General features: G+C 37.2%; 49 protein-coding genes and 1 pseudogene (2 of these 50 only partly in view). 25 read left to right on the forward strand and 25 right to left on the reverse strand.

What is annotated here, in order from left to right:
• Nucleotides 1-411: the 3' portion of a pullulanase-associated domain-containing protein gene (locus RT723_RS15895; protein ID WP_315948054.1), read on the forward strand. 2289 nt of this gene lie to the left of the window's left edge; only the last 411 of its 2700 coding nucleotides appear in the window; the start codon falls outside the window, past its left edge; it ends in the stop codon at nucleotides 409-411.
• Between the two features lie 304 nt (nucleotides 412-715).
• Here RT723_RS15895 and RT723_RS15900 read toward each other — a convergent pair whose 3' ends face one another.
• Genes RT723_RS15900 through RT723_RS15910 form a run of 3 tightly spaced genes read right to left on the reverse strand, consistent with a single transcriptional unit; the run spans nucleotide 716 to nucleotide 3187 of the window.
• Nucleotides 716-868, reverse strand: a complete 153-nt coding sequence (locus RT723_RS15900) for a DUF5989 family protein (RefSeq protein ID WP_216054875.1) — start codon at nucleotides 866-868, stop codon at nucleotides 716-718.
• Entirely contained in the window at nucleotides 868-1275 is a 408-nt protein-coding gene (locus RT723_RS15905; protein WP_315948056.1) for an SxtJ family membrane protein, read from the reverse strand. Before RT723_RS15905 ends, RT723_RS15900 begins: the two co-directional genes overlap by 1 nt.
• 43 nt (nucleotides 1276-1318) lie before the next feature.
• On the reverse strand, nucleotides 1319-3187 hold the full coding sequence (locus tag RT723_RS15910; RefSeq protein WP_315948057.1) for a carbamoyltransferase family protein: 1869 nt from the start codon (nucleotides 3185-3187) through the stop codon (nucleotides 1319-1321).
• Between the two features lie 299 nt (nucleotides 3188-3486).
• Between RT723_RS15910 and RT723_RS15915 the strand changes: the two genes are divergently transcribed.
• The 5 genes from RT723_RS15915 (at nucleotide 3487) to RT723_RS15935 (ending at nucleotide 13017) form a co-directional block, all read left to right on the forward strand.
• Entirely contained in the window at nucleotides 3487-5226 is a 1740-nt protein-coding gene (locus RT723_RS15915; protein ID WP_315948058.1) for an SGNH/GDSL hydrolase family protein, read from the forward strand.
• Between the two features lie 2 nt (nucleotides 5227-5228).
• Entirely contained in the window at nucleotides 5229-7097 is a 1869-nt protein-coding gene (locus tag RT723_RS15920) for a tetratricopeptide repeat protein (protein ID WP_315948060.1), read from the forward strand.
• Between the two features lie 200 nt (nucleotides 7098-7297).
• Nucleotides 7298-11518 carry an alpha-1,6-glucosidase domain-containing protein gene (locus RT723_RS15925; RefSeq protein ID WP_315948063.1) on the forward strand — a complete coding sequence of 1407 codons (4221 nt, stop codon included), beginning with the start codon at nucleotides 7298-7300 and terminating at the stop codon, nucleotides 11516-11518.
• Between the two features lie 181 nt (nucleotides 11519-11699).
• Nucleotides 11700-12401 carry a VC0807 family protein gene (locus RT723_RS15930; RefSeq protein ID WP_315948065.1) on the forward strand — a complete coding sequence of 234 codons (702 nt, stop codon included), beginning with the start codon at nucleotides 11700-11702 and terminating at the stop codon, nucleotides 12399-12401.
• A gap of 103 nt (nucleotides 12402-12504) precedes the next feature.
• Nucleotides 12505-13017 carry a hypothetical protein gene (locus tag RT723_RS15935; RefSeq protein ID WP_315948067.1) on the forward strand — a complete coding sequence of 171 codons (513 nt, stop codon included), beginning with the start codon at nucleotides 12505-12507 and terminating at the stop codon, nucleotides 13015-13017.
• A gap of 37 nt (nucleotides 13018-13054) precedes the next feature.
• On the opposite strand, the gene RT723_RS15940 is transcribed toward RT723_RS15935, so the two are convergent.
• Nucleotides 13055-13279, reverse strand: a complete 225-nt coding sequence (locus RT723_RS15940) for a DUF2798 domain-containing protein (RefSeq protein WP_216054867.1) — start codon at nucleotides 13277-13279, stop codon at nucleotides 13055-13057.
• A 219-nt stretch (nucleotides 13280-13498) separates the two neighbouring features.
• Between RT723_RS15940 and RT723_RS15945 the strand changes: the two genes are divergently transcribed.
• From RT723_RS15945 to RT723_RS15975, 7 genes are all read left to right on the forward strand, one after another.
• Nucleotides 13499-15988, forward strand: coding sequence for a TIM-barrel domain-containing protein (locus RT723_RS15945; RefSeq protein ID WP_315948068.1), 2490 nt, complete (start codon nucleotides 13499-13501; stop codon nucleotides 15986-15988).
• 149 nt (nucleotides 15989-16137) lie between these two features.
• Complete coding sequence (locus RT723_RS15950; RefSeq protein WP_315948070.1) at nucleotides 16138-17673, forward strand: methyl-accepting chemotaxis protein; 1536 nt, start codon at nucleotides 16138-16140, stop codon at nucleotides 17671-17673.
• 192 nt (nucleotides 17674-17865) lie between these two features.
• Entirely contained in the window at nucleotides 17866-19317 is a 1452-nt protein-coding gene (locus tag RT723_RS15955; protein ID WP_428983688.1) for an MFS transporter, read from the forward strand.
• 205 nt (nucleotides 19318-19522) lie between these two features.
• Nucleotides 19523-20110, forward strand: a complete 588-nt coding sequence (locus RT723_RS15960; RefSeq protein ID WP_315948072.1) for an NADPH-dependent FMN reductase — start codon at nucleotides 19523-19525, stop codon at nucleotides 20108-20110.
• A gap of 106 nt (nucleotides 20111-20216) precedes the next feature.
• Nucleotides 20217-21437: a saccharopine dehydrogenase family protein gene (locus tag RT723_RS15965; RefSeq protein ID WP_315948074.1), complete on the forward strand. Its 1221-nt coding sequence runs from the start codon at nucleotides 20217-20219 to the stop codon at nucleotides 21435-21437.
• Nucleotides 21438-21593: 156 nt separating this feature from the next.
• A complete protein-coding gene (locus RT723_RS15970) occupies nucleotides 21594-22622 on the forward strand; it encodes a LacI family DNA-binding transcriptional regulator (RefSeq protein WP_315948076.1) in 1029 nt (342 codons plus the stop codon).
• A gap of 92 nt (nucleotides 22623-22714) precedes the next feature.
• Nucleotides 22715-23194 (forward strand): glutathione peroxidase, encoded by a 480-nt coding sequence (locus RT723_RS15975; RefSeq protein ID WP_315948078.1) that lies wholly within the window; start codon nucleotides 22715-22717, stop codon nucleotides 23192-23194.
• An 84-nt stretch (nucleotides 23195-23278) separates the two neighbouring features.
• On the opposite strand, the gene RT723_RS15980 is transcribed toward RT723_RS15975, so the two are convergent.
• The 7 genes and pseudogenes from RT723_RS15980 to RT723_RS16010 form a co-directional block, all read right to left on the reverse strand.
• Entirely contained in the window at nucleotides 23279-25294 is a 2016-nt protein-coding gene (locus RT723_RS15980) for a methyl-accepting chemotaxis protein (RefSeq protein ID WP_315948080.1), read from the reverse strand.
• 155 nt (nucleotides 25295-25449) lie between these two features.
• Nucleotides 25450-26259, reverse strand: a complete 810-nt coding sequence (locus RT723_RS15985) for a symmetrical bis(5'-nucleosyl)-tetraphosphatase (RefSeq protein ID WP_315948083.1) — start codon at nucleotides 26257-26259, stop codon at nucleotides 25450-25452.
• An 8-nt stretch (nucleotides 26260-26267) separates the two neighbouring features.
• Nucleotides 26268-26633, reverse strand: coding sequence for a Co2+/Mg2+ efflux protein ApaG (gene apaG, locus RT723_RS15990; protein WP_315948084.1), 366 nt, complete (start codon nucleotides 26631-26633; stop codon nucleotides 26268-26270).
• Between the two features lie 2 nt (nucleotides 26634-26635).
• A pseudogene (gene rsmA / locus RT723_RS15995) lies at nucleotides 26636-27486 on the reverse strand (16S rRNA (adenine(1518)-N(6)/adenine(1519)-N(6))-dimethyltransferase RsmA).
• The gene (gene pdxA / locus RT723_RS16000; protein ID WP_315948086.1) at nucleotides 27483-28481 is read right to left on the reverse strand and encodes a 4-hydroxythreonine-4-phosphate dehydrogenase PdxA; all 999 of its coding nucleotides are present in this window, start codon (nucleotides 28479-28481) and stop codon (nucleotides 27483-27485) included. The pseudogene rsmA and the gene pdxA overlap by 4 nt, the downstream one beginning before the upstream one ends.
• A gap of 1 nt (nucleotide 28482) precedes the next feature.
• Nucleotides 28483-29772 (reverse strand): peptidylprolyl isomerase SurA, encoded by a 1290-nt coding sequence (gene surA, locus RT723_RS16005; protein ID WP_315948088.1) that lies wholly within the window; start codon nucleotides 29770-29772, stop codon nucleotides 28483-28485.
• A gap of 20 nt (nucleotides 29773-29792) precedes the next feature.
• Nucleotides 29793-32081, reverse strand: coding sequence for an LPS-assembly protein LptD (locus RT723_RS16010; RefSeq protein ID WP_315948089.1), 2289 nt, complete (start codon nucleotides 32079-32081; stop codon nucleotides 29793-29795).
• Between the two features lie 229 nt (nucleotides 32082-32310).
• Here RT723_RS16010 and djlA point away from each other — a divergent pair, with 229 nt between their 5' ends.
• The gene (gene djlA, locus RT723_RS16015; RefSeq protein WP_315948091.1) at nucleotides 32311-33198 is read left to right on the forward strand and encodes a co-chaperone DjlA; all 888 of its coding nucleotides are present in this window, start codon (nucleotides 32311-32313) and stop codon (nucleotides 33196-33198) included.
• Between the two features lie 42 nt (nucleotides 33199-33240).
• Here djlA and RT723_RS16020 read toward each other — a convergent pair whose 3' ends face one another.
• Nucleotides 33241-34269 carry a DUF3530 family protein gene (locus tag RT723_RS16020; protein ID WP_315948093.1) on the reverse strand — a complete coding sequence of 343 codons (1029 nt, stop codon included), beginning with the start codon at nucleotides 34267-34269 and terminating at the stop codon, nucleotides 33241-33243.
• Between the two features lie 63 nt (nucleotides 34270-34332).
• On the opposite strand from RT723_RS16020, the gene hemH reads away from it, so the two are divergent.
• Together hemH and RT723_RS16030 are read left to right on the forward strand one after the other, a co-directional pair.
• Nucleotides 34333-35349: a ferrochelatase gene (gene hemH, locus RT723_RS16025; protein WP_315948095.1), complete on the forward strand. Its 1017-nt coding sequence runs from the start codon at nucleotides 34333-34335 to the stop codon at nucleotides 35347-35349.
• Nucleotides 35350-35441: 92 nt separating this feature from the next.
• Complete coding sequence (locus RT723_RS16030) at nucleotides 35442-36800, forward strand: Na+/H+ antiporter NhaC family protein (protein WP_315948097.1); 1359 nt, start codon at nucleotides 35442-35444, stop codon at nucleotides 36798-36800.
• 77 nt (nucleotides 36801-36877) lie between these two features.
• On the opposite strand, the gene RT723_RS16035 is transcribed toward RT723_RS16030, so the two are convergent.
• From RT723_RS16035 to RT723_RS16050, 4 genes are all read right to left on the reverse strand, one after another.
• Nucleotides 36878-38071 (reverse strand): amino acid aminotransferase, encoded by a 1194-nt coding sequence (locus RT723_RS16035; protein WP_315948099.1) that lies wholly within the window; start codon nucleotides 38069-38071, stop codon nucleotides 36878-36880.
• A 17-nt stretch (nucleotides 38072-38088) separates the two neighbouring features.
• The gene (locus tag RT723_RS16040; RefSeq protein ID WP_315948100.1) at nucleotides 38089-38733 is read right to left on the reverse strand and encodes a GAF domain-containing protein; all 645 of its coding nucleotides are present in this window, start codon (nucleotides 38731-38733) and stop codon (nucleotides 38089-38091) included.
• Between the two features lie 231 nt (nucleotides 38734-38964).
• Nucleotides 38965-40638 carry an ATP-binding SpoIIE family protein phosphatase gene (locus RT723_RS16045; RefSeq protein ID WP_315948103.1) on the reverse strand — a complete coding sequence of 558 codons (1674 nt, stop codon included), beginning with the start codon at nucleotides 40636-40638 and terminating at the stop codon, nucleotides 38965-38967.
• A gap of 1 nt (nucleotide 40639) precedes the next feature.
• A complete protein-coding gene (locus RT723_RS16050) occupies nucleotides 40640-40945 on the reverse strand; it encodes an STAS domain-containing protein (RefSeq protein ID WP_216054847.1) in 306 nt (101 codons plus the stop codon).
• Nucleotides 40946-41139: 194 nt separating this feature from the next.
• Between RT723_RS16050 and RT723_RS16055 the strand changes: the two genes are divergently transcribed.
• The 3 genes from RT723_RS16055 to bamJ all read left to right on the forward strand — a co-directional run bounded on the left by RT723_RS16055 (nucleotide 41140) and on the right by bamJ (nucleotide 43095).
• Nucleotides 41140-41484, forward strand: coding sequence for an SUI1 family translation initiation factor (locus tag RT723_RS16055; protein WP_315948106.1), 345 nt, complete (start codon nucleotides 41140-41142; stop codon nucleotides 41482-41484).
• A 24-nt stretch (nucleotides 41485-41508) separates the two neighbouring features.
• Nucleotides 41509-42315 (forward strand): response regulator, encoded by an 807-nt coding sequence (locus RT723_RS16060; protein WP_315948108.1) that lies wholly within the window; start codon nucleotides 41509-41511, stop codon nucleotides 42313-42315.
• A gap of 165 nt (nucleotides 42316-42480) precedes the next feature.
• Nucleotides 42481-43095, forward strand: coding sequence for a BamJ family beta-barrel-assembly machinery protein (bamJ, locus tag RT723_RS16065; protein ID WP_216054844.1), 615 nt, complete (start codon nucleotides 42481-42483; stop codon nucleotides 43093-43095).
• Between the two features lie 72 nt (nucleotides 43096-43167).
• On the opposite strand, the gene RT723_RS16070 is transcribed toward bamJ, so the two are convergent.
• The 4 genes from RT723_RS16070 to RT723_RS16085 all read right to left on the reverse strand — a co-directional run bounded on the left by RT723_RS16070 (nucleotide 43168) and on the right by RT723_RS16085 (nucleotide 46697).
• Complete coding sequence (locus tag RT723_RS16070; RefSeq protein WP_315948110.1) at nucleotides 43168-44688, reverse strand: aminotransferase class V-fold PLP-dependent enzyme; 1521 nt, start codon at nucleotides 44686-44688, stop codon at nucleotides 43168-43170.
• A gap of 153 nt (nucleotides 44689-44841) precedes the next feature.
• Nucleotides 44842-45300, reverse strand: a complete 459-nt coding sequence (locus RT723_RS16075) for an Lrp/AsnC family transcriptional regulator (RefSeq protein WP_315948112.1) — start codon at nucleotides 45298-45300, stop codon at nucleotides 44842-44844.
• A gap of 127 nt (nucleotides 45301-45427) precedes the next feature.
• Nucleotides 45428-46138 (reverse strand): DUF3379 family protein, encoded by a 711-nt coding sequence (locus tag RT723_RS16080; RefSeq protein ID WP_315948114.1) that lies wholly within the window; start codon nucleotides 46136-46138, stop codon nucleotides 45428-45430.
• Nucleotides 46131-46697, reverse strand: coding sequence for a sigma-70 family RNA polymerase sigma factor (locus tag RT723_RS16085; protein ID WP_428983692.1), 567 nt, complete (start codon nucleotides 46695-46697; stop codon nucleotides 46131-46133). Before RT723_RS16085 ends, RT723_RS16080 begins: the two co-directional genes overlap by 8 nt.
• A 55-nt stretch (nucleotides 46698-46752) precedes the next feature.
• On the opposite strand from RT723_RS16085, the gene RT723_RS16090 reads away from it, so the two are divergent.
• From RT723_RS16090 to RT723_RS16100, 3 genes are all read left to right on the forward strand, one after another.
• Nucleotides 46753-48507: a bifunctional lysophospholipid acyltransferase family protein/GNAT family N-acetyltransferase gene (locus tag RT723_RS16090; protein ID WP_315948118.1), complete on the forward strand. Its 1755-nt coding sequence runs from the start codon at nucleotides 46753-46755 to the stop codon at nucleotides 48505-48507.
• A 42-nt stretch (nucleotides 48508-48549) separates the two neighbouring features.
• Nucleotides 48550-49284 carry a 1-acyl-sn-glycerol-3-phosphate acyltransferase gene (locus RT723_RS16095; protein WP_315948120.1) on the forward strand — a complete coding sequence of 245 codons (735 nt, stop codon included), beginning with the start codon at nucleotides 48550-48552 and terminating at the stop codon, nucleotides 49282-49284.
• Nucleotides 49285-49392: 108 nt separating this feature from the next.
• Nucleotides 49393-49587 (forward strand): hypothetical protein, encoded by a 195-nt coding sequence (locus RT723_RS16100; RefSeq protein ID WP_315948123.1) that lies wholly within the window; start codon nucleotides 49393-49395, stop codon nucleotides 49585-49587.
• A gap of 60 nt (nucleotides 49588-49647) precedes the next feature.
• Here RT723_RS16100 and RT723_RS16105 read toward each other — a convergent pair whose 3' ends face one another.
• Genes RT723_RS16105 through RT723_RS16120 form a run of 4 tightly spaced genes read right to left on the reverse strand, consistent with a single transcriptional unit; the run spans nucleotide 49648 to nucleotide 52974 of the window.
• Nucleotides 49648-50910, reverse strand: coding sequence for an ATP-binding protein (locus RT723_RS16105; protein ID WP_315948125.1), 1263 nt, complete (start codon nucleotides 50908-50910; stop codon nucleotides 49648-49650).
• A complete protein-coding gene (locus RT723_RS16110) occupies nucleotides 50911-51609 on the reverse strand; it encodes a response regulator (protein ID WP_315948127.1) in 699 nt (232 codons plus the stop codon).
• A complete protein-coding gene (locus RT723_RS16115) occupies nucleotides 51609-52055 on the reverse strand; it encodes a DUF3019 domain-containing protein (protein ID WP_315948129.1) in 447 nt (148 codons plus the stop codon). The genes RT723_RS16110 and RT723_RS16115 overlap by 1 nt, the downstream gene beginning before the upstream one ends.
• Nucleotides 52045-52974, reverse strand: coding sequence for a MipA/OmpV family protein (locus RT723_RS16120; RefSeq protein WP_315948131.1), 930 nt, complete (start codon nucleotides 52972-52974; stop codon nucleotides 52045-52047). The genes RT723_RS16115 and RT723_RS16120 overlap by 11 nt, the downstream gene beginning before the upstream one ends.
• A 159-nt stretch (nucleotides 52975-53133) precedes the next feature.
• Here RT723_RS16120 and RT723_RS16125 point away from each other — a divergent pair, with 159 nt between their 5' ends.
• Together RT723_RS16125 and RT723_RS16130 are read left to right on the forward strand one after the other, a co-directional pair.
• Nucleotides 53134-55140, forward strand: coding sequence for a beta-propeller domain-containing protein (locus tag RT723_RS16125; RefSeq protein ID WP_315948133.1), 2007 nt, complete (start codon nucleotides 53134-53136; stop codon nucleotides 55138-55140).
• A gap of 38 nt (nucleotides 55141-55178) precedes the next feature.
• Complete coding sequence (locus RT723_RS16130; RefSeq protein ID WP_315948135.1) at nucleotides 55179-55694, forward strand: hypothetical protein; 516 nt, start codon at nucleotides 55179-55181, stop codon at nucleotides 55692-55694.
• 99 nt (nucleotides 55695-55793) lie between these two features.
• Here the strand turns inward: RT723_RS16130 and pheA are convergent, their stop codons facing one another.
• Complete coding sequence (pheA, locus tag RT723_RS16135; RefSeq protein WP_315948553.1) at nucleotides 55794-56954, reverse strand: prephenate dehydratase; 1161 nt, start codon at nucleotides 56952-56954, stop codon at nucleotides 55794-55796.
• A gap of 420 nt (nucleotides 56955-57374) precedes the next feature.
• Here pheA and RT723_RS16140 point away from each other — a divergent pair, with 420 nt between their 5' ends.
• Nucleotides 57375-57671: the 5' portion of a hypothetical protein gene (locus RT723_RS16140; protein WP_315948137.1), read on the forward strand. 135 nt of this gene lie beyond the right edge of the window; only the first 297 of its 432 coding nucleotides appear in the window; it begins with the start codon at nucleotides 57375-57377; its stop codon lies off the right edge, out of view.

Genomic DNA, 57671 nt, shown 5'->3' on the forward strand with positions numbered 1-57671 from the left:
AGTACCGCATCTGTTGGAGTTCTAAAAGTACAAGAAGCGCCAATTTATATCCGTGGTGGCATTTACGGTTCAGGCGATTGGGCAGCTGATGACACAATGCGTTTAAACTTTGTTCCAACAGACGAGCAAAACACAACGGAAGCAGGCCATGTCTACACAAGTACAGTAACCACAACTGGAGAAGGTTTCTTCAAGATTGCTGATTCAGAGTGGGGCGGTGCATTTGGCTTTAACTGGGGTATTGACCCAGATGAAGCAGAAGCTGGCAATAATGTTGTTGTGTTAGGTACGCCAATTCAATTAGCTACTGGAAACGATAGTCAAAACATCAGTTTCCCTCATCCTGCAGGACAATATGTGTTCTCGTTTGATGATGTAACTAAACAGCTAACCGTTACGGCAGCGCCATAAGTTCCTTAATGATAATGGACTCATAGTGTAACGAGTTATTGAGTAAAAAATGAAAACCCAGCTTAAGCTGGGTTTTTTGTTTGTGTTCGTTATAAACTTTTTAAGAAACTCGAAACTCGAAACTCGAAACTCGAAACTCGAAACTCGAAACTCGAAACTCGAAACTCGAAACTCGAAACTCGAAACTCGAAACTCGAAACTCGAAACTCGAAACTCGAAACTCGAAGCTAGAAACTCGAAGCTAGAAACTCGAAACTCGAAACTCGAAGCTAGAAACTCGAAGCTAGAAACTCGAAACTCGAAACTAAAACAAAGTATAGATAAACGAAGCTAGTGCTGATTGTTGTGTGGCCACCACTAAAGCGCCTAATAAACTCAAAATAACGATGATAGGTAATAACCATATCTTCTTACGCACTTTTAAAAATGCCCATAAGTCTGTAATAAATTCCAACATTAAAAAGGGTACTCCAAGTTTTTCTTATCCGTTTTAGCTTCGCACTTCACGTAATTGGAAGTGGCTTTAGCAGCTAGTTTGTTTTTGTATTGTAATTGGTTAAACAGTCTTAATAACAATCCTATTGGCATCATTAAACAATAAAAAGCCAACGTTAAAATTATCCGTGTATTAATCCAACCTAAAATACCTGCAAAGGTTAACCAAACCATGGCAGGGTAATAAATCCAACGTGGTTTTATTGCCCAAAGGCTTAGTAATAATAAGGAAATAACTAACGGCCAAATTTGAAAGTTAAATGAAAATAACCAAGGTAAGGCAATTGAAAATACAGCCGGAAATGCCCAGCTCATGGTGACTGCAAATTTCTTTAATTGTGGCGTATCGTGTTTGTCTATTTTTAACATATCTGTCTCATTCTTAACTAATCCCTGATTGCTTAGCCAGACTTTAATCTTTGGCAAACTCAACCGCTTTTGCTTTTTCTATGGCATCTTGCGGCTGATCTGATCGTTTCAAAATAATATTGTTCATGACTAGGTAATCCATTTCGGTGGCTAAAAAACAACGAATGGCATCTTCTGGAGTACATACTGGCGGTTCACCTCGGACATTAAACGAGGTATTTATTAAAACGGAACAGCCTGTTAATTGTTTAAAACTGGTTAATAATTTATGAAAGTGTGGATTAGTGGTTTTATCAACGGTTTGAATTCTGGCGGAATAATCAACATGCGTAATCGCCGGCAAAGTTGAACGGTGCTGGTTTAATTTATCGATACCAAAACGTTGTTCATCAGTGGTTAATCTTAATTCTGGTTTCACGTCCGCCACCATCAACATGTAAGGGCTAGATCTTGTGTGCTCAAAATAATCAGCCACATCTTCTAGTAATACGGCAGGAGCAAAAGGGCGAAATGACTCACGATATTTAATCTTTAAATTCATCGTGGCTTGCATAGTGGTATTGCGCGGATCACCAATAATGGAGCGATTACCTAACGCTCTTGGACCAAATTCCATTTTTCCTTGGAACCAACCAATGACATTACCTTGTTCAATTAACTCTGCGGTTTTGACGTATAAGACTTCTTCTTCAATAACTGTAAAGTTTAGTTGTTGTAGATTAACGGCAGATATAATTTGTTCATTGTTAAACACATTGCCTAAATAAGAACCTTGCATAGCGTCATGATTAAGCATTGCAACAGGCGTTTGATATTCAGGGCAAACTTCACGTTTGCCATCAAAATAATGGTGCCAAGCCACAAGCGCAGCGCCTAACGATCCGCCGGCATCACCTGCGGCAGGTTGTACCCACACATTTTTGTAAGGGCCTTCACGTAAAATTCGGCCATTTGCCACACAGTTTAAAGCAACACCGCCGGCTAAACATAAGTTGACTGAGGGCACTTGTTTATGCAGATGGTGTACGATTTTTAATACAATTTCTTCAGTCACCACTTGAATTGAACGGGCTAAATCCATTTCTTTTTGGCTCACATCGGACTCATCGTTACGTGGTTTACCACCAAACAATTGATTAAATTTGTTATTGGTCATGGTATCGCCAATAGCAAAATTAAAATAAGACATGTCTAAATCAAAACTGCCGTCGTCATGTACAGTGATTAATTTGTCAAAAATAAGATCGACATATTTAGGTTCGCCGTACGGGGCTAGTCCCATTAATTTATATTCGCCTGAATTAACTTTAAAGCCGCAATAATAAGTAATAGCTGAATATAAAAGCCCTAAAGAGTGAGGGAATTGAATTTCCCAAATAGGGGTGAGTTTATTATCAATACCATGCCAGGCGGATGAGGTTGCCCACTCACCCACGCCATCCAAACATAAAACGGCGGCATCTTTATAAGGGGATGGAAAAAAGGCAGAGCCAGCGTGAGATAAATGATGTTCGCTAAATAGCAGTTGCGGTAATTTTGTTTTTTTATCGCCGCCAACTAATAAGCGCAATTCTCGGCGTAATACACTTTTTAAATACAGTTTTTCTTTTAACCATATTGGCATAGCCCGAATAAACGACCGTAATCCTTTAGGTGCATTTGCCAGGTAGGTTTCTAATAAACGTTCAAATTTTAATAGCGGTTTGTCATAAAAAATTATGGCATCAAGGTCGGTAATAGAACAGTCTAATTGGGTTAAACAAAACTCAATGGCAGAGGCTGGAAAACGAGGATCATGTTTGACTCTGGTGAAACGTTCTTCTTGTGCGGCCGCTATAATTTTACCGTCTTCAATTACCGCAGCGGCGCTATCATGATAATAGGCAGAAATACCCAATATTTTCGATGTCATAAAATGCTCTAACTTATTATTTTTATTGGTTCTAACTATATTTATTAACATCAAAAGTATACCAGTAAAATCTTGCTTAAATAAGCCTTTTTAGATACCTTATTAGACTAATTGTTTAACAAAAAATACGGCTCATTTGTACCCTAAAAATAAGCTGAATTTTGTGTTATTAACTTACGTGTTTTTTATATCTATTGGCCGTTATTTTGTCTAAATCGAAATCTAATTATCCACTGTTTTACCTTGTTGCTTTTTTGCTGCCATTCCTATTTTTACTCTTAATTGAACTGACTCTTACAATGCTTAATGTTGGAGAAAAAATACCAGCGTTTGTAGAAAGTGACACTTTTAGCGGTTTTATGCAGCCAAATCCCAAATTGATCCAACGCTATTTCCCTGACTCAAGTATGGCTCCGGATGTCAGCCCGGATACGGTTTATTTTCATAAAGTTAAACCAGCAGATAGCTTCCGTATTGTTATTCAAGGTGGCAGTACCGCTGCTGGTTTTCCTTATGGTCGGTTTGGCTCTTTGCAAGGCATGTTACAGCAACGATTTAAACGACTTTATCCAAATAAAAATATTGAAATTATCAACACGGCGATGGCCGCAGTTAATACCTATACCTTGTTAGATATTGCCGATGAAGTTGTTGAATTAGAGCCAGATTTAGTTTTGATATACAGCGGACATAATGAGTATTTAGGTGTTTTGGGCGTAGGTTCGAGTGTGGCTAGTATAGGCGGACGTTTTGCTACTTTAACCTACCTTTGGTTAAAACAATTTAGGTTATATCAGTTATTAGAGTCGGTATATTTTAATTTAGTATTAAAAGACAATCCAGATTCGCAAAGTCATAACGATGTAAAAGATAAACGAACCTTAATGTCACATGTTGCTAAAGGGCAAACTATTCCATTTGAAAGCGATTTATTCCAATTGGGTGTTGAACAGTTTAAAGGTAATTTAACCTCAATAACGGATATTTACCGCGAAAATGATATTCCAGTGTTAGTGGGGAACTTGGTGAGTATTGAAAGTGGATTGATCCCATTTTCAATCAATCAAAAATTAGATCAAATAGTTCAAGAAGGATTATGTGACTTCAAGTCAGGAAATATATTGAGTTATGATTGCAAAGTTTTCAATGAGTATTCAGAAGCTCAAAAGCTATTAAATGATGGTAAATTTACTGAAGCTCGCCTAAAATTCATTAAATCTAAAGATCTTGATGCGTTGAGGTTTCGGGCGCCATCGATATTTAATCAAGTAATCAAACAGTTAACTGAGCAACCCAATACCTATTTAGTGGATGTTGAAACCGCTTTTTTACAGGACTCATCTCATGGGATCATCAACCATGACTATATGCTTGAACATGTTCATCCAACCGTTAGGGGGTATTTTGTTTTAGCGGAAGCGTTTATTAGTAAAATAGTAGAGTTAGATCTTTTGCATCAACCAATTATCCCTTTTACGGTAGAGCAAGCTTGGTCAGAAATTCCAATTACCGATTTAGATAAATTGTATGGTGATGTGAAAATAGATGCATTGACTAAAGACTTTCCTTTTAATAAAGCCGAATACAAACCACTGTTATTAGATGACAACGCATTCATCTATCCGTATTTAACAGAAAAGTTAAAGGGCGAGCCTTGGTTATCGTTACAAAATAAATTGATGAAAGCTTATCAACAAAATGGGGAGAACTTACAAGCCGCTCGTGTTGCCGGAATTATTGTTGACGCATTACCTTTATCTACTATTGGTGCGGCAGAACAAGCTAATTTGATTGCTGGTCAGTTATATATGAAAGTTCAGGATTATGGTTTAGCGCAGTATTACCAAAAAAGAGCGGTGTCATTAAATCCGTCTAACTCAAACAGTATTTTGATTTTAGCTCAGAGTGCTTTTTTAAATGAAGAGTTTAAATACAGTTTAGACTTGTTAAAACAAGCCAAACAACTAGACCCAACTAACACCCATATTCAGTTTTTCATTGATAGAGTTTCGTTAGCGATTAAAGCCAGAGGACATTAAACATGGAAAATTCAAAGGCTAAAAAGCTAAGTAAAAAAGTCTGGTTGTTTAGAGGGATTATGATTTTAATCCCATTTTTATTTTTTGCGATATTGGAAATTGGGCTACGACTTGCCGGTTATGGCCAACAGATCCCATTGTTTATGCAAAACCCATCAGCTCCTGAGTATTTATTACCCACACCAGATGTGGTTAAACGCTATTTTGCTAAAGGTGCTGAATCACCCAATGTCACCATTGAGACTAACTTCTTTAAAAAAATAAAACCGGAAGATGGGATCAGGATAATTGTGCAAGGGGGGTCAACAGCGGCTGGTTTTCCTTATGGTTTTGGAGCCTCCATTGCCGGTATGCTTGATTATCGCTTAAAACAAACCTTTCCGGAACGTCCAGTAGAAGTGATCAATACCGCATTATCTGCAGTGAACAGTTACACATTATTAGATTTTGCAGATGAGATAATAGAGCAACAACCTGATGCCGTACTTATTTATGCAGGTCATAATGAATACTTAGGTATTTTAGGTGTTGGTTCTGCTTATACTGCAGCTAATTCCCATGGTGCTACTTTGTTGTATTTAAAGTTGAAAAATTCGCGTATTTTTCAATTAATGCAATCCATCTATTCTTATTTCTCTTCAATTAACACAACGTCAAATTCTAAGCAAAATGACAATGCTAGAACTGTGATGGCTAAAGTAGCAAAACACAAAAATATCCCTCATGATTCGGCGTTATTTAAACAAGGCTTAAACCAGTTTGAACAAAATATGTCTTTGTTATTAGGCAAATATAATAAGGCCGGTATACCTGTATTTATAAGTACCATTGCGAGTAATTTGGCAGATCAGAAACCTTTTAGTTCTGCCCTGTTATCAGAGGAGGAGGAACAATTAGTTGCAACTGTGCAAACTGACCCATCATCATTTGAGTTAAAACAACTTAAGCAGCTTGAGCAACTGTCTATTAGTAATAAAAGTGCAGATGGTTATTACGCGTTAGGACAAGTTTGGCTAAAGACTCAAGAGTATGACAAGGCCAAATATGCTTTTGTTCAAGCGCGTCAGCATGATCTATTACGCTTTAGAGCGCCAATTGAAATTAATCAAATAATTGAAACATTGGCACATGATAACAAGGTTAATTTGGTTGATGCTGAGGCCGATTTATCTAAAGTCGCAGAGCAACATATAATTGGTAAGTCTTTAATGATTGAGCATTTACACCCAACGATTAAAGGATATTTTGAGATTTCTAATAGTTTTTATCAGGCATTAAAGTCAACTAAAGTCTTTGGTGAATTCCCCCACCCAATATCTAAATTTAATGCGCAACAAGAGCTACCTGTTTTTGATGCAGAAGTGTTCTGGGGCAATGCCAAAATAGCTGGATTAATGGCTGATTACCCATTTACTAAGCAACCACAACAACCAGACTACCCTGAACTCAAAAGTTGGAGCGATAAGTTAGGCTTTGCTGCTTATAAAAAACAAGTATCTTGGTTAGATATCGCCAATCAGACATTACAATACGCAAACAAAATACAAGATCAGTTAACCATAATTAAGGCGGTCAAATTATTGTCTGACGCCATGCCTGATAATGAATCATATGCATACCAAGCTGGTGTGACGTTAATATCACAGCAACGTCCAAAAGAGGCGATACGTTATTTAACGAGAGCCATGGATATTCAACCTAATAATACCAACTCGAGACTTGCACTTGCTCATGCTTATACTCAACAAAGCGATTTTTCCACGGCATTGATCTGGTTGGATAGCGTATTAAAAATTGAACCCAACAATACAGTGGCCTTGTCGGTGAGTAAACAAATAGAAGCCTTGCCAGTTAACGAACTGAGTAATTAAAGCTTTAAGTTGTGGATGAAAAACAACCGTTTCTTATAAACGTTTACTGGGTCGAATAGTTAGCTTTTAAGTTAATTAATATTGATATTTTCTCTGTTTGTTTCTTAAAAAAGCTACATACGTATTCAACAATCATCTTCGTCGATTCTTTTTTATAGTGCCCTTCATAAATATAAAAATAATATCAACGGGACAAAGAAATGAATGTTAATTATAAGCTGGTCAATCAGCTATGTTTTCTTATTATAACCTCGACCTTAACCGCGTGTGGTTCTGGCGGTGGGGATGATGCAAAAAAACTCGAATGTGCCGCACCTAAAGTGGTATCCAGTGATTTAACTTCCTGTGTGTTACCCAATACTGCACCCGTAATTAGCTCGGTAAATTCATTAACCTTAAGTGATGATGTACAAAATGGGATTACGGTTTATAGCGCAACCGCAACAGATGTGGATGGCGATAGTTTAGTATGGTCAATGCAAGACCCTCAGAATATCTTTGCGATAGATGCTGCAACAGGTGAAGTGACGGTATCTGATAATTCAAATTTAGACTTTAGCTTAACGAACTATCAAATAACGCTTACCGTGACAGACAATGGTTCAGGCGCATTATCCAGTTCGATTGTGATCAATGTTACCGTTACAGATAGTACCAATGGTGTTATCCAGCCAAGTATTACGCCAAATGCACAACAAGGGATTATTTATTACCAAAGAGCGGATAATGATTACACTGGCTGGATATTACATGCTTGGAATAATGCAGAATGTAATGGTTATAGCGATTTTGCTGATGATGTAGGTACTGATTGGGCAACTGGCTTAACCCCAACCGGTCAAGATGATAACTATGGCATGTATTGGCTATTTGATACAAAAGAAGCGGCTGAATGTGCTAATTTCATCGTACATAAAGGTGACACCAAAGATCCAAGTGAGGGTGATCAAAAGCTAAGTTTAACTGACGGGCGTTCTGCGTTTGTGGTCTCAGGTGTGGGAGTATTTGATTCCCCAGACAAGGTAACTACCGATGTACCTTTTGCTATTACCGATGCTTCAGCACATTGGATTGATGCCAATACTTTAGTTTGGAACGGTACGGGCGATAATGTTCAATTGTTATTTTCAGCCGATGCAACGTTAGATGAGAATTTTAATAATAACAATACTATCCCGCTAACAGAAACAACATTAACCACTGAGCAAAAAGCACGTATACCACACATTGCCACATGGAATGCGTTTGCGATTGTTAAACCGCTTTCAGAAATTAAGTCACTATTAACACACCAATTAGTTTTAGCGTCATTTGATAATAACGATGATCCGCTTGCGGCCACTTTTGTACAAACAGCTAAAGTGCTGGATGACATTTATACTAACGGTACTGACGATGCAGACGAAAAAACATTAGGGGTTATATATAACAATGACACTCAATCGGTTTCTGTTTGGGCGCCAACAGCGAACACAGTTAAATTAAATCTGTATAACGACAACAAGAGCTTGGTATCGACCGAAGACATGACGTTAGATACGACGACAGGTATTTGGTCCTTCACCAATCCAAGCTCTAGCGACTCTTTAGATAGACTTTATTACACCTTTACCGTGAACGTGTATCACCCAATTACCAAAGCGCTAGAAACGTTAACGGTCACAGACCCTTATTCAGTAAACACATCAGCCAATGGTCTATATTCACAATTTGTTAATTTATCCGATGATGATTTAAAACCGGCAGCATGGGAAAGTCATGATATTGCAACGCTGGATGAAATCGAAGATGCCATTTTATTGGAAGGTCATATCCGTGATATGAGTATCTTAGATTTAACAACAACAGAAGCAAACCGTGGTAAATATTTAGCCTTTACTGAACAAGGCACAGATTCAATGGATTATTTATCTTCAATGACTGAAGCCGGTGTGACGCACTTCCATATGTTGCCTGCCAATGATATTGCCAGCATAGAAGAAAACAGTGAAGATAGAATTGAATTAACCAGTACAGTTGCTCAATTGTGTGCAAAAAATTCAACCGCATCGGTGTGCAGTTTGTCTGATAAAACTCAAACTTTATTAACGGTTATGGAGTCGTTTGATCCGTCTACTGGCGATGCTCAAAAATTAGCATCTGAATTAAGTGGTTATGATGGCTTTAATTGGGGATACGATCCGCAGCACTTTAATGTGGTAGAAGGCAGTTATGCTTCTGACGCAGATGGCCTTGCTAAAGTAAAAGAATTCCGTCAGATGGTGCAAGCACTGCATGATAAAGGGCTTAGAGTTGCATTAGATGTGGTTTATAACCACACCAGTTCTTCAGGTGTGTGGGACAAATCGGTATTTGATAAGTTAGTACCAGGTTATTACCACAGATACAGTGAAGTAACGGGAGAAATTGAACGCTCTAGCTGTTGTGAAAATACGGCTACAGAACATAAGATGATGGCTAAGTTTGTACAAGAGTCTCTGGTTCATTGGGCTAAAGAATACAAAATCGATAGTTTCCGTTTCGATATCATGGGGCTTATGCCAAAAGATTTATTGGTAAGCAGTCGTGCCGCAGTGCAAGCAATTGACCCTGATACTTATTTTTATGGTGAAGGTTGGAATATTGGTGAAACGGCTAATGGCCGTTTATTTGAAGATGCAAGCCAATATAATATGGCAGGCACTCAAATTGGTACCTATAACGACCGTCCACGAGATACCATAAGAGATGCGGCGTTATCTGCAGATACAGTCGATTTAAATAAAGTTGACTACGTTCGTTTAGGTTTAGTGGGTACACAGCAAGATTACAAACTTGAAGATAGCAGTGGCCAAGTTAAACAAGCATTAAACTTTGGCCAGTCTTCTTATGCTAAAGATCCTGCGGACATCATTAACTACATATCTAAACATGACGGTGAAACCTTATGGGACAAATTACAATATAGTTTGCCAACCAGCATGTTAGCGGAACAAAGAGTCCGTGTTCATTCGTTATCAGCTGCAATTCCAGTATTAAGCCAAGGCATTCCATTTTTCCAAGTCGGTATTGATCTATTACGCTCAAAATCAATGGACAGAAATACGTATAACTCGGGAGATTGGTTTAACAAAATTGATTTCACTAAAATGAGTAACAATTGGAATATTGGTTTGCCTATGCAGCAAGATAATTCAGATTGGGATACCATTGGTGCCATCAGTGGTAACGCCAATACGGTGGTTACGGCTTCAAATATAGCCTTGTCTGAGCAGGTGTTTAAAGAGTTTGTTAAAATTCGTAGCACAAGCAAGCTATTTAGACTGAACGATAGCGCGCAAATATCTCGTCGTATTGGTTTTCATAATACCGGCGCTTCTCAAACGCCAGGTGTCATTGTTATGAGTATTGACGATGGTGTTGGGGTAACTGATTTAGACGCTAATTATGATGCCATTGTTGTAGTGATTAACGGCACTGACGCTGACGTAACTCACGCGGTCACCTCAGCAACAGGATTTACGTTACATCCGATTCAATTGAATTCGGCTGATAGTCAATTAACTAATGCGAGTTTTACATCAAATGAGACTCAAGGTACGTTCTCTGTACCGGCTTATACTGCAGCGGTATTTGTTAAAACACAAAATGGTGCACAAGGTGAAGGATTAGCGGCTGATCCTGATTTCGTTAATTCGCCATTTGCCGATACGCCAATTTATATTAGTGCGTTAGGCAATAACACTGAATTAGCTCAAATGACATATGACGACCGCGGCAGTTATAAAGTCAGCCAAACATTAAGCAGTGGTGATTATGAATTTAATCTTGGAGATAGTGAGTTTACCAGTATTAATGTTCAAATGAGTGATGTGGATGTTACTGGTAGCGAAATAACAATCAGCCAAGGTGACAATGAAAGTTTTGCCTTCAGTATAGAAACATCGGGAAGTTATCAATTTGAATTAGAGGTGAGTGAAGCAACGTATGTGCTAAAAATCACTTTGCTTAACTCTCTTGTTTCTTGTGAAATAGCGACCTCTGCTGGTACAGGTCCATTAACGGTCGCAGGTGACGGCTCATTATACGTTAAAGGTGATCATTCTGGTTGGGGGGCAGACGCGAAATACAAATTAACTTATATAGGTGATAACCAATATCAAGCGATTGCTGATTTTGATGGCGATATCCAATTTAAATTAGCGTCAAGTGATGGTGATTGGGCGACGCAGTTGTGGGCTAACAAAACCGACGGAACAATTGAAACTAGTGCTTTATCCTTAGGTACTAATTACAACGTGAGCTTAGGTAATGCTGGAACAGATAACAACAAAGCGACGTTAACCAAAGGGACTTATAAATTTTTACTGTCGTTAAATGAGGATGATCCTCAAGCCGGTGCCGATGTAGGGACGTTAAATATCCAACAGTGCTCTGAATAATCGTTTTATTCATTTCAAACAAAAGCCGCATTAATTGCGGCTTTTTGTTTTTAATCTATTTATTAACCATGCTTGATTAACACTTTGAATAACTCGGGAAAATGACCCACACAAATCATTGGTATTCCTAGGCGAGCTTGTTAGAATTCTTTCATAATTTTACTTAATTACAAAGTTGTTCATGAACCAAGTAGATATCCCACGTAAACCTAATACGTTTTTAGAATTGATCATCAATGTGGTTATTCCCTCACTTATCCTGATGAAACTATCAGGTCCTGAGTTTTTAGGCAGTGTAAACGCCTTAGTTATTGCCTTATTATTCCCTACCGTTTACGGCCTGTATGAACTGGTTAAATTTAAGTCGTTTAATTTCATTTCTTTATTAGGCTTTTTAAGCACTTTATTAACGGGTGGCATTGGGCTTTATGAGCTGGATGTTGAATGGTTAGCCATCAAAGAAGCGGCTATACCATCGGCTATTGGACTTGTGGTATTTTTATCCGGATTTAGTCAAAAACCTATCATCGCTAAAATGTTATTAAATCCGGTTATTTTTAACCTTAATTTGATTTATGACTCACTTGCTAGATTAAATAATACGGACGCATTTAAGGCAAAAATAAACCGCGCTAATCACTTTTTAACCATGACATTTGTGTTTTCAGCGGTTATGAATTATTGGGTAGCAAAATGGATAGTGACCAGCCCAACTGGTACGGTAGAGTTTAATCAACAATTGGGTGAAATGACCATGTTAAGTTACCCAATAATAGCCATTCCTTCTATGGTGATGTTAATTGCCATTCTGTTTTATGTGGTGAAAACCATGAAGCAATTAACGGGTTTAAAATTAGAAAAGTTATTTAATAACGAAGAGTAAATTTGCCTAAATATGATTTATGCCATAGGTTTGAATCATGATAATTTCCTTCAATTAAGTGAATTCAATTTTGTTCACTTAATTGAGGTATTTATTGGGGCTTATGAAAATTAAACAATATTGTTATTTATTGATCGCCGCTAACCTGCTTTTTCAATCCCTATTTGCCTATTCAAATGCCAATGACGAACCATTAAACCTGTCCCTAATGTCAAATATGATTGGCGGCAAGTGGTGGCTAGGAACCGACAACTATAAAACATTTGAGTGGGGCTTAGGTCGTACTCAGATAAAAATGAAACACGTCATGATTGAAGAGAATAAAGAGTACGTGGTGGCTGAAGGTTTTTTCTACTATTCCCCGAATAGCTTTTCCATTAAAGGGGTGTCCACTTTCCAATATAAAAATCAACAACCTCGTTTATTAGAATACTTTGGTAACGTGGAAGAGGGCTCTTTGGACTTTGTTTATAAATCAATTTTACCCAGTGGTGAAACAAAGATTTATACAGAAAAGTGGCAATGGGTTGATGACAACCAATATCGTTGGACGTTAGCAAGCTTGGAAGATGATGCTGACGCAAAAAAAGGCATCTATATTAGAAAATATAATTAATGCATTCAGCATTCTAGAACTAACTCAGTTAACAGGGTTAGTGTTTAATAACCGCAGCCGTTAATTTTTTTACTAATGGCGCAACGGTTACCACCGCTGGAAACGCCACGATAAATGCAAAACTCCATGCCTGTAACCATAATGTTAATAAGTTGTCAGTAAATCCCACATTAAATATAGTGATCACAAATGACATTAAACATGACATTAACAGCGCCATAAAAAAGGCGAATACTAAATGTTGATGTTTTGCGGAGATCATAGCAGGTGTCCAAATTTTCTATTAGTAATCAGAGTTGCGCATTATAAGTGCCAGCTTGATGTGTGTCTATGAGATAACATATGATATGAATGCATACGTATTAACTCCCATCAAATTTTAAATTGAATTACTCTCTAACTCTTTATTTATTCATTGTTATTTAACCTATCGGCACAGGTTATCAATTTGCAATGTTCAGCTATTTTTTAAGGATGCTCCATGCTAAATAACAAAAAACGTTCCATAAGCCTTCTGAGTTGTTGGTTGTTATTCTGTGTGTCATTCATCAGCCTTACGGCTAATGCGGCAGAATATATAAATCATAAACTTGCTATTAATAATGTTGTGATCCAATCTGACTCTGAAGTGATGACCATAACGGCCTTAACCGGATCTGCGTTTGAGGTTTTGGTTCACAAACGCAATAACGACACCCCATTTCCATCGTTTGCTATTGATAAAAATCGAACAACTCCCCTAGTACCTATCAAATTTACAGATGGTGAACACTCACTTACTTTTTCCAGTAAAGAAATGGATGTCGTCGTCACTAAGTCGCCATTAACATTAGCCTTTTATAAAAATGGTCAATTACTTTTGCAAGAAGACACTGGCTATTTTAATCATAATACGGTGCAAGGGTTTAGGTTTAAACTTGATGAAAATGAAAAGTTAATGGGAACTGGCGAGCGAGTGTTAGGGATGAATCGTCGAGGTCATCGTTTACCTTTATATAATAAAGCCCATTATGGATACGGTACTGAATCAAGCCAAATGAACTTCAGTATACCCGCGGTTATGTCGGATAATAAATACATACTTTTATTTGATAACAGTGCCAATGGTTGGGTAGATTTGGCTAAATCGGAAGCTGATATTTTACAGTTTGAAGCTAATGGTGGGCGCAGTAGTTATATTGTTTTTTCGGGCGATGATTACCCTAGTTTAATTAATAATTACGTCGATGTAACAGGAAAACAGCCACTGCCGCCTCGTTGGGCTTTTGGCAATCATGCATCAAGGTTTGGTTATAAAACACAACAACAAGTATTGGATACAATTGCACAATATAAAAAAGACGATATACCAGTTGATTCAATCATCTTAGATTTATATTGGTTTGGTAAAGACATTAAAGGGCATATGGGGAACTTAGCATGGGATCAAGAGACCTTCCCGCAGCCCGTATCTATGATTGACCAACTGACACAACAAGGTGTTAAAACCGTTTTAATTACAGAACCTTTTATATTGACCTCATCGAGTCGCTGGCAAGAGGCCGTTGATAGTGATGTTTTAGGTAAAAATGCTGGTGGTTCTGCGCCTATGACCTTTGACTTTTATTTTGGCAATACCGGCTTGTTGGATGTATTTAATGACAAGGCTCAACAATGGTTTGGGGATATTTATCAAGAATTAGCTAAACAAGGTGTCGCTGGCGTATGGGGGGATTTAGGCGAACCTGAAGTACATCCAGCTACTATGGTGCATACGTTATCGGAACAAAACATGACAGCAACAGCAGATGAAATCCATAATACATTTGGTCATCAATGGGCTAATTTAGTTAACACGGCGTTAACTGAATATCAGCCAAACAAAAGACCGTTTATTATTATGCGCTCAGGGTTTGCTGGTTCTCAACGTTACGGCATGATCCCGTGGACTGGAGATGTGAGTCGTTCATGGGACGGTTTAAAACCACAAGTTGAGTTGTCATTACAAATGAGCTTATTAGGAATGGCATATACCCATTCTGATTTAGGTGGTTTTGCTGGTGGTGAGACCTTTGATCAAGAAATGTATATTCGTTGGTTACAATACGGCGTATTCCAGCCTATTTACCGACCTCATGCTCAGGACTCAATTGCGCCAGAGCCGGTTTTTCATGACAAACAAACAAAAGATATCGTACGTGAATATATAAAATTACGTTATCGAATGCTGCCGTATAACTACACCTTGGCTTATCAAAACACAAAAACGGGATTGCCATTAATGCGCCCAATGTTTTTTAATGATGAGTCTAATGCCGCTTTGATTGATGTAGCTGATCAATATATGTGGGGGGATAGCTTTTTAGTCAAACCGATTATAGAACCAAACTTAACTTCAATTGCAGTGAATTTACCACAAGGAAATTGGTTTGATTTTTGGACCGGTAAAAAATATCAGGGCAATCAAGCGATAAATTATCCATTGTCACTTGCTACTATTCCAGTATTAATAAAAGCAGGTGCTATTATTCCGACCGCAAAGGATATGGGAAATACCGAGCAATATGATAGTTCGGCAATTAAGTTAGATTATTATTTTGATCCAGAAGTCACTAGCTCTAACGCACAGTTTTATGACGATGACGGCATAAGCCAATCCAGTGTTGGGCAGAGGCAATTTGAACTTTTTAATTTTGTCGCTCAACACCAAAATATAAACAAGCGTACGCACTTAAACTTCGTCGTTAAAAAAGATGAAAAAGGACTTGGTTATGACAATATGCCTACTAAAAGAGCATTCGAATTAGTTGTACATAATTGGACTGCTGCAGGCAAAGGTGTATATGTAAATGGTAAGGCTATGGCATTCATGCAATCACATCAAGAATTCCTTTTAGCTGGCCAGGGTGTATATTTTAATAAGGCAAACAATACCTTAATTGTGAAATTTAACTTAGATGAAAAGCAGATACATTTACAATTGATAAAGTAACTTCATCTCGATTGATTGGTTTTTATTGATTCATATCATAAAGTTCAAAGGGAAATTGCCGATATAACAAGATATAATAAATGCCCGAGTTCAGTTTAGTTACTAGAATTTAACTAAACTGTACGAAAACCGATATCAGAGAGTGCCAAATGTCTAGACGAAATCAGTCAATTGTCGACGAAGAAGTTACGTTCCAACAAGGAGATGAGCTAGTTTCTACCACTGATTTACGTGGGGTAATCACCTATGCAAACAAAGTATTTTGTCAAGTTGCTGGTTATGAATTAGATGAACTTGTTGGAAAGAACCATAATATGGTTCGCCACCCAGATATGCCTAAAGCGGCATTTAAAGATCTTTGGGATAAATTAAAAGCTGGTAAAAATTGGCGTGGAGCAGTCAAAAACCGTTGTAAAGATGGTCGTTATTATTGGGTAGATGCGTATGTTAGCCCAATTTTTGAAAATGGCACTTTGATTGGTTATCAGTCGGTTAGAGTTAAATTAGATCAAAAAGCAAAAGAAAAGGCGATCAAAACATACCAAGCGCTTAACCAAGGAAAAACCATTGAGAGCTGGTATTCATCACTATCCAATCGTCATATTATATTTGCTTTAATCAGTTTAATAACGTTAGGAGGCGCCTTAACGCAGTTTAATTGGTTGGCATTATTGTTACCTATGCTTCCTTTTGTTTTCTATTATGATGAACTTGTCACGACGCCAAACTATTTGAAAAAATTAAAGTCTGATTACGACAGCCCGTCTCGTTGGGTATATTCAGGTACTCAGTCTCATAGTGTTGCTGATTACCATCTGAAAATTCAACAAGGTAAAGTCAGAACTATTCTTGGCCGTGTGATTGATATGGCTAATATACTTGAAGGTGGCGCTGCTGAATTGAAAAATGCCGCGCATTTGTCTAAAAATGGGGTTGAAGCACAAACCCATGAGTTACATCAAGTGTCTACCGCGGTTGAAGAAATGGTCGCAACCATTTCGGAAGTGGCACAAAACACAACCAGTACTTCAGAAAAAGTACACCAGGCGCATGGGAATTGTGAAAAAGCCAATGAGTCCATGACCTTGACGATGCAACAGGTTTCTGCATTAGCTGAAGACGTAGCTAAATCGTCAACGTCAGCGGCTGAATTAGCTCAAGAAGCTGAAAAAATTGGTGCCATCATGCAAGAAATTCAAGGTATTGCTGATCAAACTAACTTATTAGCGTTAAATGCTGCGATTGAAGCTGCAAGAGCCGGCGAACATGGCCGTGGTTTCTCAGTGGTTGCGGATGAAGTAAGAGCTTTATCAAGTCGTACTCATGGTGCAACAGAGCAAATTCATAAATCCATTAATGAAATTCAAAGTACGCTACATTCTTGGTCTGAAACCATGGCACAAGGAAAAGTGGCAGCAGAAAATTGTGTTTCCGATACACAACGTACTCAAGGAGTTGTCACTGAAGTGTATGGCGCAATAACTGATATTGCTGATTTAACAATGCAAATATCGACTGCTGCAGAAGAGCAGAATGCGGTATCGTTAGAAATTAGTAAAAACATTGTTAATATAAGTGATGCTTCAATTGAAAATCTATCACAGGCGGAGACTGTTGAGTCTGAAACAGACGCGATTGAGCGTCGAACTGAAAGGTTAAAATCGTTAGGGCTTTCTTTTAATTAATAAGCGCTAGTTATTTATAAAGACCTGATATTAAATCAGGTTTTTTTATGTCTGCGATAAATCGACAAAATTTAAAACACAGTATTAATAGCTGACTATTGTTTTGAATACGTATGTTTGAAGTTGTTACTCTAGTGACGCTCAGGATAATCTAGCAAGATCAAAATTATAATAATAAAACAGGAAATTTTCATGAAACAACCAAAGTTATCATTTTGGCAAGTTTGGAATGTAAGTTTTGGCTTTTTAGGTGTGCAATTTGGCTTCGCACTACAAAATGCCAATGTAAGCCGAATATTGTCCGATCTAGGCGCTGACTTACATTCGCTATCTTTGTTCTGGTTAGTCGCACCAATTATGGGTCTGATCATCCAGCCGATTGTTGGTTCAGCATCTGACCGAACTTGGAATCGCTTTGGTCGCAGAAACCCATATATTTTAGCGGGCGCTGGGGCCGCAGCCGTTGGTATGTTATTAATGCCAAATGCACCTATGTTTACTGTTTTCATGGCTCCAATGATGTTTGGGGCGATGATGTTAGCCTTAATGGATGCGTCTTTTAATGTGGCGTTTCAACCATTCCGTTCGTTAGTTTCTGACATGGTGCCGCCAGAACAAAGAACCATAGGGTATTCCGTTCAGTCTTTGTTAATTAATATCGGTGCGGTGATAGGTTCTATTCTTCCTTTTGTATTAACCAATCTTGTTGGGCTTGATAATGTGGCAGAAGCTGGTCAAGTTGCCCCTTCTATTACTTGGGCATTTTATATCGGTGCTACTGTGTTGTTAGGTTCTGTTTTGTGGACGGTATTTAGAACGAAAGAATATTCACCTGAACAATATAATGCTTATAAAGGCATAGAGTCTAAAGCCGTTGAAAGTGAAGAAGTAAAACCGTCGCTTATAAAACGTTTAATCGGATTCTTTAAGTTGATGGCTGAGATGCCAGATACGATGAAGCGTTTGGCCGTAGTGCAATTTTTCTCTTGGTTCTCACTATTTATTATGTGGGTATACTCTATGCCTGCTATCGCTCAACACACATGGGGTGTTGATGTTAAATGGTTTGACCCTGCATACCTCGCTACAGTTACGGTTCCTGCTGAAATTGCAGCGGCGAAAGGCGCTGCAGGAGACTGGGTTGGTATTTTGTTCGCAGGATATTCATTATTCGCGGTGTTGTTTTCATTAGTGATAGGTAAGATGGCAGATAAGTTTGGTCGCAAACTTGTTTATGGTTTATCACTTGCGTTAGGTGGGTTTGGTTATTTAAGTTTTGTTTTATTCCAAAACCCAGAGATCACCCAATTAAATTTATTAATCACTCATGTTGAAGTACCAAAAGGCGCGGTTGGCTTATTCATACCTATGATAGGTATTGGTATAGCTTGGGCTGCGATACTAGCAATGCCTTATGCTATTTTGGCGGGGTCATTACCTGCGAACAAAACAGGGGTGTATATGGGGATATTTAACTTCACCATAGCCGCACCACAAATAGTGTCAGGTATTTTAGCCGGTTGGATATTAAGTTCTGTTTTTGATAACGAAGCTATATACATCATAATGTTAGCGGGTGTATGTATGTTATTAGGTGCGCTATCGGTCTATTTTGTGAAAGACACACAAGAGCAATATAACTAAGAATTACTCAAATAAATTAACCAACATAATGCCTTAGAATACGTCTAAGGCATTTTTGTTTCTGCGTTTTAGATTAACAAACTGGTATAAATTATTTACTAATTTTAGTTTTATTTAGCCTTCTAATTTTACTCACAACTTGAAACTAATCATCAGCTAGATACACTCTTGCAATCATTTCAATAATCAATAAAAGTTAATCTCAATGAAAATAACAATAATATCCGGTAGTACTCGCCAACAATCAGCATCTAGTAATGTATCTTTATACTTACAGACCCAATTAAAGAGTATTTCTAGTGAAGTCAGTACTGACATCTTTGATTTAGCCAATATCGATTTACCAATGTGGGATGAAAATACTGATTTAACTCAGTTTGCAGAACAAACTAAACAACTCAATGAGGCGGATGGTTTTGTTTTTGTAATACCTGAATGGCATGGTATGGCACCACCGGCAGTGAAAAATTTATTTTTCTTATTTGGTTCGGTATTCCGTCATAAACCAGCGTATTTAGTGACCACTTCAGCGGGCTCTGGTGGTCGTTATCCGATCCCAGAAATGCGAATGTCAACTTACAAAAATAGCTTTATTAACTATATTCCTGTTAATACGGTAATAGACCGTGTGAACGCGACTATTTCAGCAGACGGTGAGTATATTGCAGAGAAAGGCTTTGTTGCTAACCGTTGTGACGAAGGTTTAAGTATTTTAGTTGAATACACAAAAGCGTTTAAACAGATCAGAAGTTCTGACATCGTGATGGAAAAACGTTTTCCAAATGGTGTATAGGTTTACTGATTAAAGTAAGTTAAATTAAAATAGGTACGTTAATACGTACCTATTTTATTTTAGTCGTTGCGTCACAAGTACGTTGTGAAATATTGGAGTTGTTTTTATGAAGTTTGATATTGTTGTTTGGGGCGCAACCAGTTTTGTTGGTCAATTAGTCGCTGAATACTTAGTTGAACATTATGTAAAAAAAGGCGAATTAAACATTGCCTTCGCCGGTAGAAATAAGCAGAAGCTTGAATCCTTATCTCATAAGCTCAATGTGCCTACACTGCCAATATTAATCGGTGAAGCCCAGGATGAAACGTTTTTAACTGAACTAGCTAAACAAACTAAATTAATTATTTCTACGGTTGGACCATATGCATTATATGGCGAACCGCTCATTAAAGCATGTGTCGAGCAAGGTATTGATTATTGTGATTTAACTGGTGAGCCTCAATGGATTTGGCTGATGTTGCAACGCTATGAAGCGGCAGCAAAAGCTTCAGGCGCGAGAATAATGCACTGCTGTGGGTTTGATTCGATACCTTCAGATCTTGGCGTGTTAAAGCTACAACAGCTTGCAATGCAAACATACTCTCAACCTTGCCAACAAATTCACTATCGATTTAAAAACAGCAAAGGAGGCATAAGTGGTGGTACTTTTGCCAGTATGTTAACGGCTTTAGAGCAGATTGGAAAAGATAAAAAACAAGCTCGTGTATTAAAAACACCATATTCATTGATGTCAGAAAAAGTCGATAATATGCCTTATCAAACGGCGGTGAAAGGCTTAGAAAAAGACCGTGTTAGTGGGCAGTATCTAGCACCATTTATTATGGCGAGTATCAATACTAAAATAGTGCACCGAACAAATTCATTATTGGGCATGCCTTGGGGTAAAGATTTTTTATATGATGAAGCTATGCAGCTTGGTGCCGGTTTTAAAGGTTGGCGCAAAGGGATTGCTTTAGTGAGCGGGTTATTAACGTTTGGGGTTCTGGCGTCGTTTTCATTTACTCGTTCAATCTTACAACGGTATATCGTCCCTAAACCGGGTCAAGGTCCTACTATGGATACGGTTAAAAATGGATTTTTTAATGTTGAACTATACGGAAGTACAGCTAATGGCGGCAAGGTAACGCTAAAAGTAACCGGGCAAGGTGACCCAGGTTATGGATCAACCTGCCAAATGATCAGTGAAACCGCTATTTTATTGTTACAAAAAACACCAGAGCAAACCGGCGTTGGTTTTATAACGCCTGCATCTGGATTAGGTTTAGATTTAGTTGATCGTCTGCAAAAACATGCTCAAGTGACATTTACGCAACTGTCGGTTGATTAACGGATTGATAGTTAAACATTATTTCAATAATTGTAAATAAGGGGCAACATAATACTCGTTAGAGTAAATGGTTAAACCCTTGTAATAAATATCATTTTACAGCACTAGTTAATGCCGCTAAGATGAAAAAAACTTAATAAACTAAGTGATTAATAAGTGAAAGGTAAAGCTACTTCTTTTGACATCGCCTATGAGGCGGGTGTTTCTCAATCTACTGTTTCTAGAGCTTTAAGGCATAGCCCTTTAGTGAGCGAAGAAACGCGAAAAAAAATTCAAGAAATTGCTAAAAAATTAAATTATACGGTAGATAAAAACGCCAGTAGTTTACGTTCACAAACGAGCACTACTTTGGCTTTATTATTGTTTGAAGACCCCACCAGTGATGATTCATTGGTTAACCCATTTTTCTTATCTATGTTAGGTAGCATTACTCGTGAATGTGGTTTAATGGGATATGATTTATTGGTGTCTTTTCAAGAATTGAACACAGATTGGCATTCAGTATTTAAAGATAGTAATAAAGCCGACGGCTTAATATTACTAGGCTATGGTGATTATACGGATTATGAATCTAAACTAAGAGAGTTAGTGGATCATGGTACGCCGTTTGTTCGTTGGGGCGCTGCTACTGAAAGTATTGAAACGACTTCTATTGGTTGTGATAACAACCATGGCAGTCAGCAAATTACAGAGCACTTAATTAAATTAGGGCGTAAAAGTTTTGCTTTTGTTGGAAACGCGGGTGATGGCTCGCCAGAGTTTATGGCCCGTTACCAAGGACATTGTGAATCGCTCAAAAAAGCAGGCATTGATGTTAATACTGAATTGCAAGCAGATGCAGGTAATACAGCTGAAGAAGCTTATGATGCGACGATAACACTGTTGGATAAAAACATCCCCTTTGATGCCGTTGTCGCTGCCAGTGATGTAATTGCTCTTGGTGTTTTAAACGCGTTAAAAACAAGAGGATTAACTGTACCGGATGATGTCTCTCTGGTTGGTTTTGATGATATCCCAATGGCCAGTTATATGAGTCCAAGTTTGACTACTTGCAGGCAAGACTCAGCCATGGCTGGGCAGTTGCTCGTTGATAAGTTAGTTGAGCTTATTAAAGGTGAACCAGTCAGTAATGCCTTTATAAAAACAAAATTGATAGTCAGAGAATCTTGCGGTGCTAAAGCATAAATTGTAACAAACAGCCTCGTTAAGGGGCTTTTTTTATATCCATTTATTAAACCGCTTAGTGTTTATTCCAATTAAAGATTGTAAGGAAAGTCATGAGTAAATTTTACCAGTTAAATGCCACGAGTTTACAAGGGCAGAAAATAGATATGAACGACTATAAAGATAAAGTAGTCCTTATCGTAAATACGGCAAGTAAATGTGGATTCACTTACCAATACGAAGGATTACAGAAGTTACATGAACAGTATAAAGATCAAGGTTTAGTTATATTGGGCTTTCCATGTAATCAGTTTGGGCAACAAGAGAAGGGCGATGCCAGTGAAATATCTGAGTTTTGCCAAATCAATTATGGTGTTGATTTTCAAATGTTTGAAAAAATAGACGTTAATGGTGACAATGAACACCCAATATATTCGTTCTTAAAACAACAGAAGTCTGGTTTTTTGGGCAGTAAAAAGATTAAGTGGAACTTCACTAAGTTTTTAATCAATAGACAAGGTCAAGTTGTGGATCGTTTTGGCTCAACAACTAAACCTCAAAAATTAGAGAGCAAGATTAAAAGCTTATTATAATTATATTCTTTAGTTATAAAAAAAACGCCAACTAATAAGTTGGCGTTTTTATTTTTACTTTATATTAAAACATGACTTTAGCGTTTATAACCTAAATTGGTCAACCGACTGTCTTAATTCTTCAGCGAGTTTTGCGACTTCTTGTGAAGACATTTCAGTTTGATGTGCACCGGCGGCTGTTTGTTCCGCAATGGTAACTATCGACTCTAAACGTTCACTAATTTCTGAACTAACTTGATTCTGTTCTCTTGCTGCCGATACGATTTGTTCACTCATATCATTGGCTTGGTGTACAGAGTCTGTAATGCCATCTAAGGCAATTGTAGCTTGTTCAGATTGTTCTACACATCTCTCAGCTTGTGATTTACTGTTGTTCATTACAGCAACCGCTGAAGTTGAACCATTTTGCAACTGTTCAATCATGCTTTGAATTTCTTCTGTTGATTGCTGAGTTTTACTTGCTAATGAACGGACTTCATCTGCAACGACAGCGAATCCTCGACCATGCTCACCAGCACGTGCAGCTTCAATAGCGGCATTAAGTGCTAATAAGTTAGTTTGGTCAGCTACGCCACGAATAACGTCTAATATGCCACCGATAGCCGCACTGTGTTGGTTAACTTCGTTAATAACACCTGATGCTTGTTCAATTTCACTTGCTAAGGTCAAGATAGTTTGTTTATTAGTGTCAGAGATACGTTTAACTTTTTCAGCTTCTTCATCAGCGTGTTTGATATCTGCCAATGCTTCGTTCGCACGTTCCATAACTGACTCAGATGTACTGGCCATTTCAGACGTTGCGGTTGCGGCTTGTTCTACTTGAGAACGTTGATCATTAATAGCAATAGTTGACTCTTTCACTACCATGGATGTTTGTTCAGCAGCGGTAGCCAATTGATTTGAACGGTTAACTATACCGTTAATTAAGTCTCTTAGATTGTCAATTAAGGTATTACAGTTTTTAGCTAACGTACCAAATTCATCGGTACCAGACTCATCCAATTTAGTGGTTAAGTCGCCAGTAGAAACGATGTTTAATACACGATTAACTTCAGAAAGTGGACGAGTTACTCGGATAACGGTAATAAAGGCAATAAAGATTGAAACCACAACAGCGAACAACATAACAACCCAGCTGCGTGATACCCCATCATTTACATCTTCGCTAAGCTCAGTTTTCATCAGGGCTAATTGCTCTTTTACTACTTTTGCTAAGCTCGCTAGTGATTCTAAACCTTTTTTAATTTCAAGGTTAGTTTCTTCTAATAAACGATCTGTTGTTTCTAATTGGTTTAACCAAGCCACTTTTAAGCTTTGAATTGATTTACTACCGGTTAATAAATTGTTAACGATATCAATTTGCTCAAGTACGTCATCAAAGCCTTCCAAGTCAGCATTGCCAACTAATGCTTTTAATTGTCCAGTTGTCGCTTTAATACTGTCTTGGGTATAAGCTAATTCTTTAACAATAACGGTTACAGTTAATTTTTTCGTCTCTTTCCTAATATCCGTCACGGCACTAATCACACTAACCATATTGCTTTCTAATTTAGAAGCTAGTTCTCTAGCTGCTGGGTTAGTTTCACTTAAGTCGTTTAAATCTATGAAATCCAAAATATACGTTGCAGCATCGTCGGCCGCCATTTCAGTATCGTCAAATGCAGTGACGACAGAATCAGCCAATTTCAATGTTAATTCTTTAGACTCTGCTAATAAATCGGCTTTTTCTCTAAACGACGTGTAACTAGTTTGAACACTAGGTAGTGCTTCATAAAGTAATTCGTCTTGAGAAACAATTTCACTTAGTAGAGCAAAATCGGTATCAAACTCTGAAGACTGAACGCTAAACGTGGAGATTGAAGATTCGATAGTTTCAAAGTCACTGGCATAATATTCTAATAATGCAGTTTTACTCATTTCAATAAATTTTTGCTGTAACTTGGCACTAGTATCTAATGCAGGAACAGAAACTTGATTAACCTGAGTGGTCGACTCTGAGATACCATTTAATACATTAACCGAGTTTATGCCAAGGAATAACAGTAAGGTGGACGTGATTGCAAATCCGCCAATTACTCTCATAGCAATGGTTAAATTCATAGTAGCTCCTATATCGTATATTTTTTATATTTCTTTGAATTAGCTATCGGCAATAAAAGAAATACATTTAGGGATTAATTAAGAATTCTAACATGTAATCATCAATTTGTGCTTTAGACCAAGTATATAACATGATTTTTAGCAATTTAGTTATTCTATGCTGGAATTTGAATATAAGCGTTTTTGTCCAAATTATATACCGTTAAGTATTGTCCCCAGACAAAACCGGTATCTAATGCAATAACATTTTTATTGTTGGTTACCCCCATCAATGATGCCCAGTGTCCAAATAACCATTTGTTTTGTTTAAACCTTTTTTTGTCGTACTCAAACCAAGGTAACAAATTTTTATCGGTTAGTTCGTTTGGTGAGTGTTTAGAATTAAATTCTAAATCACCGTTTTGAGTACAAAATCGCATACGGGTAAATGCATTTATGCTGTATTTAAATTTATCGGTGTCAGTTAAGTTATTGTCCCATTTGGTTGGTTTTTTTCCGTACATAGAAGGGAGGAAATCAACATAGTTGGAGGAGAATAGAATGTCATGTATTTGCTGCGACCAATATATAGCATCTTCTACTTGCCAATCAGGGGCAAGTCCCGCATGACTCAGGTAGCCAGAATTATCTGGTAAAGCTAATAATAAAGGCTGTTCTCTTAACCAATCAATATACTTAGGCAGTTTGGGACTGTTTAAAAGAGGGGATAATAAGTCTTTAGGATTTTCTTTTTTTAATTTATTCGCGACCGATAAAAAGTGTAAGTCGTGATTACCCAAAACGGTTTTTACACAGTCTTGGTGACTAAATAAATAATCAAGTGTTTCGAGTGACTGTTTTCCTCTGGCTATAAGATCGCCTGTTAACCAAAGTGTATCTTTACTTGTGTTGAATTCTACGGTGGCTAAGGCTTGTTGTAATCCTTTAAAACAGCCTTGTAAATCACCGATAAAATAATTTGCCACGGTAACCCTTAGTGCACCATGTTAGGAACACAAAGGCGAAATACAGGGATAGAAGCTTTATGTTTATTTTTAGCACTGTCCATCATTTCATAATAACCTTCCATTGTACCAACTGGGGTCTCTATAATGCAGCCACTTGTATAGGTATAACTTTCGCCAGGTTTTATATGAGGTTGTTCACCAACCACACCGGCACCTTGCACTTCTATCTTTTTGCCGTTTGCATCGGTGATCAACCAATAACGATTTAACAATTGTGATACAGCATCACCTTCGTTTGAAATAGTGACAGTGTATGCAAACACAAAACGATGATTGTTTTCATCAGATTGCTCTTCAATATATTTAGTTTGTACTTGAATATTAATTGTCATTATTAGTCTTTTTTATCTTTATTTTTGTCCAACCACTGAGCGAGTTCAATGAATTGCAATAACGTTAAGTTTTCAGCACGTAAGTTTGGATCTATACCTAATTCAACCATTACTTCTTGGCTAATAATATTGCTTAAACTGTTTCTTAAGGTCTTTCTACGTTGGTTAAACGCTTCTAAACAAACGGTATTAAGTGTTGCTGGGTTCACCTGATTACGTTCTTCATGTGGCTTTGGAATTAAACGAATTACCGCTGAATCCACTTTTGGTGGTGGAATAAATGCACTTGGTGGTACTTCAGTAACGGGTATGGTTTTACAGTAATATTGTGTCATAACACTAAGACGACCAAATGCTTTGCTATTTGGTGCTGCACACATTCGATTAACCACTTCTTTTTGCAACATAAAGTGCATGTTCTCAATACTATCTAAATAGTTATAAAGGTGGAATAACAGAGGTGTAGAGATGTTATACGGTAAATTACCAAAAATTTTGAACCTTTCACCTGGTTTGATGATTTCATTAAAATCAAACTGTAACGCATCGCCTTCGAAGATATTTAATTTGCTGCCGTAAAATGGGTGCGTTTTTAATCGGTGTGCTAATTCACGGTCTAATTCAACCACATTTAATACATCGGTTAATTCAGCGACTGGTTCTGTGATAGCGCCTAAACCAGGACCAATTTCTAGTAACTTATCACCTACTTTTGGGTTGATAGCACGAACAATACGGTCAATGATGTCGGCATCATTAAGGAAGTTTTGACCAAACCTTTTTTTGCTTTATGCCCTAAATGAACTCCTTTTTTTACATTGGTCACTTTTTTTGATGGTCTATGTTTGCTCATTTAGAGGTTCTCGCTAATTTTTCATTTGCCATTTTAATAGCATGTGTAATGGCCACTTTCATGCTGCCAGTATCTGCGTTACCAGTTCCCGCTAGATCTAAAGCCGTACCATGATCGACAGACGTTCTGATATAAGGTAAGCCTAAGGTGATATTTACTGCGTTACCAAATCCCTTGTATTTTAATACAGGCAAACCTTGATCGTGATACATAGCTAAAACGGCATCTGCATCTTGTAAGTATTTTTCTTGGAATAAGGTGTCAGCAGGTAAAGGGCCAATTAGATTCATACCTTGATTTCTTAAGATCTCTAATGTTGGCTCTATCACCTCGATTTCTTCACGGCCAAGGTGGCCGCCTTCACCAGCATGTGGATTTAAACCACAGACAAAAATTGCTGGGTTTTTAATACCAAACTTAACTTGTAGTTCACTATGCAAAATACTGGTGACTTTATGTAATCGTTCTGGCGTAATTGCTTTTGACACATATTGCAAAGGAATATGTGTCGTAACTAGAGCGACACGTAATCCTTCAGTTGCTAATAACATCACAACATCAGAGGTATTTGAGTGTGTGGCAAAAAACTCAGTGTGTCCGCTAAAAGGAACACCTGATTGATTAATAATGCCTTTATGAACCGGCCCTGTGACCACCGCATCATAAAAGTTATCCATATTACCTTGACTGGCAATTCTTAATGTTTCAACAACATAGTGGCCATTGGCTTCATTTAGTTCGCCTGCAACGGCCGTTTCACTTAATGGCTCATGGGCAATAAAGAGTTGTCCTGGGACATGCTTAATGACTGGATTGTCTGCATCAAAGTCAACCAGTGTTAACGGCAAACCAAGCTTTCTCGCTCGTTCACGCATCATCTCTTTATCCGCCACAACAATAAGTTGAGTATCCCATTCTAATTGGGCAACTTGAATTGTTATATCAGGGCCTATACCGCCTGGTTCGCCCGGTGTGATGGCTATTCTACTAAGCATATTATTCCGCAATTACTTCAATAAAGGCTTGGTCACGAATTTCTCTTAACCAGTTTTCTGTTTCTTCTGCAAATTTACGTTTATATAAAATTTGATAAGCTTGATCTTGTTTACTTTTCTCTGTTGCATCAGCTGTTCTTTCTTCCATTAGTTGCACTACGTGCCAACCAAACTGAGTACGAAAAGGTTTACTGTATTCACCGATCTTTAAACTTGCTAAAACTTCTTTAAACTTAGGGGCATAAATATCAGGATTTGCCCAACCTAATTCACCATTTTTTAACGCTGAACCTGGGTCTTCAGAGTGTTGTTTAGCTAATTTACCAAAATCAGCTGAACCATCTTCAACTTGCGCTAAGAATTTATTTAGCATGTTTTTAGCTTTTTCTTCGCTTAAGATAATTGAAGGCGTTATTAAGATATGACGGGCTAATACTTCTTTAACTTCAACAGTTTGACGTCCACGGATGTCTAAGATTTTAACAATGTGGAAACCTGCGCCAGAACGAAGTGGACCAATTAAATCACCGGTCTTCTTGCCACGAACACTTTCTGAGAATAACGAAGGCATTTCATTAATCCCCATATAACCCCAGTCACCACCTTCTAACGCTTTAGCACCTGATGATGACGCGATTGCTACTTTTTTAAAGTCGCTGCCATCTTTTAATAGCGAGATAACTTTGTCAGCAATATCTTTTTTTGCATCGACTTCAGATTGTGCAGCTTTACTTGGAACTGATACGAGTATGTGCCCAATTTGATATTCTTCTTTACTAGAGTTTTCATCCATTAAACCAATTAACGTAGTCACTTCTTGTAATGAGATATTAACGCGTCTGTGAACATTACCTCGACGAACTTCATTAAGCGCGACTTCTTCTCTTAATTTTTCACGATAACGTTCATAACTCTCACCGCTTTTTACTATCTCTTGGCGCATTTGTTCTACGCTAATATTTTGGCTTTGGGCGATGTTTTGTAAAACCGAATCAAGGTGAGCATCACTCACTTGAATCCCCATACGCTCAGCCATTTGCATTTGTATGCTATTTAAAATTAATCGGTCAACGGCCTGGGCTCTAAGGGCGCGATCTGAAGGTAAAGATTGGTTATTTAGTAACGCTGTACTTTTAACTTCGTCAATGATTGCTTGAATTTCACCTTCTAATATAACGCCGTCATTTACAATAACAGTGACATGGTCAATAGGTTTGGGTTCAGCTTGAATTGCGGCTGAGACAAACAGACTGCACAATAAAGTTAGACTTATAATTGATTTGTTTATCATTACTTTTCTCTTATATTTTTTTAATTTGTTATTAAATAAGGGCGACGGTAGGCAAAAATACTTTCTGAGAATAAATTTGCAATGTTTGACGATAAGTCGCCGCCTAATCCACTAATTTTAAAATTGAAACTAATTCCGTTGTCGTATTGGACATCTGCACCGGACTCAATTTGGTCGTTATTTAAATCGACAACAATTTGTCGTTTGGCTGCTAACTGTATGCTCCAACAGCAGGATCTATATTCAAAACCTACTAAGGCATCCATATTGGTATCTGATTCTAAGTCTTGGTGATAGCTTGTTGCCACCGCCCAGGTAGAATTAATTTGGTAACTTGCAAAGATGCCCGCTTGGTTTATTTTTATGCCGGCGACATCCTTGGCGTATCTATGATTGAACTGAAAGTTTTTATCTTTTGCTAACCAATAATCCAAAGAAACAAAGCCGGTATCAATATTTTGGGTATCTTGATTATATAAAATACCCCCGTCTAACTGCCAGTTATCCGTTAATTGTCCAAACCACTCAACCGCAACTGCCGGCTTAGAGCTCGTTAGTGAATCATTAGTTCCATCTTTATCTTTATTAAATTTATATACCTGACCTAGACCAAAACGAAACAACTCTTTATTGGATTTATCAAAGATACTGGTACTAAATCCAATCGTTGCTTGATTTGCTGCGGATATGTTATCTATACCTGAGTAATTATTATCTCTGAACAAAGAAAAATAATCTTCTTTTAATAACTGAGAATCATATAAACCAATATTACTTTGGTCGACATCTTCTACATATAAATATTGAATCTTTGGTTCCAGCGTTTGACGTACATCTTGTTTAAAGTAGGTGGTTTCTTTTTCTAGACTAATACCTGCCAAAATTCGAGCTTTTGCTAAATTTCGCGTTAATTCCTGTTCTTGCTGTAATGTACTGTTACTTTGCTTGTATAAAGTTGATAAGTAACTGCCACTGGCTAATAACTGAAATGCTGGGGTATTAAACTGATAGGTTACTTCAGGCGCTAAATGTAAACGTTGAACTTCATCAATTTCTCTGTATTCATTTTCAAACAAGCTGTATTGACTGTTAATTAACAACTTAACCGGATCAGCCGTGTCACTTGCACTCCAGTCGACTGTCATTTGGATTGGCAGTCGATAGGATTGTATATGAGGGCCAAGTTCATACATATCTTGAGATAACAAAGACACGTTTGTGTGTTCGCCATAGTAATTTAACATAACAAAATTATTTAAATGGGTGTCCGCTTGATGATGGTAATCACTCGTGAATTCACTGATAAAATTATCATCGCTTAAGTCAGTCCATTGTAATTGAACATTCCATTTATCTTGCCAATTTGATTCGTGTTGCCAATAAGCGAGATGCCTAGCTCCTAAGTCAACTTCTGACTTGTCCTCATTTAAATATTCTAATTGTAAAATATTGTCAGAGTTATGGTTTATATGACGGAAATTAGACTGGAATAACAACCCTCGATCTGACATGTATTTAGGCGTTAATGTGAGATCATAATTGTCAGCTAAATTAAAATAGATAGGTTGGGCGATATAACTTCCGTATCGTGTCGAGTTACCCACCTCAGGGAATAACAACCCTGTTTTTCTTTTATCTGAGATTGGAAAGGTAATATACGGAACGTAAATAATTGGCACATCAGCGATTTTAAAAACGGTATTCCATGCTTCGCCCCAGCCTTTTTCTTGGTCGATTTGGATTTCATCGGCCGAGAATAACCAACTAGGATCATCACCAGGGCAAGTGGTAAACGTCGCCCCTTTTAATTCAAGTTCATTACTGCTTTCAATTGAAAATACATCGGCTTGACCTCTTCCAGCATTAAAACCAAATTGGTAGTTAGCGCCTAACAGTTCTAAATCTTGATTTTCTTCATCTAGAAAAATGGATAAGCCGGTAACCGTTGCTGCATCTGCCACTAATTTGATATTGCCAGTTGCTCTAAATTGGTTTGATAATTCATCATAAATGGCATTGTCGGCTTGAATGGTTTGTTCTTGCTGGAATATGGTGACATTACCATTAAACTCAGTGTAGTTACCTCTAATCAAATCGGCACTTTCGCTGGTAACAATGACTTCATCTGGTTTATGAATAAAGTCATCAATGGTTGATTTTTTAGGTGACTTGATAGGTTTTACTTCACAAACCGGTTCAGCGTTAACATGAGAGTTCACTGATAGGAAAGAAGCAACAATAAAAATAGATTGTCGTGGTAGGGCAAAGGTTAATTTAGATAACATATTTGCGAAACGAGTAGACGACAATTTAACCCCTAAAATTCAAGATGTGGAACAACAAAATAAAGTTTAATTTTTACGATTTAGTTAACCATGGAATTCTATCTGATTTTTTTGCGCTATACTACGCGCGCTCTGCAATTTAATGTATTTCAGGGCTTATTTATTGATACTTTTGTAATTAATCTAAATTGAATCTTTTGAATTTGAACCCATATTGATTGGTGAATATTTAAAGTCAACAAAGTGAGTAGTTTTGACGGGTAAAATTGTAGGGGCTTTTTTTGGTTTCTTATTATTAAGAAACATTGTGGGTGCGTTAATCGGCTTATATCTAGGACACTTGTTTGATCGTGCGGTTAAACGCTTTGCGAATAAACAAAATGTAGAGCAATGGTTATCAAGTGGCGACTCCAAACAGGCTATCTTCTTTTACACCACGTTCTCCGTTATGGGGCATGTCGCTAAAGCGAGTGGCAATGTAACACCTGAACATATTCAAACTGCGAATGAGTTTATGACACATATGGGCTTGTCTAAAGAACAAGTTGCTGAAGCTAAAGAGGCATTTAGGGAAGGGAAGTCATTAGGTTTTCCAATCAAGAAAAAAATCAATTTATTTAAACAATACTTTGGTAAACGCCAAGACTTATGTCAGTTTTTTATCGAAATTCAAATTCAAACTGCCTATTCAGATTCAATCTTAGAACCCGCGGAATATGAGTTGTTACTCAATATCGCTAAGCAATTAGGTTTCACTAAACGTCATTTAGGGCAATTGATTGTGATGTGGGAAGCGGAACTTAGATTTCAAAACTATAAAAAAGACCAGCAGCAAAAAAATAGAAAATATGAACGCCGAAGAGCGAATAGCAGTAGTAGCGATAGTGGCGATCATCAACGCCAAAATAATACACGAGATATTAGTTCGCCAAGTGTGGCAGACGCATATGCTTTATTGGGTATTTCTGAGAACGAAACCACGAAAGAAATTAAACGAGCTTACAAACGGTTAATGTCGCAAAACCATCCAGATAAGTTAGTTGCAAAAGGTTTACCACCAGAAATGATGGAAGTGGCAAAACAAAAAACACAAGATATTCAATCGGCATACGAGATTATTAAAAAAGCACGTAAATTCTAACCAGTTTTGACTGTAATTTAGAAAAGAGTTGTCGGTTTAAGGTTACATGCCAACGGCAGTAAGAAACCCATATATTTCTTTAACTGTCCTTAAGTTTGAGTCACCAAAGGCTACATGACTATTCAGTTTTCGTTGTCGGTAATCGGTTTTGTAGTTTTTTCTGGCTAATTTCTTACGATAGTGAATCGCACTCGTCACCCACTGGTTATCCATTGGCTTGAATAACTCTAATACTGGAAATTCCGTTTCACTCAGTTGTTGCGCAAACTGCCTATTTAAATTGGATTGAGGCATGTGTGCACTTAACATAACCAATGCATCAGGCTGCATTAACTTCTGTTGTTGAAATAAGCTGGTTAACCAAGCGCAACTTTTACCTTGGCAGATAAAAATAAAATAACCTGGAAATTGTTCAGCGTATTGCCATGCGGTTTCGACACGTTTTAAAATTTCCTGTTCAATTTTAGTATTCTCGACTTCCGAATATATATCTTCTTGATGAAAGGCCTTTATATTAAGGTTTGGTTCTGCAGTTGTTTGACTATCATTTGAAGCTGCCATTTCTTGTCCGGGCTCTTCTGGAAGGGTTGAACTTGTCTCTGGTGATTGACTGACATCAGGCGCACTTGGTGACTCTTCAGTATCTGCTTTTGGTACGTCATGTAAACTCCCATTGTTTTGTTCTAAGTTGGGCATAGTTAATAATAAACTGCGCCAGCCGTATTCCGTTAAGTTGTCGTATAACATCTTTATTGCAGGTTGTTGGGTGATTGGTTGATTTATCTCAGGAACGATAAATGCGATACCACGGGGAAAACCTGTGGTTTCTTCTTTTTCTAAAGTTAAATAGTCATGATCATCAAGCGATAAAATATTTATCTCTTGATCTTGAACATAATGCCTAATGTCTATAGCTTGAAGTGCACTGAGACTTATTGGCGCAGTGTGATCCACCGAGCTGGCAAAAGCGTACTTTACACTTAAGCAGATCAACATCAGCAGAATATGACGTTTCATATAAAACTCTGGTGGATTAAAAAGAATATCTTTATTATCGGCAACTATTGCCATAACTGAAACAATTCACACGCTATTTCTTATTTTTTGCGTAAACCTAGGTATAAAAGCAACGTTATGAAAACTCCTGACAGTACAAACTTCGACCATAAAAAGCCTATGAAAACCGGTGTATTATTAGTGAATTTAGGCACACCTACCGAGCCAACCCCCGCCGCAGTAAGAGTGTATTTAAAAGAGTTTTTATCTGATTCACGAGTCGTTGAGATCCCTAAAGTGATTTGGTGGTTTATTTTAAACTTAATCATCTTGCCATTTCGTAGTAAACGATCGGCTGCCGCTTATCAATCTATATGGCAAAAAAGTGGCTCACCTTTATTAATTAACACCAAAAACCTAACCAATAAAGTCGCGCAAAAATTATCACAGAAAAGTGATCAGGTTATTGTGGATTACGCCATGCGCTATGGTTCAGATAATATGGTTGAAAAACTTAAGCTAATGGAAGAGCAAGGGGTCAATAAACTTTTAGTTATCCCTTTATACCCTCAATATTCAGCGACAACGACCGCATCTATATTTGACGTTGTCGGCCAATATTACCAACAACAGCGACGTATACCTGATATTCGTTTTGTTAGCCATTATCATGACAATGACAATTATATAAAAGCACTCGTTGATAAAGTGAAACACCATTGGGAAGTGAATGGTAAAGCGGAAAAATTAATGTTGTCGTTCCATGGTATTCCACAAAGGAACTGGGATAAAGGCGACCCATACGCTTGTGAGTGTTTTAAAACGGCACGATTAGTTGCTGAGCAGTTAGAATTGTCTAGCGATCAAATATTGACCACGTTTCAATCTCGTTTTGGCAAAGCACAATGGATCCAACCATATACAGAAGCCACCTTAAAAGCGGAAGCAGCAAAAGGCACTTCGTCTGTGCAAGTTATTTGCCCTGGTTTTGCAGTGGATTGTTTGGAAACGTTAGAAGAGATCGCTGAAGAAAATAAAGAGTACTTTATTGAAGCCGGTGGTCAAAAGTTTGAATACATTGAGTGTCTAAATGACGACGATAGCCATGTTGATATGATGTGTAAGCTGATTGAAGATAATACACAAGGCTGGTAATACCCAATTAACACACATACTTATTTAGACGTCTAGATGTTTACAAGGCTTTGTGTTACATTCCAACTTTATTTATTTGGAGCTGTACTGTTGTGAGCGAATCAACCAATGGTTTTGATGAGTTAACTCATCCTAATTCTTCCGGCTTAGCTATTTTACCTTTGCTGTTATTTGTACTTATTTTTTTAGGAACCGGGGTTTGGTTACATATACAAGGCGTTGAATTTGCTTTCTACCAACTGCCTGCACCTGTTGCCATTATTCCTGCCATTATCTTAGCCTTATGTTTAGATAAATACCTTGCCAGTAGACCCATCAAACTTGAAAACAGTCTAACCTCCTTAATCGAAGGTATGGGGAATGATAAAGTCATCACTATGTGTTTGATTTACCTTTTAGCGGGTGCATTTTCTTCGGTTGCGCAAGCAACCGGCGGGGTGGATGTTATGGTTAACATAGGTTTGCAATTTATCCCTGCACCTTTAGTTATCGCTGGATTATTTTTAATTTCTGCACTTATTGCGACAGCAATGGGAACTTCAATGGGAACGATAGGTGCAATTGCACCGATTGCGGTTGGGATTGTCGGTAATGTATCCATTGATCCTGCCATCATTGCTGGTGCTGTCGTAGGCGGTGCCATATTTGGTGATAACTTAAGTTTAATCTCAGATACCACAATAGCTTCTACCAAAACTCAGGGCGCTGAGTTAAAAGATAAATTCTATGAAAATCTTATCTTTGCAATTCCTGCCGCATTAATTTGTATAGCGTTTTATGCGTTCATTGGATTTAATAACCCAGCTGAAATCACTTCGTTAGAGGTGTCTAACGTTTGGTTAGGTTTACCATATTTGCTAGTTATTATCTTGGCTGTCATGGGGGTAAATGTATTTCTCGTTTTATTGTTAGGTACTGTTCTTTCAGCACTGACAGGGGCTTTACTCGGTGATTATCAATTGTCTTTAGTTGGTAAAGATATTTTCACAGGCTTTAGTAATATGCAGGAAATATTTTTATTAAGTATGTTAATTGGTGGGTTAAGTGAATTAATGAAACGACAAGGTGGGTTAGGTTATTTAGTCGGAAAAATTAATCAGCTTGTGCAGGTATTTAGTAAAAAATCATCATCATCTTCAACTAATCAAGTTGCAATAGCTAGTTTGGCCTTTACAACAAATTTAGCGGTAGCCAATAATACCGTGGCCATTATCGTTACTGGTGATACTGCAAAACAATTGGCTCAAGAATGCAGTATAGAGCCGAAACGCAGCGCGAGTTTATTGGATGTTTTTAGTTGTATCGCTCAAGGTTTAGTGCCTTACGGAGCACAAGCATTGTTAGCGGCAGCCACTTTTGGTATTTCACCGTTAGATGTAGTAGCTAATGTTTGGTATTGCATGATATTAGCGGTCGTTTCTATTGTGGTAGTGAAGTTACGAAAGTCGTAACGTAACAGATTTATAAACTGTAAATACTAAAAAAGCCGCTTTGCGGCTTTTTTTAATGTTCTGAGATGACAGAAGTATTATTTATTAAGTACTTTTGCTAAGGCATCTGCAAGGTAATCTGCATTACTGTCGTTTACACCAGCAACGTTTACACGGCTAGAACCAACTATATAAATGCTGTAATCTTTCTTCAGAGTCGCTATCGACTCTTTATCTATTCCTAAGAATGAGAACATACCATTTTGCTTTGCAATAAAGTCAAAGTTACCTGGTACACCTTTCTCTTTGAATTTATCAACAACAAAACTACGTAAGCCGTTAATGCGAGTGCGCATTTCATCTAACTCTTGATGCCATAAAGAGGTTAACTCTTGGCTGCTTAATATGGTTGCGACTATATCGGCACCATGTGCAGGAGGCATAGAGTAAATCGCACGGATAACGCCTAATGCAACGCTAAACGCAATCTCAGCTTTTGCCGGGTCAGTACCAATAATACTAATAGCACCAATACGATCACGATATAAACCAAAGTTTTTAGAACATGAAGAACACACAATCATTTCTTCTACTTGAGATGCTAATAAACGCAGACCCGCCGCATCTTCATTTAATCCTTCTCCAAAGCCTTGATAGGCAGAGTCGATTAAAATGGTAAAGCCTTGTTGTTTAGCGATATCTGCAACGGTTTGCCATTGTTCAAGGTTCAAATCCATACCACTCGGGTTGTGGCAACAGGCGTGTAATAAAACGATATCGCCAGCAGGTACTTTGCTTAAGGTCTCAACCGTTTGGTCAAATTTCAGGCCCATAGTGTCAAAGTCAAAATAAGGGAATTCTTCAACTTGTAAACCTGCAGCATTAAAGATGCTAATATGATTAGCCCAAGTTGGGTTAGTTACCCAAACTTTTGCAGTTGGATTACAACGTGCAATAAATTCAGCTGCAACTCTTAAAGAGCCAGTGCCGCCAGGTGTTTGTGCCGTTTTTACACGTCCAGATTTAACAACATCATGTTCACCAAATAATAAATTGGTCATCGCTTCATTAAAGCGAACATCACCAGCCATACCTAAATAGGCTTTAGATTGTTCGTTATTAAGTCTGTACTCTTCCGCTTTTTTAACTGCAGCCAATACTGGTGTATCACCTTGTTCATTTTTATAAACACCAACACTTAAATCGACTTTTTTAGGGTTGTTGTCGGCTTTATACTCAGTCATCAAGCCCAATATTGGATCGGTAGGTACTGGCTGTAATTGATTAAACATGAAATTGTCTCTTCATTTTAGTTAGTTAGGTTTTCAGACAAAAACTGACAAACAGCTTCAAATAGCGCTTGTGTTTTTTCGTCAAAACGGTCATTTTCAAAACATTCTGCGTCTATGATACCAAGTATTTTTGGTTGTGGGTGAATGCTTGTATTATTTTTATTAGAAATAATTGGCCAGCATAACTCACTCTTTACTTTAGGGTCACAAGTATAATATTCACCACCATCTTGGCGGTATTGCTCAACGTTGTTTATGGTGCGTTTATCACCATGTAAACCCACGTAGGCGTTATTACTCAATGTGGAAAATTTTTCATTTAATGGAAATTCTGCTCGACTAGGGTTACCAAAATAACTCATTTTGGTTAATACCTTTTCACCATTGGTTTGTGTTCTACTCAAATAGATACCAAACCAGTCAACTTCGCTATTATGTGCAACCCAATTAGTGATATTTTGTAATAAGGGTAATAGCGCTAATTCTTGTTCGGTAAGCGTTGAGGTTAAATCAAATTCAACAGGGTCTAACTCACCAAATAATGAGCATGTGCCGCCTTCCCCTAATAAAGGAACTTGGAATTGGTAACGAACTTCTGGCTGTTTTTCTGTACACCAAGTTGAAAGTTCATTATAAAATTTATTGGTAAGTTTCAATTTCACACCTCTAGCCGTCTAAACGTCCTTGATGCTATTGTTATTTGTTTAAGATGTAAATACTTTATTTCAATATTTATCTAAGTTTTTATCAAACAGTGAACCTAAAATGTAAGTTGTTAGATGATTTGCCGATAAACTTGATTATATTGCTCTTGAGCATGGCTAAATTTTGGATTGGTGTTGATAAAAAGGAGGTTGTATTCAGCAAGCAGAGGAAGGGGATTAACCGTTTATTTAATCTGAAACGTTAAGTTGGTAAGCAATTTTCATTTGATTGCCTTTGTCATTATATTGAACAGAAGCGGCCAGTTCATTTAAGATTAAAAAACCACGGCCATGTTTTTCATAATTATCTAAGTCAGATGATTCTCTAGTTACATCAAAACCTTTACCGCTGTCAGTAATGGTTAAATAGAGCATCGTTTCTTGAGGACTATATTTTACGTCGATGGTGATACTTCCCGAATTTAATTCATTAAGCTTGTAATCTCTTTGTAAATAGTAATCAACAAATCCATCCTCACTGTCTTTGATACTCGATGATAAATCTAATAAACCATGTTCAAGCGCATTATTGTAAGCTTCTGATAAAATTAAAAATAAGGTTGATCTATGTTCTTCAGCCCCTTTTATGTGGGTGATCATGTCAATGACTTCTAATACCGGGTCTGATGTTTTAATACTGTTAGCGTTTAACACCAAGTTGAATTGATGGGGGAGGTTAGAGTAGCTGTTTTCAATTTGTTCCAAGTTAGAGTTCACTTCAGCACAGCGTAACGATAAAATTGAAATATCATCATCTTGCTCCACACCAGCGGAAAAATCATATAACTCTTCTATTATTAGAGGCAATTCACAGTAATCTGGAGACGTTAACAAATTTGTTAAACGTTCATAACCAAACATTTGTTCGTTTTCGTCTGTAATTTCAACGACACCATCAGTAAACATGATCAATCTTTGATGTTTATGGACGGAAAAGTTTAATAGATCTGAGTCAAACTCTTGATTATCCAATATGCCCAGTGCCATATGTTGCGAATGTATTGTCATTAATTGACCATTTTTATCATTAACAAGGTACATGTCTGGCGTACCGCCAGCCCAAACAGATAAACTTTTTCCATTATTGTGCAGTTCGATAATACTGGCAGCACAAAACATATCGTCAGGTAATAATTTTAATAAAATCTCATTAACTTCAATGGCAATATCACCAACGGCTAATCCTTTCTGTACCATAGAATAGAAAGCACGCGATACTGGTAAAGTTCCTATCGCTGCAGCAAGACCATGCCCGGTAAAGTCTCCCATCATAATATACAGGTTTCCGGTCGGCCCTAATGCAACTAACATTAGGTCGCCATTAAACATGGATGCAGGTGATAGGTGGTATTCTAATAAATGCGGTACTTGATAATTACCTTCAAGTGCACGGTCAAATATATGCTCAACTATTTGATGTTCTCGTTCTGTTTTAAGACGATAAAAGTCGAGTTCTTTCTTCTGCTCAAACGTTTTTTGGCTTAAATCACGAATTCGAGAGTGCGCTTTGATTTTTGCTTGTAAAATAACCCGGTCAAAGGGTTTGCTTAGAAAGTCATCACCCCCAACATCCAAACACCTAGAAAGACTATCTTGATCTTCTAAAGCCGTTATAAATATGATGGGTAAATAAACTTCACCGGCAAGTTCTTTTAAAATGGGAGCCGTTTCATACCCATCTAAATTGGGCATGACAACATCTAATAAAACGAGGTCTGGGTGTTCAGTTTTGTAAAGTTCTATAGCTTGTAAACCGTCGCTGGCTAATACAACATCAAATCCATCGTGATTTAACATATGATGTAAAAGCTTACGGTTTATCTCTTGATCATCAACGACAAGAACTTTTAAATGTGTTTTCAAATCAATCTATATCGAACTTTTTATCAAATCGTGAAATTTGTAAGATTTTTTTAATTTGTGGTTTGCAGTTTGCTATTTTTATTTTGTTTACTCGTCCTGTCATGCTTTTTTGCATGTTTAATAACATACCTAAAGCTGAACTATCCATGTATTCGGTTTCGCGAAGATCAACAACTATAACATCAATCGCACCTTCAATAGAGGAGTACGCACTTCTAAAATCTTGCACAAAATTGAAATCAAACTTACCTTTAATTTCAATGGTAACTATTTGTCCGTCTGCAGACGTAGAGGTAGATAGACTCATTCACTGGCTCCTAATTAGCTTCTACAGTATAAAATTACACTAGAGCTAATCTATTATGTATTATTTAATGAACAAAGCCTACTTCTGGAATGATAAAAAATCCAGTTTAAATTACCGTTTTTAAACAGAATTCTATAAATGTGGTGTTTGATTATGATAAATTTGTATTGTGTTAAGTAATCGAGAAGTTAGTGATGTCTGATTGGCAAGATAAATTGAGTACTCTAGTATATTCTACTGATGGTGGTAAAGTTGATAACAAGCCCAAAGGCCCTGTAATACTAGGGGAAAGCCTTAAAGATGGTGTTGTTAAGTTGACTAGGCAAACGAAAGGGCGTAAAGGTAAAGGCGTCATTATTATCGAAGGTATTGTATTACCTGAAAGCGAATTTAAAAAAATGGCCCAAACCATTAAAAAGAAATGTGGCACTGGTGGAGCGGTAAAAGATAACACTATTGAGATCCAGGGAGATGATCGCGAAAGAGTAAAAAGCGTAGTTGAATCATTAGGCTACGTTTGTAAATTAGCTGGCGGTTAAGCCAATTTTATAGAGAATAAATGAATGTCAGAATTGACCCCTGCGGATTTATCCATTTTGTTAGTTGAACCTTCAACGACCCAACAAAAAATTATTGTTAACTTATTAAAATCTGAAAATATTACCCACATTCAATTAGCCAATAATATAGAAAGTGCACTTGCATCAATTAAGTTAAGTGCACCTGACTTAGTCGCTAGTGCTATGCATTTTACTGACGGCAGTGCTTTGGATTTAGTTAAAATATTAAAAAATGATCCCATGACCGAAGATGTGCCTTTTATGCTTGTTTCTAGTGAACATAGAAAAGAACAATTGGAAGAGTTTAGGCAATCGGGTGTGGTGGCAATATTACCAAAACCATTTAACCACGATCATTTAGCCAAAGCGATTAACTCAACGTTAGATTTATTAACGGCCAATGAACTCGAATTAAACTTTTTTGATGTTCACTCGATACGTGTTTTAGTGGTTGATGATAGTAAAATGGCACGTAACTTTGTTTCTCGAGTGTTACGTAGTTTAGGGATCGAGCGTATTACCGAAGCGGCCGATGGTGCGGAAGCTATCTCTATTATTAAAGACAACATGTTTGACTTGGTCGTAACTGATTACAATATGCCTGAAGTGAACGGTCAAGAATTGACTGAGTATATTCGTAAAGAAAGTGAGCAATCTCATATTCCTGTGTTAATGGTGAGTTCAGAAGCTAATGAAGCCCATTTATCAAACATTGAGCAGTCTGGTGTTAATGCTATGTGTGATAAGCCATTTGAACCAGAAAATGTTAGACGGATATTATTCCGCTTGTTCGAAGGCGAAGAGGATTAAACATAAATATCGATAATGAAAATACAGGCGCTTTGATGCCTGTTTTTTTATATTTTTTTTGCCATCCCTAAGTATCCGCAGTAAAAAGCCACCAAATTTATATTCATCTATGATAACATCGCGCCTTTATTTTTTATCCCATCAAAATGAAGAGTGAGTGATTATATGTCTCAGTTTACTACTGTTGAACAACAAGCAAGTTACGGTATTGGCCGTCAAATCGGCGACCAAGTTGCCAGCAACCCTTTTGAAGGTTTAGATGCTAATGCAGTTGCACAAGGTGTAATGGATGCATTAAACGGTAACGAATATGCAGTAGAAGTTGAAGACCTTCGTGCCGCATTTGGTGTTATCAACGAGAGAATGCAAGCACAACAAGCTGAACAAGCAAAAGAAGCTTCAGCTGAAGGCCAAAAGTTTTTAGATGAAAATGCAAAACGTGATGAAGTAACGGTTACAGAATCAGGTCTACAATATGAAGTACTTACAACTGGTGAAGGCGAAAAACCTACAGCAGCAAGTACTGTAAGAACGCATTACCATGGCACTTTGATTGATGGGACTGTTTTTGACAGCTCTTACGATCGTGGTCAACCTGCTGAATTCCCAGTTGGTGGCGTTATTGCTGGTTGGACTGAAGCATTACAAATGATGACTGTTGGGTCAAAATGGCGTTTAGCTATTCCTTACCAATTAGCATACGGTGAGCAAGGTGCTGGTGGCGCAATTGGTCCATTCCAAACATTAGTATTTGATGTTGAATTATTAGAAATTCTTTAATTTTTTAAAGATGTAAAAAGGAGCTTAAAGCTCCTTTTTTTATGTCTGCATATTAATTTATGAAGGTAACGGTTAACCAACTAATTTTTGCCACCAAGACTTATGTGATGCTGTTTGAGTATTGGTTGTCTCTTCTAGAGGATTAAAGTCTTGCAAGGTCACAAACTGAGTTGTTTGATTAATTGGTTTAAAGTCACCCGATAATAAATCAAATTGATATTCTTTAGACCAAGAATTTGCGTTTTCAACCACTTGTCTTAGTGAATTAACGACATATTGTGCTTCAGCATTGGTGGTGGTTGGGTGCAAGGATAGTCTTACCCAGCCTGGCTTGTCGGTTAAATCCCCATTATCAATTTTATTGGTTATTGAACCCGACATGTCTTTATCTACATTTAAAAGTATATGGCCATATGTGCCTGCACAACTGCAACCACCACGGGACTGAACACCAAATTTGTCGTTCAATAACCTAACAATTAAATTGTAATGTAAGTTAGGGACATAAAAAGACACAATGCATAGACGTTCGGTAACGTCTTTTTCTAACACTTCAACTCCGTCAATATTATTTACGCCTGACATTAAGATTTGGGTTAATTCCGTTTCTCGTTGTTGAATATTGTCAGTACCCATTTGGTCTTTTACTTTTATAGCTAATGCTACTTTAATCGTTTGTAAGAAACCTGGTGTGCCACCATCTTCTCGGGTTTCTATATCATCAAAGAAGCCTTGTTCACCCCAAGGGTTTGTCCAAGTTACTGTGCCGCCACCAGGCTGATCAGGTACCTTATTCGCGTATAAGGTCTTATCAAATACTAAAACACCTGAACTTGCTGGGCCGCCTAAAAACTTATGCGGTGAGAAAAATATCGCATCTAACTTTTCTTCCGGATCAGCAGGGTGCATATCAATATCAACATAAGGCGCAGAACAAGCAAAGTCGACAAAACAAATGCCGCCATGTTGGTGCATAATTTTAGCTAATGCATGATAGTCGGTTTTAATACCTGTGACGTTACTACAAGCTGTGAATGAACCTATCTTCATAGGTCTGTCAGCATATTCTATTAATTTTTGTTGTAGATCATTTGCACAAGGTTTGCCGTTTACACCTTTATTGATCACAACGACAGTTACATTACAGGCATTCCATGTTGTTTGATTGGAGTGATGTTCCATGTGTGTGATAAATACCACGGGCTTTTGAGTATCGGGTAAATCACATTGGGTTTGAAACTGTTCTGGTATTCTTAAACCAAGCATTCTTTGTAGTTTATTAACCACGGTTGTCATGCCCGAACCTGCACAAATTAAGGCGTCATCATCACTGGCATTAACATGTTTTTTTATAACATGTTGAGCATCATGGTAAGCCTGAGTCATAGTGCTACCAGTTAAATTAGTTTCAGTATGAGTATTGGCAACAAAGGGACCTAATGTATTAGTTAGGTAGTCTTCAATAGGGCGATATAAGCGGCCACTGGCCGTCCAGTCAGCATAAATAATATCTTGTTCAGTCCCATTGATAGAATGAGTTAATGACTGACCGATAATGTGCTTACGAAAAGGAGAAAAATATTGTTCTAACATAATGACTCTCTGAAGAATGTAATGGAGATATTATGTCGAAATATGGAAAAATGTTTTTTCTGATTTTGTCTGTTTTTATTACATATTAAAAAATATAACTAAAAAAATGATATTAGTTAGTTAATAAATTCAATATACTTTTATTTTGTAGAATCAACAGTATGATAATGGTACTTCAGTCGAATATTTCATTTGTTCCATTGAAAAGCTTGAACTGACATCAGAAAACCCAGCTTGGCCAATTAAACGTTTATAAAATTCGTCATAGGCTTTCATATCAGGGACTAATACTTTTAACAAATAATCAGTGTCACCACTCATGCGATAAAATTCGGTGACTTCAGGGGAGTTATTGGCAAATGTATTCACTGAGTTTAACCAGTCTGGGTTATGTTGGTTGGTTTTTAGATTTACAAAAACCGTTAAACCGACGTTGAGTTTGTCAGAGTCTAAAAGAGCAACGCGTTTACGAATAACACCACTCTTTTCTAATTGTTGGATGCGTCGCCAGCAAGGGGTTTGGCTTAAGCCTACTTGCTCTGAGATCTCGGCTAAAGATAATGAACTGTTTTGTTGCAGGAGTGACAGAATGTGTTTATCAAAATTGTCCATATTTCGCCTCTTAGATGTATATTGAGAATTTTATCTAATTAAGCATAACATTTAAAATAATTTTCTAGGTAAGTATATTAACAAGAATAATTTAGCCAAAGTTGTCATCAACTTTGGCTAATAACGGTTAAACGTTTTTCCACTTAATGGATTGGGTTAACTGTTTTGACCAATCTTTATTCGGATCGTCTTTATGCGTAATGATCAATAATTGATTATTGTTCACATTAATCGTTTCGCCATTATAATCCTGGTCCGAAAAATTAGTGCTTTGCGCTAAACCGGTTTCATTTGGAATTAAAAATACCGTTACAGGGAATTTCTCACCTTGAAATACCATGTGCAAACTTTTAACCCGACCAAAATAACACGTATTCGCAAATGATATATTTGGCAATGCATCAATAATCTCACCACCATAAGCCGCTAATTTTGAATTAATTTGAGCTAGGCTGTAAGTATAGTTATCACTGGCATGTTTTATATCCGCATTATGATGTGCGATAGCGTACTCACCAACATTATCAAAATTGTAAGTCAGTCCAAACTTCACAGAAATAACACCGACCAAAACAGCAACAGACGCGGCGATGGCCAAATGAAATTTTGTACTTTTTATTGAACCTTTTTGTGTTTCGATAGATTGTGATAATAAAATTTTCTCCGCCAAATTATCAGGCGTACTCACTGTCAAAGCTTGTTTTAACTTTGAATCAAATGTTTTCATATCTGATTTGAATTTAGCTTTATTTTTATCATTCTGGCATGCATCAACAATATCTTGTGCATTATCATCGGGATTAGCATAAATACGTTTACGAAAAGTTAAATCATCCATTTTCGATACCTCTATGTTGTTCCTGTGGCTCTAATACGTCTTTTAATTGGTTTCTAGCTCTAAATAATCTTGTCATTACAGTGTTTTTATTTAGCTCAAGAATTACAGCAATCTCTTCACCTGAAAACCCACCAATAACCTGCAACACTAATGGTTCTCTATATTCAGGTTCAAGTTCGGCAATCTTTCGTCGTAACAAATGATTTTCAACTTCTTGCTCCGAACCAACTGACAAAGTATCCGGTACATAAGACTCTTCAATATCCACTAAGTCGAATTGTTTCCTTTCAAAACGTCTAGCATTCTCCCGGCGTAAAATGGTAATTAACCATGATTTAGCTGCGCCTTGATCTTTTAAAGACTCTAAAGACCGCCAAGCACGTAAGAAAGTTTCTTGAACTAAGTCTTCCGCTATGTTTGGATCTCGGCATAACCAGATGCCATAACGATATAAATCATCGCTATAAGCTCTCACTAGCGCTTCATATTTTAATTGTTTTGTTTTCATGCCTAAAGAGACCTGAGGACGTCGGAAAAAATTTCCCATAAGTGAAATCAAACGTTAAATTAATGTGTCCACTAGAATAACCTATCAATTAAATATAATGAAAAAAATGATATCAAACATAAGTGTTGCCAGTATTCTCGACTCGAACAAACCTTGGTTAAAGGTGTTGTCCCCACTTATAGATAGGCTGATGGGCATCCATAAAGTTAGGCGTTTTTATCAAAAGTCACAACTTGCAGGCAAGGCAACACAGGAGTTTTCTCAGTTATTTTTAGAGTCGTTAAATATAGAAGTACAAGGAACTCAGGGGCTTTTTGCACAAGTACCTAAAACGGGTAGTGTGATCATCGTAGCTAATCATCCGTTTGGTTGTGTAGAAGGTGTTGCTTTAGCGCATGAGTTAAAGAAAATACGTCCGGATGTAAAGGTGCTGGCCAATAATGCGTTATCTATGTTTAGTGAAATACGAGATTATTTTATTTTTATAAACCCTTTGTCCGCGTCCGATCCTAAAAATGGCAAAGGTATTCGAGCATGTAAACAACACTTATTAGCAGGTGGCGTGTTATTGATATTTCCCGCTGGAAAAGTCAGTTATTACAGACCAGAGAAACAACGTATCTGTGATGGTCAGTGGAATAGGTTACCGGCTCAGTTATCTAAAACAACATCTTCACCTGTTTTGCCAATTTTTATCGAAGGTCACAACAGCCGATTATTTATCAATATGGGACGTGTTTATTACCGATTGAAATTGATCATGTTATTTCGTGAAATGTTGAAACATAAAGGACAACCAATTAAATTAAATGTAGGTCATATACTGACCAGTAAATTGCTAGGGAAGTTTGATGATGTTACTTCATTAAATGATTATTTAAGACTACAAACTTATTTACTAGACCCTAAACAGCAACAAGGGTGGCCAGAAGATAAGGTTATTGAATTTTCACCAATTATGAAGCCAGCTGATAAACAACAGCTCAAGTTAGAAATTGATGATTTGCCAGAAACGCAGCATTTGGTCGACTATAAGTCATTTTCAGTTTATTACGGTAAACAAGATCAGATGCCGTTGGTCGTGAAAGAGATCACTCGATTAAGAGAAGTGGTATTTCGTCAATATAATGAAGGCTCAGGGCAAGCTTGTGATACCGACACCTTTGACGCCAGTTATTTACATCTTTTTATTTACAACAATGCTGATGGTGAAATTATTGGTGCATATCGAATGGGACAGTCGGATGTATTGCTTGAAAATGGTGATATTAATAACCTGTATTTAGCTAAAATGTTTAACTTTTCTGCTGAGTTCATTAACCAGCAACAACCTTGTTTAGAAATGGGGCGATCGTTTTTGGTGCCAGAACACCAAAAAAGTTTTTACGGTTTATTCTTATTATGGCGTGGTATAGGGGAGTTTGTAGTGAGGCACCCACAATACCGTACCTTGTATGGCACTGTTTCTTTAAGCAAACTGTATTCGCCTATGAGTGTACATTGTATAAACCAATTGGCATTAACTCCAACTAATAAAGTGACAGCAAAAGTACCGTTTGAACACCCAGCCCATCCAGAATTATCCGAGTATTTTGTAGAGCAAAAAGGATTGGCAACCCAGTCCATGTTATCTAAGTTAGTAATGGGCATTGAAAGCGACAATAAAGATATCCCAATATTAATGAAACATTATCAAAAGATGGGGGCGCGTTTTTATTGTATCGGTATTGATAAGAGCTTTAATGATACTCCTGGACTTCTGTTAAGTGTCGACTTACCAAAAGCACCAGATAAATCATTAAACCAATATTTAGCGCAGGGTAAAGATTCTTATTTGCAATACAACCAAGAGCAATGTTAAATACGTCGCTCTGATTTTATAATGAATTCCAAAGGTAGGTTAATGCGAGCCAATCGTTTTGCTCAGATGTTTAGTTTTATTGTGATGTCGACAATCAAAATACTAACTCACATTTTTTATAAGTTTGAAGTTAAGTGGTTGAGTGAAAAACAATTTAAACAGTTAGATAATGTTAAACTTGTGGTGTTGTTAAACCACACTAGCCTTTATGAAGCCTTGTTTGTTAGGTTGGCGCCGTTTTCATTTTTGTGGCGAATAGCCCGTCATATGTTAGTTCCTGTGGCAGATGTCACCACAAAAAGGCCATTAGTAGGTATGTTTTTTCATGCATTAGTGCCTGGTGTAGTACCTATTAGTCGTAAACGTGACGCGTCTTGGCGCAACTTCTTAACTCAAATTAATGATGACTCCATTGTTGCTATATTGCCGGAAGGGCGTATGCGCCGGCATGATGGTTTTGATAAACATGGTAAACCTATGTCGGTGAGAGCTGGCGTGGCCGATATTATTGAACAAATAGACAGTGGCGATATTTTGTTTGTTTACAGTGGCGGTTTACATCATATTCAAGTGCCTGGTCAGGCAATACCTAAATTATTTAAAAAAATAAAAACGCATATGGAAGTGGTGAGCGTCGATGACTATAAAGATGCTTTATACCATCCTGAAGTGAAAAACAGAAAAGTGGCTTTTGTCCGTGATATCCAAAAAAGGTTAAATGAGTTAACGCCATATTGTGAAGATCAGCCATATCACAGAAATAATAGTGATAAATAGCTAAAACGAGAGCTTCTTTGAGATATATCGCACAAAGATAATTTAATACTTTGCCATACTAAGCGTATCAAAATAACACTGAGAGATAGGTAATCCCTATTTAAGCAAATGACGGAAATTAAAACCTCGATAAACAAATTGAAAGCTGCGACTAAATTATTGGAAACAATCAGCAGTAAGTATGACAGTGAAATCGATATGCAGTCTTTAAAAGACACGTTAACGGAAATTAACTACTCGGTAGAAGATTTAAAAACGGAAGTGAATACCACAGAAAATTCACCTATTCGTTATAACAAATAAATTTACAATCATTGGAAAAAGGCTTACCGCAAGGTAAGCCTTTTTTATTTGGCTTGTTCGTTACATTTTATTGGAGGGATAATACCTGTGGTCTGGGATTGTAATAGTAATTAACGCACCGCCCATACTTGAACTACTAATTTGTAACTGACCGCTGTGCCAAATAACTATCTTATTAACGATAGCTAAGCCTAAACCAAATCCACTTTTTGAAGTGTTGTTGTCCACTCGGTTAAATGGATTTAATACGGCTTTATGATGTTTAGCTTGAATCCCTTCACCATCGTCTTCCACGGTTAACGTTAGTTGTTTGTTGTGTGTTATCAGCGTCACCTTAACTTTTGATTTTGCATACTTAAATCCGTTAGTGATTAAATTTTGCAAACATCGTTCTATTAAATGACCATCACAATAAAAGGCATTGGCCTGGTTGCAATTAATGTCTAATGTAAGGTCTGAGTTTCGACTCAATTTGTCCGCTGTATTATGCATAAGCTGCTGTAAATCCACTTGCTCAATTTTAAGGACTTGTTTGTTTTCTAACCGTGCATAAGTCAATAATTCTGAGGTTAACTGGTCAATTTCTTCAACATCTTGCAGCATCTCGTCAGTGGTCTTTGTGATCAACTGAGGCTGCGAGTTTAAGATGGCTAAAGAAAACTTTAATCGGGCTAATGGGGTTTTAATGTCATGACTGATGGCCTGTGTCATTTGTTTCTGGCTTGATATCAATTGCTCTATCTTGCTGGCCATTAAATTAAACGAACTCACAATAGGATAAATTACAGATTGTTTTTTGATTAAGGTATTGGGAGTAAACTGACCTTGTTTAACCTGTTCCGCCATGACTTTCAGCGTGGTCAAATCTCGCCATAATATCCGGCTCCATATTAAAACAAAGACGGCTAAGATCAGATAAGAGAATATAATGATGCCATTGGCAAGTTCTGCTGAAGAATTAGACAGCTTTATCGGCCCAATTTTTAATAATTGTTGCTGCTGATGTTTTACATATAAATTTAAGTTTTGCTGATTATCAAATAAAGAGATCACACTCCCGGAGTCAATGGCGCTTGTTTGTTCTGGCTGCAAACTCATATCTTCAGCCTCTATTAGTTGAGCATCGTAAGGGATGGAATCTTGTATTTGCGAGAGGCTAAGTTGGGAAAATGCCGATGCCAGTTGTGATAAGTTATTCAGTTCATTGTCTTTGTCAGTATAAAACTGATCTTGCAGGTGTTGGTATAAAAAGCTAGAAGCGTAGTTTATAATCACTAACCCCAAACATATTGCAAAGTATAAGCTTAAAAATAAACGCAACATTTATAAGTTATCCCATGCATTAGGGCAGAACATATACCCTTTGCCCCAAACGGTAACAAGTTTGAAAGGTTTGTTACTGTCATCATTTAGCTTTTTCCTTAACCTAGAAACACGTACATCAACGGTCCTATCCAGTCCATCGTATTCGCGACCAATCATAGATTTGTGGATAGACTCTCTGCTTTGAGGTTCTCCTGCAAAACGGGCTAACAACCATAATAATTCAAACTCATGCGTGGTTAAATCTATCGTTTTATTGGCCAAACTTACTGTACGAGCTTGTTTATTGATGGTGAGTTGACCAAAGGTTAATTCATTTTGCGTAAGCTGATCTTTGTTGTTAACTTTACGTAAAATTAGATTAATTCGGGCTAATAATACATGTGGGTCTACAGGTTTAATGATGTAATCATCAGCCCCAATTTCCAGTCCCATTACATGATCGATACTGCTGTCTCTGGCCGTGAGGAATAAGATAGGGTTATTAAATTGTTGCTTGATCTCACGGCAAATCGTAAATCCATCCTTGTCCGGTAAATTAATATCTAACAGTAATAAATCGGGCTGCAGACGAGCAATTTCAGTAACTGCATGTTGCCCACTATTTAATAAACTTACCTTAAAGCTATTCTGATGTAAGAAATTTTGCACTAAGTTGGCGAGTCTTAAATCATCTTCGATTAATAAGATGTGTTTCATCAAAATATGCTCCATTGTGACCGTAACCGTCGGCGATGAGTATCACTATGAGTGTAATTAATTTTGATATTCTGTTGCGCCAGTATTACTTGGTTACCTTCTAATCTTAAGCTAAAACTGGTGTTTTTTATTATTGTTAAGGTTTCTTTATGTTGACCTTGTCGTGCATTTTTCCAGCATTTAATTAATCGCGTTTCTTGATAAACACAATAATCTGAATCGATGTTACTGCGCCAGTTAAGTTTGATTTTTAATTCGCAATTGTTTCCTAACATTTGAGTAATACATATTAATGGCCGTATCTCAAATTGCTCAATCGTAATTTCAGTTGAATTAGCTTTAGGCAAACCTTGTTCTAAAGAGAAACCATAAGGCGAAAAAAACAGTAATAAAGTGAAAGGGATGAGAATATGTTTTTGAAAATCTGATACAAAACTAAAACACATAGGTTAACCCTATAAAGCTTGTATTGATCTGATCTGATGTTATCACCGGGCTTTTGGATATTTGGGCATTCAGGTTTTGATGTTTGAAATACAACATCAAAGATAAATGTTTTGTTATCTTCCGGCTGAGATTTAGAGTGATGGCCGGGATCATAATGTGACCTGGATGGTATGGTTCTATATACGATGTTTCTAAATTTTCATCTGAGAAACCAAAATAATAGTTGGCCGAATTAGCGTCTAAGTAATCTAAGCCTAAACCTAACTTAGCTCGCCAAGGTTGTTGGCCATATAAAGCAAACTGAAAGCCCATATTCCAATTCAAATCAAATCTGTATCCATTATGCAAGTCAGAGATATCATGTAAAAGACTGAAATCAATTCTTTGATTGGACCCCAGAAAATAATTCAATTGAATGCCGCCATCCAACGAGATACGTTTTTTTCTCATTAACTCGGTAGTGACCTTTTTGGTCAGGATAAGATATTCATTGTCACTAGGCGTAATCACCTGATCACCACTTGCTGAATCTAATACGCCTTCATAATCCGGACTTGGAACTGCCTCAGAAAATTCTAAGAAGCTGTTGCTAATATGGTTGTGATTAAAATATTTAGCATACGGATTTAATTCAGTGATGACACTGACAGCCCATTGAGCTTGTTCGCTGAAGGTATAACCTAAGGTGCCATTATCAAAAAATAAATGGGTGCTGTAATAACTTATTGAAGGGGCTAAATAGAGTTTTAAATCGTCTTGACCGACGACAAACTGATCTCGTTGTCCGATACCAAAAGACAAGCTGATATTGAACTGATCTATCTTTAGATTTTCAGTGTCGTTGACTTCGTTATCAGCATAAACTGAATAACAAATACCAAAGGTGAATGTAATTATTAGGAGAAGGACTTTAGCCATTATATTTTTGTTTAATGATAACTTGGCGCTCAATTTAACACGAAGTTTTGCAATACTATAGCCGGGTTACAATTGATAACATTTGATTGCAAATCACAACAGTCTACAAAATTTATTAGAGTAAAGTTTAATGCTATCGGTTTAACTGGAATCAAAAAAATGAAAATAAAAATCTTAGTCAGCCTTTTAGTAGCAACGTTAGTCGCTTGTAATAATAATCATGTTTTAAATCATAATGACTTAAAAGAGATGGAACTGGATGGGAATAAATTAGTAAAAAGCGATGTAAATAAAACTGAATTAGTGATTAAAAATGGCGTGTTTTTATCCAGCACTCGTTCATACACTCAATACTTTTGTAATGAATGTGAAGAGCCAGTTGCAGTAGCGGAAAGTGTTTCTGCGGATAATAGTGCAACCCGATTCTCTGGCACCACCACGCAAGAAACCGGTGTGGCTGAAAGCGATCGTGTTAAGTACAACGGCAAGACTATGTATTTAGCAAGTAATAGAGATATTTATTCTGGAGGAGGAGACCAAGCTCCACACATCCGTGTTTTAGATAAGCAAAGCGATGACAGTTTGCTTGAAGTTGCCATTATTCCAACAGATAAAAATGCAAATTATCTTTCCGATTTATACCTTAATGATCAGCGTATGATGGCGATTTATTCAAAAAATAAAGTTGATGATTTAACTACCGCAGGCGGTAATAGTGTGGTTGGAATTGCGGCAGAGTCTTATTGGTATCAGCCGCAAGCGTTTGGGGTAAACATAAATGACGTAACGGATCATGCTACCCCGACAGAATTAGTGAATTACAGTATTGATGGGCACGTGCTTTCTTCAAGAAGAATTGGCAATAAAGTCTATATCGTCAGTGCATATCAGCCAGAACTTTCAACTTATTCCCGCGACTTGTCCTCTGACTATGAAATGCAATCTCTTTATCAAGACGTACTCGATACCGATATATCGGATTTATTACCTACCATCACAAAAAAAGGAAGCAGCGCTGAGTCATTGGTGGATATTGACCAATGTTATGTACCTGATTCTACCCTTGATGAAACGGGTTTTAACAAAATAACCACATTAACCACCTTTGACCTAAATGATCCTGAAACATTTAATTCAATTTGTGTCATTGCCCCATTAGATGGTTTGTATGCTTCACCAAATAATTTGTATTTGTATGGTCGAATATTCGAGCAAGAAAACAATCAATATAAAACGGTGATCCATCAATTTGCACTAAATGATGACAAGATAAGTTATGCGGCTTCAGGTTCAGTATTAGGTCACTTGGCTTGGAATAACTCACACTTAAGGTTTAGTGAACGTGATGAGTTCTTACGCGTAGTTACCTCGGACAACAATGTGTTAAATGATAATAATGATAGAGTACATAGGTTATTTGTACTTAAAAGTAATGAGCAACAGCAATTAGAAACCGTTGCCACCTTGCCGAATGATGAAAATCCAGCGCCAATAGGTAAGCCAAATGAAGACATATACGCAGTACGCTATTTTGCAGACAAAGCCTATGTTGTCACTTTTAGAAGAACCGATCCTTTATTCGTCATTGATTTATCCGAACCTACACACCCTGTTATTGCCGGTGAACTTGAAATTCCAGGGTACTCTGGTTATTTACAGCCATTAAATGACAACTTTATTTTAGGTATTGGCCAACAAATTGATCCTAATACCAATGGTTTAGTCAATGCCACTGAGCAGGAATTTACAGAAGGGGCTAAAGCAGAATTGTACGACGTATCTAACCCCAACAACCCTATTGTGGCAGCGACTTTAGTGTATGAGAACCGATCGTCCGTAGCAGAGTGGGACTACCATGCGTTAACTCAACTGAAAGTTGATGACACCAATTTTAAATTTTCATTTCCTTTATCTGGTTGGCAACGAAGTATTGCATCAAATGGTGATTTAAATTGGCAGTATTTCCAGTCTATGCAAATGGTGGAAGTTAGTTTAGATAATGGCGGAGTGCTCAATAATGTTGGTAACTTAACGACAGATTCAAATTATTATGGCAGTTGGGGAGACAGAAGTGTTATCCATAGTGATGTGTTTTATTACATCCGTGACAATTTAGTGTGGCAAACATATTGGTCTAATCCGACTAACATGACAGGTCCGTATTAAGATTATTTGATAATGTGATTAGTATTGAAGGAAAGGTAATGAGATTGCTGATAATTAGTTTATTTATAATTTTATTGCTGGGATGCAGCAGCGGTAATGATGATGAAATACATTTATCTAAATTGTATTCCAGTGACATAGAGTTAATTCAAGCAGACAAACTGACTTTTTCGGAACTTGACTTAGTTAATGAAGAACTAAATGTTAATGAAAAGTTGCTCAAGTTAGATACATTTCTATGGCGTGATTTTATGCCTGGAAATTCGTCAGATAGTTCGCTGAAAATGAGCCTGAAATTAGTTGAACAGTATTATACAAATTTTTCTGACTTTAATTTGGAGGCTGTTTATATTATTAACGGTGATGAGGTGTGGTATTCAGAGCAACTAGAGAAACAAGAATATCAAGATACTAGTTCTGAGTCTCATTATAGACTTGATGGTGGGCCTGAATGGGATACTGGCATTTTTGTTGACGTGGTAGCCGTTATTGAGTTCCAGCAACAAAGGTTTTATTTAAAAGCAACAAAGCAATTTATCGATGAGACTCATTAAGCATGAGTTTGGCGGTAAATTGAATTGTGTTTTAATTTATCTATTGGGCGTTTTTCATTTATAAGACTCGAAAAACGCCCTAATAGATTGACCATTTGATTAATCGATTGTTACTTGTGCGGCTTGCACATCTTCACTTGGGTAACAACCTAACAGCTTTAGGTATGGGGTTAATGCTCTTAGATCTCTAATTGCATTCGCAAGGTTTTTATCTTGTAAGTTAGCATGGACATCCACATAAAACATTTCTTCCCAAGGGTTACCTGTAATTGGGCGAGATTCCAATTTACACATATTCACCTTGTGTTCTTTTAACACCAATAAAGCATCCACTAACGCACCTGGTTTTTGTTCGGTAGACATAATCCACGTTGTTTTCGCTGGTATTTGTGTTGATACCGAGACTTCTTTAGGTGCTAACACAATAAATCGGCTGTAGTTTTCTTTTTGGTTAGCTAAGGCTTCGGCAATAATTTGTAAGCCATATAACCTAGCGCCTTCACCGCTGCCTAATGCAGCTAACTCACCAGAGGTATCATTTTTCACTTGTTCAAATGCGGCAGATGATGCTTCACAGTATTCTATTTCTACATCGTGGAATTGGTTTAAGTAATTACTGCACTGTGCGTAAACTTGCGGGTGGGCAAATAACTTTTTAATTTTTTCTGGTTTAGTATCAACCGCAGACACCATGCAGTGATTAACCGGGTGTGTCAGCTCGCCAACGATTGATAAATTGGTGTGTTGCAGTAAGTCATAAACCTCGTTAATACTGCCTGAAGACGTATTTTCGATTGGTAAAATACCATGGTCGGCTTTGCCTTGTTCTACCGTATCTATGATCTCATTAAAGCTGGTACAGCCTAATTGTTTTAATTCAGACGGATGTCTAGAGAAGTACTTTTGAGTCGCTAAGTCGCTATAAGAACCTTGACTACCAAGATAAGCAACACGATTAATAGGCAAGTGGCTAGAAGCTGCATTTGAGTGTTTTTGCAATAACGCTTGTTGATGTAATACCGAATCTTCAATTACCGTTTGGAAAACTTGTTTTACATAATAACCGTCAAGGCCAAGTGATTTTCCGCCATTGATCAATTCAACTAACATTTGCTCTTCACGTTTGATGTCACGAACAGGTTTATTTTGCTGAATTTTAGCTTCTGCTACTAAGTGAGAAATGCGACGACGTTTAGCCAGTAAAATCATTAACTCATTGTCTATTTCATTTATATCTTGTCTTAATTCCGATAACTCAATCACTTGTTAGCCTTAATCATTTTTACTTGCATAAAAAAACCTTCCGTGTGGAAGGTTTTAGAATTGGTTTCTTTTTAACACACCAAGTCCACCTTCCTATTTACAAAGTGTAAATAGAAAAAAGTGTCTAAATGTAAAATTTAAAAAGAAAGTATTTGTTTTCATGCATTCCAATCTATTTTTGTTTGGAATTAATGTCAATCATTTATTTGGGTAAAAACTCTAATTTAAATGCATAAATCCAGCATAAAAAGAATAATAAGACATCAATATTGATATAAATTAACCTAGTTTAAAATTTAACGCTATCTTTGGATAATAGCCATTGAATAAATTTTCTCAATTGGTATAAGTATGTTTTAGTCTAGGTTAAACATAGTTTGACGGTAACTATCATATTCCGAATAGGGCACATCATTTGTGAGCGTATTAAGTTCAAGAAGCATCATCTTTAAAATTACTTTCATTATTGTGACCAGCTTATGTATTTTTATGTTGTTAGCCGCAACTCTTTATTTTAAAAATGAAAAAAAGATATCTACTCAGTTAGTTACTAATAATTTACTCAAACAGTCAGAATACATAGCAAGATTGTTTGATAATCAATTACACAATCATCAACAAAACACGCAAGTTTTAGGTTCTTTATTCGAAGAATTATTGTCATCAGAACACAATTTAAGCATTGAACAAAGTTGGCAAATTGTTTTACCTTTA

Origin of the sequence: Psychrosphaera aquimarina (assembly GCF_032461525.1) — a bacterium.
In the GTDB taxonomy this organism is placed as follows: Bacteria; Pseudomonadota; Gammaproteobacteria; order Enterobacterales; family Alteromonadaceae; genus Psychrosphaera; species Psychrosphaera aquimarina.

What these genes read in the sequence shown, in the direction of transcription:
- RT723_RS15900 (WP_216054875.1), bottom strand. Translation starts at nt 868, where the DNA reads ATGTTGGAATTTATTACAGACTTATGGGCATTTTTAAAAGTGCGTAAG.
- RT723_RS15905 (WP_315948056.1), bottom strand. Translation starts at nt 1,275, where the DNA reads ATGTTAAAAATAGACAAACACGATACGCCACAATTAAAGAAATTTGCA.
- RT723_RS15910 (WP_315948057.1), bottom strand. Translation starts at nt 3,187, where the DNA reads ATGACATCGAAAATATTGGGTATTTCTGCCTATTATCATGATAGCGCC.
- RT723_RS15915 (WP_315948058.1), top strand. Translation starts at nt 3,487, where the DNA reads ATGCTTAATGTTGGAGAAAAAATACCAGCGTTTGTAGAAAGTGACACT.
- RT723_RS15920 (WP_315948060.1), top strand. Translation starts at nt 5,229, where the DNA reads ATGGAAAATTCAAAGGCTAAAAAGCTAAGTAAAAAAGTCTGGTTGTTT.
- RT723_RS15925 (WP_315948063.1), top strand. Translation starts at nt 7,298, where the DNA reads ATGAATGTTAATTATAAGCTGGTCAATCAGCTATGTTTTCTTATTATA.
- RT723_RS15930 (WP_315948065.1), top strand. Translation starts at nt 11,700, where the DNA reads ATGAACCAAGTAGATATCCCACGTAAACCTAATACGTTTTTAGAATTG.
- RT723_RS15935 (WP_315948067.1), top strand. Translation starts at nt 12,505, where the DNA reads ATGAAAATTAAACAATATTGTTATTTATTGATCGCCGCTAACCTGCTT.
- RT723_RS15940 (WP_216054867.1), bottom strand. Translation starts at nt 13,279, where the DNA reads ATGATCTCCGCAAAACATCAACATTTAGTATTCGCCTTTTTTATGGCG.
- RT723_RS15945 (WP_315948068.1), top strand. Translation starts at nt 13,499, where the DNA reads ATGCTAAATAACAAAAAACGTTCCATAAGCCTTCTGAGTTGTTGGTTG.
- RT723_RS15950 (WP_315948070.1), top strand. Translation starts at nt 16,138, where the DNA reads ATGTCTAGACGAAATCAGTCAATTGTCGACGAAGAAGTTACGTTCCAA.
- RT723_RS15955 (WP_428983688.1), top strand. Translation starts at nt 17,866, where the DNA reads ATGAAACAACCAAAGTTATCATTTTGGCAAGTTTGGAATGTAAGTTTT.
- RT723_RS15960 (WP_315948072.1), top strand. Translation starts at nt 19,523, where the DNA reads ATGAAAATAACAATAATATCCGGTAGTACTCGCCAACAATCAGCATCT.
- RT723_RS15965 (WP_315948074.1), top strand. Translation starts at nt 20,217, where the DNA reads ATGAAGTTTGATATTGTTGTTTGGGGCGCAACCAGTTTTGTTGGTCAA.
- RT723_RS15975 (WP_315948078.1), top strand. Translation starts at nt 22,715, where the DNA reads ATGAGTAAATTTTACCAGTTAAATGCCACGAGTTTACAAGGGCAGAAA.
- RT723_RS15980 (WP_315948080.1), bottom strand. Translation starts at nt 25,294, where the DNA reads ATGAATTTAACCATTGCTATGAGAGTAATTGGCGGATTTGCAATCACG.
- apaG (WP_315948084.1), bottom strand. Translation starts at nt 26,633, where the DNA reads ATGACAATTAATATTCAAGTACAAACTAAATATATTGAAGAGCAATCT.
- pdxA (WP_315948086.1), bottom strand. Translation starts at nt 28,481, where the DNA reads ATGCTTAGTAGAATAGCCATCACACCGGGCGAACCAGGCGGTATAGGC.
- surA (WP_315948088.1), bottom strand. Translation starts at nt 29,772, where the DNA reads ATGATAAACAAATCAATTATAAGTCTAACTTTATTGTGCAGTCTGTTT.
- RT723_RS16020 (WP_315948093.1), bottom strand. Translation starts at nt 34,269, where the DNA reads ATGGCAATAGTTGCCGATAATAAAGATATTCTTTTTAATCCACCAGAG.
- hemH (WP_315948095.1), top strand. Translation starts at nt 34,333, where the DNA reads ATGAAAACTCCTGACAGTACAAACTTCGACCATAAAAAGCCTATGAAA.
- RT723_RS16035 (WP_315948099.1), bottom strand. Translation starts at nt 38,071, where the DNA reads ATGTTTAATCAATTACAGCCAGTACCTACCGATCCAATATTGGGCTTG.
- RT723_RS16050 (WP_216054847.1), bottom strand. Translation starts at nt 40,945, where the DNA reads ATGAGTCTATCTACCTCTACGTCTGCAGACGGACAAATAGTTACCATT.
- RT723_RS16055 (WP_315948106.1), top strand. Translation starts at nt 41,140, where the DNA reads ATGTCTGATTGGCAAGATAAATTGAGTACTCTAGTATATTCTACTGAT.
- RT723_RS16060 (WP_315948108.1), top strand. Translation starts at nt 41,509, where the DNA reads ATGTCAGAATTGACCCCTGCGGATTTATCCATTTTGTTAGTTGAACCT.
- bamJ (WP_216054844.1), top strand. Translation starts at nt 42,481, where the DNA reads ATGTCTCAGTTTACTACTGTTGAACAACAAGCAAGTTACGGTATTGGC.
- RT723_RS16070 (WP_315948110.1), bottom strand. Translation starts at nt 44,688, where the DNA reads ATGTTAGAACAATATTTTTCTCCTTTTCGTAAGCACATTATCGGTCAG.
- RT723_RS16075 (WP_315948112.1), bottom strand. Translation starts at nt 45,300, where the DNA reads ATGGACAATTTTGATAAACACATTCTGTCACTCCTGCAACAAAACAGT.
- RT723_RS16080 (WP_315948114.1), bottom strand. Translation starts at nt 46,138, where the DNA reads ATGGATGATTTAACTTTTCGTAAACGTATTTATGCTAATCCCGATGAT.
- RT723_RS16090 (WP_315948118.1), top strand. Translation starts at nt 46,753, where the DNA reads ATGATATCAAACATAAGTGTTGCCAGTATTCTCGACTCGAACAAACCT.
- RT723_RS16095 (WP_315948120.1), top strand. Translation starts at nt 48,550, where the DNA reads ATGCGAGCCAATCGTTTTGCTCAGATGTTTAGTTTTATTGTGATGTCG.
- RT723_RS16100 (WP_315948123.1), top strand. Translation starts at nt 49,393, where the DNA reads ATGACGGAAATTAAAACCTCGATAAACAAATTGAAAGCTGCGACTAAA.
- RT723_RS16105 (WP_315948125.1), bottom strand. Translation starts at nt 50,910, where the DNA reads ATGTTGCGTTTATTTTTAAGCTTATACTTTGCAATATGTTTGGGGTTA.
- RT723_RS16110 (WP_315948127.1), bottom strand. Translation starts at nt 51,609, where the DNA reads ATGAAACACATCTTATTAATCGAAGATGATTTAAGACTCGCCAACTTA.
- RT723_RS16115 (WP_315948129.1), bottom strand. Translation starts at nt 52,055, where the DNA reads ATGTGTTTTAGTTTTGTATCAGATTTTCAAAAACATATTCTCATCCCT.
- RT723_RS16120 (WP_315948131.1), bottom strand. Translation starts at nt 52,974, where the DNA reads ATGGCTAAAGTCCTTCTCCTAATAATTACATTCACCTTTGGTATTTGT.
- RT723_RS16125 (WP_315948133.1), top strand. Translation starts at nt 53,134, where the DNA reads ATGAAAATAAAAATCTTAGTCAGCCTTTTAGTAGCAACGTTAGTCGCT.
- RT723_RS16130 (WP_315948135.1), top strand. Translation starts at nt 55,179, where the DNA reads ATGAGATTGCTGATAATTAGTTTATTTATAATTTTATTGCTGGGATGC.